The 56,690-nt window shown below is 58.9% G+C and carries 54 protein-coding genes and 2 pseudogenes (1 of these 56 running past the window's edge); 34 read left to right on the top strand and 22 right to left on the bottom strand.

Features of this window, described 5'->3' with window-relative positions:
* The 5 genes in view from OO25_RS07705 to OO25_RS07685 are tightly spaced (at most 16 nt apart) and all read right to left on the bottom strand, a layout consistent with a single transcriptional unit that may run on beyond the window.
* A protein-coding gene (locus OO25_RS07705) for a type IV secretion system protein B4 (protein ID WP_175304807.1) crosses the window boundary here: on the bottom strand, positions 1 to 1,948 show its 5' portion. The gene continues 446 nt to the left of window position 1, outside the view; 1,948 of the gene's 2,394 nt are visible here — the first part of the coding sequence; its start codon is at positions 1,946 to 1,948; the stop codon falls past the left edge of the window.
* Positions 1,923 to 2,201: a type IV secretion system protein VirB3 gene (locus OO25_RS07700; RefSeq protein WP_040179417.1), complete on the bottom strand. Its 279-nt coding sequence runs from the start codon at positions 2,199 to 2,201 to the stop codon at positions 1,923 to 1,925. Before OO25_RS07700 ends, OO25_RS07705 begins: the two co-directional genes overlap by 26 nt.
* 15 nt (positions 2,202 to 2,216) lie before the next feature.
* Positions 2,217 to 2,498 carry a TrbC/VirB2 family protein gene (locus tag OO25_RS07695; protein ID WP_040179414.1) on the bottom strand — a complete coding sequence of 94 codons (282 nt, stop codon included), beginning with the start codon at positions 2,496 to 2,498 and terminating at the stop codon, positions 2,217 to 2,219.
* 16 nt (positions 2,499 to 2,514) lie between these two features.
* A complete protein-coding gene (locus OO25_RS07690; protein ID WP_081288630.1) occupies positions 2,515 to 3,180 on the bottom strand; it encodes a lytic transglycosylase domain-containing protein in 666 nt (221 codons plus the stop codon).
* Positions 3,152 to 3,466 (bottom strand): hypothetical protein, encoded by a 315-nt coding sequence (locus tag OO25_RS07685; protein WP_040179412.1) that lies wholly within the window; start codon positions 3,464 to 3,466, stop codon positions 3,152 to 3,154. The genes OO25_RS07690 and OO25_RS07685 overlap by 29 nt, the downstream gene beginning before the upstream one ends.
* Before the next feature lie 132 nt (positions 3,467 to 3,598).
* Between OO25_RS07685 and OO25_RS07680 the strand changes: the two genes are divergently transcribed.
* A complete protein-coding gene (locus OO25_RS07680; RefSeq protein WP_040179409.1) occupies positions 3,599 to 4,177 on the top strand; it encodes a hypothetical protein in 579 nt (192 codons plus the stop codon).
* On the opposite strand, the gene OO25_RS07675 is transcribed toward OO25_RS07680, so the two are convergent.
* The 13 genes and pseudogenes from OO25_RS07675 to OO25_RS07620 form a co-directional block, all read right to left on the bottom strand.
* Positions 4,171 to 4,371, bottom strand: coding sequence for a hypothetical protein (locus tag OO25_RS07675; RefSeq protein WP_027238812.1), 201 nt, complete (start codon positions 4,369 to 4,371; stop codon positions 4,171 to 4,173). The two genes, OO25_RS07680 and OO25_RS07675, sit on opposite strands and share 7 nt — an antisense overlap.
* Before the next feature lie 78 nt (positions 4,372 to 4,449).
* Positions 4,450 to 4,659 (bottom strand): helix-turn-helix transcriptional regulator, encoded by a 210-nt coding sequence (locus OO25_RS07670; protein ID WP_040179450.1) that lies wholly within the window; start codon positions 4,657 to 4,659, stop codon positions 4,450 to 4,452.
* A gap of 109 nt (positions 4,660 to 4,768) precedes the next feature.
* Positions 4,769 to 4,960 (bottom strand): annotated as a pseudogene (locus OO25_RS22475) (transposase); the annotation flags it as partial.
* Between the two features lie 141 nt (positions 4,961 to 5,101).
* Positions 5,102 to 5,947 (bottom strand): alpha/beta fold hydrolase, encoded by an 846-nt coding sequence (locus tag OO25_RS07665; RefSeq protein ID WP_040179405.1) that lies wholly within the window; start codon positions 5,945 to 5,947, stop codon positions 5,102 to 5,104.
* Positions 5,948 to 5,967: 20 nt separating this feature from the next.
* Positions 5,968 to 6,609, bottom strand: a pseudogene (locus OO25_RS07660) (OmpW family protein).
* Positions 6,610 to 6,641: 32 nt separating this feature from the next.
* Complete coding sequence (locus OO25_RS07655) at positions 6,642 to 8,375, bottom strand: GMC family oxidoreductase N-terminal domain-containing protein (RefSeq protein ID WP_040179402.1); 1,734 nt, start codon at positions 8,373 to 8,375, stop codon at positions 6,642 to 6,644.
* An 86-nt stretch (positions 8,376 to 8,461) separates the two neighbouring features.
* Positions 8,462 to 9,958 (bottom strand): aldehyde dehydrogenase family protein, encoded by a 1,497-nt coding sequence (locus OO25_RS07650; RefSeq protein ID WP_040179400.1) that lies wholly within the window; start codon positions 9,956 to 9,958, stop codon positions 8,462 to 8,464.
* A 93-nt stretch (positions 9,959 to 10,051) separates the two neighbouring features.
* A complete protein-coding gene (locus OO25_RS07645; protein ID WP_040179399.1) occupies positions 10,052 to 10,984 on the bottom strand; it encodes a helix-turn-helix domain-containing protein in 933 nt (310 codons plus the stop codon).
* Between the two features lie 488 nt (positions 10,985 to 11,472).
* Complete coding sequence (locus OO25_RS07640) at positions 11,473 to 12,183, bottom strand: hypothetical protein (protein WP_040179398.1); 711 nt, start codon at positions 12,181 to 12,183, stop codon at positions 11,473 to 11,475.
* Positions 12,170 to 13,249: a PIN-like domain-containing protein gene (locus OO25_RS07635; protein ID WP_052465611.1), complete on the bottom strand. Its 1,080-nt coding sequence runs from the start codon at positions 13,247 to 13,249 to the stop codon at positions 12,170 to 12,172. Before OO25_RS07635 ends, OO25_RS07640 begins: the two co-directional genes overlap by 14 nt.
* Positions 13,250 to 13,253: 4 nt before the next feature.
* Entirely contained in the window at positions 13,254 to 13,781 is a 528-nt protein-coding gene (locus OO25_RS07630) for a hypothetical protein (protein WP_040179397.1), read from the bottom strand.
* The gene (locus tag OO25_RS07625) at positions 13,778 to 15,451 is read right to left on the bottom strand and encodes a DEAD/DEAH box helicase family protein (protein ID WP_040179395.1); all 1,674 of its coding nucleotides are present in this window, start codon (positions 15,449 to 15,451) and stop codon (positions 13,778 to 13,780) included. Before OO25_RS07625 ends, OO25_RS07630 begins: the two co-directional genes overlap by 4 nt.
* Positions 15,452 to 17,794: an ATP-binding protein gene (locus tag OO25_RS07620; protein ID WP_040179446.1), complete on the bottom strand. Its 2,343-nt coding sequence runs from the start codon at positions 17,792 to 17,794 to the stop codon at positions 15,452 to 15,454.
* A 334-nt stretch (positions 17,795 to 18,128) separates the two neighbouring features.
* Between OO25_RS07620 and OO25_RS22460 the strand changes: the two genes are divergently transcribed.
* The 4 genes from OO25_RS22460 (at position 18,129) to OO25_RS07600 (ending at position 23,105) form a co-directional block, all read left to right on the top strand.
* Positions 18,129 to 19,340 (top strand): DNA cytosine methyltransferase, encoded by a 1,212-nt coding sequence (locus tag OO25_RS22460; protein ID WP_082035294.1) that lies wholly within the window; start codon positions 18,129 to 18,131, stop codon positions 19,338 to 19,340.
* Entirely contained in the window at positions 19,340 to 20,191 is an 852-nt protein-coding gene (locus OO25_RS07610; protein ID WP_052465610.1) for an Eco29kI family restriction endonuclease, read from the top strand. Before OO25_RS22460 ends, OO25_RS07610 begins: the two co-directional genes overlap by 1 nt.
* Positions 20,192 to 20,748: 557 nt before the next feature.
* Complete coding sequence (locus tag OO25_RS07605) at positions 20,749 to 21,117, top strand: hypothetical protein (RefSeq protein ID WP_040179392.1); 369 nt, start codon at positions 20,749 to 20,751, stop codon at positions 21,115 to 21,117.
* Between the two features lie 122 nt (positions 21,118 to 21,239).
* Positions 21,240 to 23,105, top strand: coding sequence for a ParB/RepB/Spo0J family partition protein (locus OO25_RS07600; RefSeq protein WP_040179390.1), 1,866 nt, complete (start codon positions 21,240 to 21,242; stop codon positions 23,103 to 23,105).
* 244 nt (positions 23,106 to 23,349) lie between these two features.
* Here the strand turns inward: OO25_RS07600 and OO25_RS07595 are convergent, their stop codons facing one another.
* On the bottom strand, positions 23,350 to 24,771 hold the full coding sequence (locus tag OO25_RS07595; protein ID WP_040179389.1) for a hypothetical protein: 1,422 nt from the start codon (positions 24,769 to 24,771) through the stop codon (positions 23,350 to 23,352).
* 382 nt (positions 24,772 to 25,153) lie between these two features.
* On the opposite strand from OO25_RS07595, the gene OO25_RS07590 reads away from it, so the two are divergent.
* The 7 genes from OO25_RS07590 (at position 25,154) to OO25_RS07560 (ending at position 32,751) form a co-directional block, all read left to right on the top strand.
* Positions 25,154 to 25,492, top strand: a complete 339-nt coding sequence (locus OO25_RS07590; protein WP_040179388.1) for a DUF736 family protein — start codon at positions 25,154 to 25,156, stop codon at positions 25,490 to 25,492.
* Positions 25,493 to 25,719: 227 nt separating this feature from the next.
* Entirely contained in the window at positions 25,720 to 27,075 is a 1,356-nt protein-coding gene (locus OO25_RS07585) for a ParA family protein (protein WP_175304806.1), read from the top strand.
* Positions 27,072 to 28,115, top strand: coding sequence for a ParB N-terminal domain-containing protein (locus OO25_RS07580; RefSeq protein WP_040179384.1), 1,044 nt, complete (start codon positions 27,072 to 27,074; stop codon positions 28,113 to 28,115). The genes OO25_RS07585 and OO25_RS07580 overlap by 4 nt, the downstream gene beginning before the upstream one ends.
* 234 nt (positions 28,116 to 28,349) lie before the next feature.
* Positions 28,350 to 29,633, top strand: coding sequence for a plasmid replication protein RepC (repC, locus tag OO25_RS07575; protein ID WP_040179382.1), 1,284 nt, complete (start codon positions 28,350 to 28,352; stop codon positions 29,631 to 29,633).
* Positions 29,634 to 29,960: 327 nt separating this feature from the next.
* A complete protein-coding gene (locus OO25_RS07570) occupies positions 29,961 to 30,341 on the top strand; it encodes a helix-turn-helix domain-containing protein (protein WP_071233279.1) in 381 nt (126 codons plus the stop codon).
* The gene (locus tag OO25_RS07565) at positions 30,341 to 31,573 is read left to right on the top strand and encodes a type II toxin-antitoxin system HipA family toxin (protein ID WP_040179380.1); all 1,233 of its coding nucleotides are present in this window, start codon (positions 30,341 to 30,343) and stop codon (positions 31,571 to 31,573) included. The genes OO25_RS07570 and OO25_RS07565 overlap by 1 nt, the downstream gene beginning before the upstream one ends.
* A 281-nt stretch (positions 31,574 to 31,854) precedes the next feature.
* On the top strand, positions 31,855 to 32,751 hold the full coding sequence (locus tag OO25_RS07560; protein ID WP_040179439.1) for an ArdC family protein: 897 nt from the start codon (positions 31,855 to 31,857) through the stop codon (positions 32,749 to 32,751).
* A gap of 50 nt (positions 32,752 to 32,801) precedes the next feature.
* On the opposite strand, the gene OO25_RS07555 is transcribed toward OO25_RS07560, so the two are convergent.
* Positions 32,802 to 33,527 (bottom strand): hypothetical protein, encoded by a 726-nt coding sequence (locus OO25_RS07555; protein WP_040179378.1) that lies wholly within the window; start codon positions 33,525 to 33,527, stop codon positions 32,802 to 32,804.
* A gap of 332 nt (positions 33,528 to 33,859) precedes the next feature.
* On the opposite strand from OO25_RS07555, the gene OO25_RS07550 reads away from it, so the two are divergent.
* The 16 genes from OO25_RS07550 to OO25_RS07475 all read left to right on the top strand — a co-directional run bounded on the left by OO25_RS07550 (position 33,860) and on the right by OO25_RS07475 (position 49,492).
* Positions 33,860 to 34,060 carry a hypothetical protein gene (locus tag OO25_RS07550; RefSeq protein ID WP_040179376.1) on the top strand — a complete coding sequence of 67 codons (201 nt, stop codon included), beginning with the start codon at positions 33,860 to 33,862 and terminating at the stop codon, positions 34,058 to 34,060.
* Between the two features lie 69 nt (positions 34,061 to 34,129).
* On the top strand, positions 34,130 to 34,489 hold the full coding sequence (locus tag OO25_RS07545) for a DUF2958 domain-containing protein (protein ID WP_040179373.1): 360 nt from the start codon (positions 34,130 to 34,132) through the stop codon (positions 34,487 to 34,489).
* Positions 34,486 to 34,713: a hypothetical protein gene (locus tag OO25_RS07540; RefSeq protein ID WP_040179371.1), complete on the top strand. Its 228-nt coding sequence runs from the start codon at positions 34,486 to 34,488 to the stop codon at positions 34,711 to 34,713. Before OO25_RS07545 ends, OO25_RS07540 begins: the two co-directional genes overlap by 4 nt.
* 351 nt (positions 34,714 to 35,064) lie before the next feature.
* On the top strand, positions 35,065 to 35,685 hold the full coding sequence (locus OO25_RS07535; protein ID WP_040179369.1) for a helix-turn-helix domain-containing protein: 621 nt from the start codon (positions 35,065 to 35,067) through the stop codon (positions 35,683 to 35,685).
* Entirely contained in the window at positions 35,678 to 37,618 is a 1,941-nt protein-coding gene (locus OO25_RS07530) for a relaxase/mobilization nuclease domain-containing protein (RefSeq protein WP_040179368.1), read from the top strand. The genes OO25_RS07535 and OO25_RS07530 overlap by 8 nt, the downstream gene beginning before the upstream one ends.
* A gap of 16 nt (positions 37,619 to 37,634) precedes the next feature.
* A complete protein-coding gene (locus OO25_RS07525) occupies positions 37,635 to 39,548 on the top strand; it encodes a type IV secretory system conjugative DNA transfer family protein (RefSeq protein ID WP_040179438.1) in 1,914 nt (637 codons plus the stop codon).
* 348 nt (positions 39,549 to 39,896) lie between these two features.
* Positions 39,897 to 41,045, top strand: a complete 1,149-nt coding sequence (locus OO25_RS07520; RefSeq protein ID WP_040179366.1) for a muconate/chloromuconate family cycloisomerase — start codon at positions 39,897 to 39,899, stop codon at positions 41,043 to 41,045.
* Positions 41,046 to 41,111: 66 nt separating this feature from the next.
* Entirely contained in the window at positions 41,112 to 42,500 is a 1,389-nt protein-coding gene (benA, locus tag OO25_RS07515) for a benzoate 1,2-dioxygenase large subunit (protein WP_040179364.1), read from the top strand.
* A gap of 12 nt (positions 42,501 to 42,512) precedes the next feature.
* Complete coding sequence (gene benB, locus OO25_RS07510) at positions 42,513 to 43,037, top strand: benzoate 1,2-dioxygenase small subunit (RefSeq protein ID WP_040179363.1); 525 nt, start codon at positions 42,513 to 42,515, stop codon at positions 43,035 to 43,037.
* A gap of 73 nt (positions 43,038 to 43,110) precedes the next feature.
* Entirely contained in the window at positions 43,111 to 44,133 is a 1,023-nt protein-coding gene (benC, locus tag OO25_RS07505; RefSeq protein ID WP_040179361.1) for a benzoate 1,2-dioxygenase electron transfer component BenC, read from the top strand.
* On the top strand, positions 44,130 to 44,909 hold the full coding sequence (gene benD, locus OO25_RS07500) for a benzoate diol dehydrogenase BenD (RefSeq protein WP_040179360.1): 780 nt from the start codon (positions 44,130 to 44,132) through the stop codon (positions 44,907 to 44,909). Before benC ends, benD begins: the two co-directional genes overlap by 4 nt.
* A 41-nt stretch (positions 44,910 to 44,950) precedes the next feature.
* Positions 44,951 to 46,126 (top strand): ABC transporter substrate-binding protein, encoded by a 1,176-nt coding sequence (locus tag OO25_RS07495; protein WP_040179358.1) that lies wholly within the window; start codon positions 44,951 to 44,953, stop codon positions 46,124 to 46,126.
* A 60-nt stretch (positions 46,127 to 46,186) separates the two neighbouring features.
* Positions 46,187 to 47,056 (top strand): branched-chain amino acid ABC transporter permease, encoded by an 870-nt coding sequence (locus OO25_RS07490; RefSeq protein WP_040179356.1) that lies wholly within the window; start codon positions 46,187 to 46,189, stop codon positions 47,054 to 47,056.
* A 4-nt stretch (positions 47,057 to 47,060) separates the two neighbouring features.
* Complete coding sequence (locus tag OO25_RS07485) at positions 47,061 to 48,065, top strand: branched-chain amino acid ABC transporter permease (RefSeq protein ID WP_040179355.1); 1,005 nt, start codon at positions 47,061 to 47,063, stop codon at positions 48,063 to 48,065.
* Positions 48,058 to 48,801, top strand: a complete 744-nt coding sequence (locus OO25_RS07480) for an ABC transporter ATP-binding protein (protein WP_040179354.1) — start codon at positions 48,058 to 48,060, stop codon at positions 48,799 to 48,801. The genes OO25_RS07485 and OO25_RS07480 overlap by 8 nt, the downstream gene beginning before the upstream one ends.
* Complete coding sequence (locus OO25_RS07475) at positions 48,794 to 49,492, top strand: ABC transporter ATP-binding protein (RefSeq protein ID WP_040179352.1); 699 nt, start codon at positions 48,794 to 48,796, stop codon at positions 49,490 to 49,492. Before OO25_RS07480 ends, OO25_RS07475 begins: the two co-directional genes overlap by 8 nt.
* 33 nt (positions 49,493 to 49,525) lie before the next feature.
* Here the strand turns inward: OO25_RS07475 and OO25_RS07470 are convergent, their stop codons facing one another.
* Together OO25_RS07470 and OO25_RS07465 are read right to left on the bottom strand one after the other, a co-directional pair.
* Complete coding sequence (locus tag OO25_RS07470; RefSeq protein WP_040179349.1) at positions 49,526 to 50,428, bottom strand: LysR family transcriptional regulator; 903 nt, start codon at positions 50,426 to 50,428, stop codon at positions 49,526 to 49,528.
* 100 nt (positions 50,429 to 50,528) lie between these two features.
* Entirely contained in the window at positions 50,529 to 51,404 is an 876-nt protein-coding gene (locus OO25_RS07465; protein WP_040179347.1) for a dioxygenase, read from the bottom strand.
* Positions 51,405 to 51,669: 265 nt separating this feature from the next.
* Between OO25_RS07465 and OO25_RS07460 the strand changes: the two genes are divergently transcribed.
* The 6 genes from OO25_RS07460 to OO25_RS07430 all read left to right on the top strand — a co-directional run bounded on the left by OO25_RS07460 (position 51,670) and on the right by OO25_RS07430 (position 56,544).
* A complete protein-coding gene (locus OO25_RS07460; protein WP_040179435.1) occupies positions 51,670 to 52,050 on the top strand; it encodes a hypothetical protein in 381 nt (126 codons plus the stop codon).
* Positions 52,047 to 52,904 (top strand): alpha/beta fold hydrolase, encoded by an 858-nt coding sequence (locus tag OO25_RS07455; protein WP_040179345.1) that lies wholly within the window; start codon positions 52,047 to 52,049, stop codon positions 52,902 to 52,904. Before OO25_RS07460 ends, OO25_RS07455 begins: the two co-directional genes overlap by 4 nt.
* A 232-nt stretch (positions 52,905 to 53,136) precedes the next feature.
* Positions 53,137 to 53,997, top strand: coding sequence for a 3-keto-5-aminohexanoate cleavage protein (locus OO25_RS07445; protein ID WP_040179341.1), 861 nt, complete (start codon positions 53,137 to 53,139; stop codon positions 53,995 to 53,997).
* Positions 53,994 to 54,722, top strand: coding sequence for a CoA transferase subunit A (locus tag OO25_RS07440; protein ID WP_040179339.1), 729 nt, complete (start codon positions 53,994 to 53,996; stop codon positions 54,720 to 54,722). Before OO25_RS07445 ends, OO25_RS07440 begins: the two co-directional genes overlap by 4 nt.
* A complete protein-coding gene (locus OO25_RS07435; RefSeq protein ID WP_040179337.1) occupies positions 54,722 to 55,345 on the top strand; it encodes a 3-oxoacid CoA-transferase subunit B in 624 nt (207 codons plus the stop codon). The genes OO25_RS07440 and OO25_RS07435 overlap by 1 nt, the downstream gene beginning before the upstream one ends.
* 170 nt (positions 55,346 to 55,515) lie before the next feature.
* Positions 55,516 to 56,544, top strand: coding sequence for a benzoate/H(+) symporter BenE family transporter (locus tag OO25_RS07430; RefSeq protein WP_197540507.1), 1,029 nt, complete (start codon positions 55,516 to 55,518; stop codon positions 56,542 to 56,544).
* Positions 56,545 to 56,690: the final 146 nt, after the last annotated feature.

Here is a 56,690-nt window from a genome sequence, read left to right as displayed (position 1 = left end):
GGCGGCGATCCTCGACCACGCGTTCGATCTGACGGAAGATGTAGGAGAGCACCGCCATGCGCTCGGTGGTCATGTCGAGAATCTCGGTCATGTCAAAGCCGATGATGTCGGAGGCCAGTTCAAGCCCGGCACCGTATTCCGGCTCGTCGAAGACCCAGCCATAGCGCCCGCCGGGCGCCCATTCGGCGACGCGGCTCTGCAACTCGCCATCGTCATCGAGCGACTGAAACAGGGTCTCGAAACTCGCGAAGCGTCTGAGCGAGCCCTCTGCATGGGCATTTTGCGCGACCGCGCTCTGGATATGGCGGGACTGCTCGCCGGTCAGGGTTCCGCCCCGGGAAAGAAGGGTCGAAAGCCAGTCCGAGAGCCAGGCGCGGCCCCGTTCATCGATTTCGGTATCGAGAGGGTTCAAGCCGGACGGCACGCCTGCCCGGATTTCGTTGTAGCGGCCACCAAGGGCGCGAACGGCCATTTCGAGGCCGCGATCCTTGTCGAAAAAGAAGAGCCGCGCCCCGACCCGCTGCGCTTGGGCTGCGAGGAAGGCGGTGGTCAGCGTCTTGCCGGTGCCTGTGCGCCCCAGCACGAGCGTATGGCCGACGGTCGGTTCCTTGCCCGGGCTGCCCGCCTCATGGAAATTGAATCGATAGCCAGAGGTGCCGACCGTCGGCAGCACGGAGATCGTCTGGCCCCAGGGCGAGTGATCGGGGCCGCGCCCCTCGATACTGCCATGCAGGGCCGCGAAGTCGGCGAAATTGATCGAGGAGATCGGTGTCTTGCGCGCGCGGTAGCCGAAATTGCCGGGCGACTGCGCAAAATAGGTCGCCTTCAGCGCCATGGCCTCGCGCACGATCACCGACATGATTTCCTGGCCCACGCGCTTGATCTGGGCGGCGGCGCGCTCGAGCGTGTCGCGGTCCGGCGCATAGACGGCGATCGACAGGTGATGATCGCCAAAAGCGATGCGCCCTGCCTCCTGGTCGTCGGCGGCTTGGCCCAGCTGTTCCCGCAAGGAGACGGCCGCGTCGTCAGAAGCCTGCATCTGGCGGATGATCCGCTGGATGCGCTCGGCCATGATGTTGTTCGGGATTGGGCTGAAGGAGTTCGTCAGCACTATGTCGAGCGGCAGGTCGAGCGCGTCGAGCAGTGTTACATCTGTCAATGCCGGGTAGGTCTTCATCGAGAAGAGCGCGCCGTATTTGATCTGGCCGGTCACGGCGTCTGTCAGGGTCACGACGTCGCCCTCAAAAGTCGCGCGGCAATTGCTCAAGGTATGCGAGAGGGGCAGGGCGCTTTGGCCGAAGGCGATGGGGGAGTAGCTGCCGGCGTTCAGCGTGTTGAGATAGCCCAGCCATTCGCCGCCCGCCTTCGTGAGCCGCACAGGGTTGGCGGAAGCGAGCGCCACCTCGAAGAAGCCCATCACCTCGTTCAGCTCCTGCATGCGCGTCGCGCGGTCCTTGACCCAGGCCTTCCGGGCCAGTGCGCGCAAGAGCGGAATGCGCGCCGAGATATCGGGGCGCCGGATCACGCTGAGATAGAGCTGACGCTTGGCCGGGCGCAGGTTCTTCACATGGGACTGCCACCGCGCATCGATCGCGGCGGCAAAGCTGTCGCCCTCGATGGGGCGCATCCCAAGATCCTGCGGCACGGAGATGCGGTGGATGTAGAAGCCGAAAGCATTGCCTGTCTGGGCAACGATGGCGGCGACCGCGCGTTTGAGCGCGTCGAGCCGGGCGTCTTCGCTGGTCATCGGGTTCAGTCCATCGAGGCGCAAGGTGGCGAGAAGGTCGCCCTCGCGCAAGACCATCACATCGTCATCCGCGAGCGCGAAATACGGCAGGTGTTCGGCGAGATAACTCTCCCGCGCGAAGTCACCGCCACCAGCCTGAAGCAGAGCGGTTCCATGAGTGGAAAGTGTGCCTGCATCACGCGCCAAAGCTGTCGCCTCCATGCAGGGCCCGGTTCTTCGTCGGGCGCACCGCGCCGTAGGAGACGCGCAGGACCTCGAAGAAATGCGGCTCGCGGTCGGCGACGAACCAGAGGATCGGATAGGTGACGATGCCGATCAGGAAAAACACCATTGACTTCGTCCAGATGAACGGCAGAACGACCCCGGTCGCCAGAACCACGAGGTATCCTACGGGCAAGCCCAGATACTTGGGCGGTCGGGCGAGGCCCAGAAAGAGGGGGGATCGTTCTGCCACTGCTCTACTCGGCTCTCAGGAGAAGCCGTCGACGATGGTGCCGGCCGAGAAGATCAGCACGATCCCGATGATGACGGAGGCGAACCAGCCCCAGTTGAGCCGTCCCATCATGCACATGAAGCCGGTGCCGATGACCGCGAGCGTGGCAACCGCGATCCCGATGGGACCGGTCAGCGCGGCCTCGACGGTTTCCAGCATGGTCTGGATCGGCGACAAGTCTTGCGCGAGCGCGGGTGTTGCGAAAGCCGCCAGGGTTGTGGCGGCAGGCAAGAGGTGGCTGAGGCGATGTCGAAGCATGCGAATTTCCCTTGTTTTACTGAAGATCGATGAGGACCGGAGCGCGGGCAGGCAAGCGGGTCGCGATACGGATGTCCGGCGCGGAAACGGATGTGCCCGCCAGCCGGGACCGGATCCGGTGGATGCGAGCAATGTAGTCGCGGGTCTCGGTGAAAGGCGGAATGCCGGAATACTCGACCACGCGGTGCGGCCCTGCATTATAGGCCGCGAGCGCCAGATCGATGTCCTTGAACGTGGCGATCTGCGCGAGCAGATAGCGTGCGGCGCCGTCTAGGTTCTGGGACGGATCGCGCAGATCGACGCCGAGCGCGCGGGCCGTGTCCGGCATCAACTGCCCCAAACCGTAAGCGCCCTTCGGGCTGACGGCGGTCGGGTTGTAGCTGCTTTCAGCCTCGACCAAGGCGCGGAACAAGACCTGCCAGTCGTCGGCACTCAGACCAGCTATGCGCAGGGCACGGTTCCCCTGGTGGCGGACGGCAGTCGTCTGGATCAGAGAGAGGATGCCCTCACGACCGGTAGGCGGCGTGGCTTCCAAAGAGGCCAGAACGACTTCGGCCTCAGCGCTATCATCCAGACCGGCCCATGCAGGCCTCTCGCCATGGAAGGTCCAGCCCGAGGTGCGGGCCGTGCCGTCGCGGCCGAAGGCGATGACGTCAGCAGCGCTCCTCGAGGGTGAGCTCATAGTCAGGACCAAAGCGCAAATCGCGCCCGTCGCCGAACTCGAGATGATGTTTAAAGAGCCCCGGCCATATGTTGAAATACCGCGGCTCCGGACCGTGCGGGGTGATCCGGGTTGAGACCAGAATGGCTTCCGGTTCGCCCTCGCGCAGGTAGATGCACTGGTAGCGCGGCTTGCCATCGTCCGTGAACCCCACGAGTTCATACCGGCAGCGGAACGCGATGCCCTTCTCGGACAAGTCTTTGACACCATCGATGGTGATCAGGATCTGGTTGCGCGCTATCGGCATGTTCGGACTCTCCCCACGAGAGCCCTTCTACTTCACGACACTAAGGCCATAAAGTCATATGGAGTCAATACGACATATTGCAGAAAAATACATATTGTACGATAGTTGCCGCAACTTTTGCGGGAGAGCGATATGAAGCGACAGGCGATGGCAGCTGCAATGGGAGTGATGGCGGTGTTTGGAGCTCCGCAGAAGGCGCAGGCCTATGACATCGATTGCGCCATCATGCTCTGCATGGCGGGCGGTTTTCCTCCCAGTGCGGTTTGCGCACGGGCCTATCGCACGATGATTCGACGGATCACACCCTGGCCGAGCCTGCCGCCCTTCGGAGTCTGCACCTTTGCCCATGTGCCGGTCGAGCTGGGCGGTCCCGGCGGGGAGGGCGAACTCGACACCAACCTGCCGGAGTATGAATGGCTGAATCGCACCCATGTGATCTGGTTCGCCGGGCGATCCTACGAGCCTCGCGACGAACCCCGGCAATGGGATTGGTCGATCCGTTCCTGCGATCGTGAGAACCGGACCTGCCGCTACATCCAGCGGGTCTACGGATCCCACACGCCCTGGCCCTCGACATTCATCTCGGAAAGCGGTCAGGAGATCGCCTATCCGACCAGCGGTGGCCTTTGGCACTTCTATTCCCGCAGCATCATGGTCGAATACGGCGACTACGAGGGCAACATGGGCCACTCGGAGTGGTTCTCTTACTGATCCGAACGGTCCGATGTGTTCAGGGAAACCGGGCGAAGCTCGGCAAAGCTGACATCGAAGCGTTCTCGGTCGACATGCCAGCGGCGGCTCACCGAACCATCATTCCAACGGTAATCGGTGAACAGGTGGATCTCCTGCGTACCATCGTTCAGAAACCCGTCCTGAAAGGGCCAGCCTGTCTTTCTTTTCGCCATGTACCCGTGCCACTCGTACTGTTCTTGCCGTTCTTTCTTTCGTTGGGGAATGGCGGGATCAAAGCCGCAGGAAACGGACTAGCGTTTCGCGAAGAGTTCTTCGGGGTCGACATTGAGCGCCCGAGCGATGCGTTCGAGAAGGTCGAGGGAGGCCGCGAACTTGGCGTTCTCGACCTTGCCCATATGGCCGCGGCTCACGTCGGCCCGATGAGCAAGCTCCTCCTGGCTGAGGCCGCGGGCGCGTCTCAATTCCTGGATGTTCAGTGCTACACGGTCCCGCAAGTTCATGCCCGCGAAACGGACACGATGCGCGAAATATCGCCACGCGATATATGTTACATTCGGAGGTGCGGAGTAGAATTCTTGGAACGGCGCGTGATCGCCGGAATGGGGTGCCTGCCTTCTCATCCTCCAAAGCCTTCAGCTTGGCCGCATCAGACACTTCCATGCCGCCATACTTGGATTTGAATTTATAAAATGTGCCCTGGCTGAGACCGTGCTTGCGGCAGACCTCTTCCGTCGGCATCCCGGCTTCCTGTTCTTTGATCATCCCGATGATCTGCGCTTCTGTAAAACGGCTCTTTCGCATCTGTTTGCTCCTTCAAGAGGTTGAGCAAACTCTACATTAAAGTGCGGGAGGTTTCGGGGGGCAGGTCACTAAGGGCGCGATATCGGGGTGTTTTGTTAACGAATGCACGGATACCGGAACACACTTTTTGGCGTGCCACAGTCACGGGTTGTCGACATCCGCGACAAAAGCCGTCAGATCCGCGTTGAACCGATCCGCGTGTTCCAGATGCGGCAGGTGACCGCAGCCATCATAGAGACGTTTGCGAATGGCATTTGTTCCCTGCTCGAGGAATCGCAGGTGATGCATTGGCGTTAGCTTGTCCTGCTTGCCCCAGATCACCATAACCTGCTGGTCGATTTCGCCCAGCCAACCATGCAGGTCACGCACCAGTTCACGGCGGAATCCGAACAGGTTCGACAATCCACGCAGGGTCTTCAGAAAGGCGCGTTGCGCCCCTGGCATGCGGGCGAAGGCCAGTCTTGCGCGCACGAGTTCATCGGTCACCAGGCTCTTGTCATGAACGACCTCCCCCATCAGCATCCGCATCCCCAGCGGGTTCGGCCAGGTCAACATTTCTCCCAGCCCCGGCAGGGTCGAGAGCCGGAAGAGAATGTAGGTCTCATAGCCGATCACTGCAGGCGAGACGAGGGTCAGCGAACGGACCCGAGCCGGCTCTGCGCGCGTGAGCCCCAATGACAGCCGTCCGCCCATCGAGTGCCCCACGAGGTGGAAACTTTCGAGCCCGAGTTCCGTCACGAAGGCCCGCAGAAACGCGACCTGCGCATCGAGCGACAGGTCTAAATCGGCGGGCTTGTCGGTCCTGCCGCAGCCCGGCAGGTCCACCGCCCAGACCCGGTATCGCTCGGCGAGCGGGCCGATATTGCCCTGCCAGTCCTCGATGGACGAATAGATCCCGTGGACGAGGAGCACCACCGGACCGGACGTGCCGACTTGCCGGTAGCGCGTCCTCAGCCCCATGATATCGACGTAACGATCTTCGCTCATGCAATGCTCCTCGTTTGTCGTCAGAACCGATACGACACACCCAACGTGACCGTGACCGGATCGAGCGTCAGCTTTGAGCCCCCCACCACCGGTCCGGCCCCAGTGGGCGCTGTGAAATCTGTTTCGGTTTCCAGCCAGGATTTCTTGATCTCTGCAAAAGCGCCCCATCTGTCGTCGATGGCGTAGTCGACACCGGCGACCAGCACCGTGCCTCAGCCGTTATCGACCGACACGTCAGCAAGCGCCGCATCTTCTTCGTCGAGGATCAGCCCATAGACCGCACCTGCTCCGATATAGGGTGATACCCTGCCGTCGGTGTTGAAATGGTAGCGCAGGGTCAGGCTTGGGGCGCCATAGGTGACATCGCCCAGATGCCCGAACGCCTCAAGCGAACCGGCACCGTAAAGGCTGGTTGTCGCGGGAAGGCCGAGGCCCAACCAGACCGAAATGTCCGGGCGAAAGAAGTACCCAACCTCGAAAATGGCTGTGACATTGTCGTCGATCCGAGCATCACCGCCTGGCACTTCTACGCCGCCTATGCTGACGGTCGCGGCCTCGTCAAAGAACACACCCGTCAGCCCGGCCTTCAACTCGATCTTGCGATCCGAAAAGTCCTGCGCCTGAGCGCTCTGGAGCGCCGCCACCAACGCAATCGCGGCCATAGCGGGTCGGGTCAATATCGCTTGCAAAGTCATCAGATCGCTCCCACCAGAATGTCGGCCATCCGTTCGCCGATGATCACGGTTGGGGCCATCGTGTTGCCGGTCGAGACCTGCGGCATGACTGAGGCGTCGGCAATCGACAGTTTTTCGATGCCATAAACTGACAGCGACCCATCCACGACCGACATCTCGTCCGTACCCATCTTGCAGGTGCAGCTTTCGTGGAAATAGGTCCCGGCAGCGCTGCGGGCGAAGTCCTTGAGGTCTTCGCCCGACAACGCGCCGGGCATCACCTCGCGTTTCACGAACTCGGCCATCGGGGAGGAGTTGCCGATTTCGCGGCACAGTTCAATGCAGCGGGTGAGCGCGGTCAGGTCGGCCTCTTCCTTAAGGAAGCCGCCGTCAATCGAGAGGGGATCGCTGGGGTTCGGCCCCGTGAGCCGCACCTCGCCGCGCGATTTCGGTTTCACGATGCCGGGCGCGATAGTCCACGACCCCGCCGGAACCTCGAAGGCCGGGCCATGGACTTCCGATGCGTAGGGCACCTCAATCTGGAAAGGTTGTAGGTCGGGTGTGTCGAGGTTGGAATTCGACTTCCAGAAGAATGTCGCCTCGGCCGCCGAGTTATGCGGCGGCAGCGGGGTGTCATACTCCCATACGCAGCCCGCGGCGAGGATGTGATCCTGGAAATTTTGGCCGACCCCGGGCAGATCATGCGCTACCTCCACGCCAACCTCGCGGAGGTGAGCCGCCGGACCAATACCTGACTGCATCAGGATTTTCGGCGTGTTGATCGCACCTGCCGAGAGCACGACGCGTTCATTCGCGCCCACGGTCATCACTTCGCCGTCCTTCTCGAAAGTGACGCCCGTCACGGTGGTTCCATCAAGCTCGACGCGGTGGACGGTTGCGCCGGTCACCAGTGTGATGTTCGGGCGCTTCAGCGTTTCCCAAAGGTAGTCGGCGGGCAGGTTGCGGCGCATCCCGTCCTTGATCCGCACATTGGCGAGTGCCGCACCGCCCTCGCCTTCCATCATTTCGCCGTTCATATCGGAATAGGATGGAATCCCGACGCTTTCACAGGCTTGCAGAAAGGCCGGCGCGATCGGGTTAGGGTCTTCGACCTCAGTGACGAAAAGTCGCCCTCCCGTGCCGCGGCGGCTGTCATCTGCTGGGCCGTGCCAATCTTCGATCCGCTTGTAAATCTTCAGCACATTCTCGTAGTTCCAGGCCTCATCGCCGGTTTCGGCGGCCCAGTGGTCGAAATCGTTCTTGTGGCCACGCGCCCAAATCATCACGTTGATCGACGATCCGCCGCCAACAACCTTGCCCATCGGTAGGATCAGAGAACGCCCGTTCACCTTGTCGGAAGCCTCTGCGGTATAACCCCAGTCACGTTCGGAACGGATATTGGTGGGCCACATCAGCGGGTTCAGTACTTCGTCAATCTGATCGGTATCGCCGGCTTCCAGCACCAGTACGTTGGCATCGGTTTCGGCTGCCAGTCGTCCAGCGACCACAGCGCCGCCTGACCCGGAGCCGACGACGATATAGTCATAGGATCTAGCCAGGTTCTGCGCATTATAGCGCTGCGTGATCGCCGCATCGCCCAGTTCCTGTGCCCAGACTTTGGCTGTCGCCAGCGATGCGCCGGCCGCCACGGCCATCTGTATAAAGGCCCGCCGCCCGATGCGGCCATGCACCAGCCCGGCCTGAAGCGTCATCAGCCTATCGCCCTTTTCGAGTGCTTTCGAAAAAATTTTCATGATTGTCCTCCCAAAGACATAGTCGCCCGCTCCAAACGGCTCCTCACCGCATGAGGAGCGGGCCAATTCTTACTTTCGGCTAGCGTCTAGAACGGCAGTGGGTGCGGCTGACGCTGGGTCGAGATCCAGCGCTGCGTTGTAAAGGCCTCGATGGCGCCTTTCGGTCCCCATTTGCCGCCGCCACCCGAAGCCCCGATTCCCGAGAATGGGCAATGCGGTTCGTCGTGGACCGTCGAGTCGTTGATGTGGACCATGCCCGCATGGATGCGCTCGGCCAGAAGTTCACCGTGCAACACATCGCCGGTAACGACAGAGGCAGACAGACCATAAGGCGTGTCATTGGCCATCGCGATGGCTTCATCTTCACTGTCAAACGGCGTCACGGTGGTCACGGGGCCAAAGACTTCATCTGTCCAGACATCCATCTCCGGCGTCACGCGGGTCAGCACCGTAGCGGTGTAGAACGGTCCTTGGGCCTTGCCGCCGCATTCAGCTTTGGCACCAGCCTTGACGGCTGAATCCACCATGGCCTCGATCCGGCGCAGCTGACGGGTGTTGATGATCGGGCCGACCACGCAGGTCTGTTCGTCGGGGTTGGTGGGGACGAAATTGACTGTCTTAGCCACAAGCTTTTCGACAAACGCATCATAAATCGAACGGTCCACCAGAACTTTGTCGCAGGACATGCAAATCTGGCCCTGATGCAGGAACGAACCAAAGAATGCCAGATCGACTGCACGGTCGAGATCGGCATCCTTGCGCACGATCATCGAGTTCTTGCCGCCGAGTTCGAGCACGATCGGTTTGAATGCCTTGGCGCAAGCGGTCGCGAGAAGCTGACCGACGCGTGTTGAGCCTGTAAAACTCATCACCGCGATCCGTTTGTCATCTACAAAAGCATTTCCCACCATGGCCGCACCGTCGCGGGAGGTCGTAACAACGTTGAAAACACCCGCTGGGAAACCCGCGTCGTTGAAGAGTTCCGCCAACATCAGGCCACCGGACAGGGGACTGTCTTCTGAGGGTTTCAGAACGGCGGTGTTGCCGAGCGCCAGCGCATAAATGAAGCCTCGCAGCGACAGGTAAAGGGGGAAATTCCACGGGCTGATTGCGCCCACGACGCCTGCGGGCGAGCGCAACGTGCGATTTATCTTCCCCGGTACCTGGCTCGGATAGATCTCGCCGATCTCGCGGGTGGTCAGCCCGGCGGCTTCGGCGAGCGCCAGCGGTACTAGCGAGCATTCAAACATCGCCTTGCCAAAGCCCGAGCCGGTCTCAGCGACGAGCATGTCCACGAAATCCTGCTGACGCTCCACAAACAGTGCCGCAGCGCGGTGAAAAAGCCCTGCGCGCGCAGCAGGAGGCAACGCCGCCCAGTCTGGCTGCGCCTTTGTCGCTGCGTCAATGGCCGCCGTCACATCGTCCGCAGTTGCGTCCGCGACTTGCGCAATGGTGTCTCCGGTGGTGGAATTGTCCGTCGCGAATGTCTTTTCGTTGCTGGCCGCGCTCCACGCGCCGCCAATAAACATCTCGCGGGCCGGCACTTTTGTGTCCCCGCTGCCTCGCTTAAGCCAATCGAGCATTTTCTTTCCTCCCAAGATGAATTTTGGATATATGAAAATGCGATCAGAATTATTGCGCCATGAACAAAACACGCAACACTTGGAACAAAACAATCAAGACAACATACTTGGCGGTCTCTGACGGCGCTTACGATAACCCGCAGGCGTTTCGCCTGTGGTCTTGCGGAAAGTTCGACCGAAATGGCTCGCATCAGAAAAGCCAAGCTCAAAGGCAAGAGCCTCTATCGGCGTCAGAGACTTGCGCAATTGACGTTTTGCCTCGGCGATGCGGACCTTGTTGGCAAAGCGCGCCGGCGTGGTGCCGAAGTACTTCTTGAACTGGCGGTTCACGGACGATTCCGACGTCGCGGCAGCACGTGCCAGTTCCGCGATCGGCACATGGCGGTGCAGGTTGTCCCGGATGAGGCTGGCTACCGCCGCAATACCGGAATCGTGCGATCCGTATTTGCTGACAAGCAGGGAACGCCCGCGAAGCTGGAGTAGCCGTAGAAGAAGATCGTCAATCTTGGAGTCAATGCGCAAATCGGAAAACACATCTCTTTCGGTCCGAAACAGGCGCATCAGGTTCGGCAGATCAAGCTCATCCGCCTCGCCGCCCCGCAACACCGAGAACGCTGTCCAGTCGAGCGACATCGCGATCGGGTGCCCGCCACGCGTCATGGTCTCGTTCAGTCGTCCAAGCACTGACTCGACGCGCTCGTTTTCGATCTCGATGCAATCGCATTCAATCGGAGCGTCCGTGCGCGCCATGCTCAAGTCGATGTCGATTTCCAGCCCCGGCGGGACGAACATGACATCGCCGGGCATGAAGTCGAATGCGTCGCTGTCCGACACGCTCATGATTTTGTGACCGCGTCCCAGGCGGCAGATGATCGGGTTGGCAAAGCAAAACTGGACCCGTGCAGGGGTGTTTGTGAAGTAACTCGCTGCCTCCGAATGCGAAGCATAATGCGCGGACCGGTATTCGACCAGTTTCCTCACCCGGCGCTCCGCCTGACTGTTTCTGGCTAAATCTAGCTGGGTCATTTCATTTCTCCCTTCACGACCGACTGACGCGGCGCCCCTTTCCCGGTCACTCTATGAGGTGCGCACCGAGGAAATTTCTATTAAACTAATTTTCTGCCAATCGGGGTGTGCAACAAAGGTAACAATTGATACCTTGTGTTTACCGCGAAGCTCACATGTAGGATTGGGTCGAAATGGTATCACTCGAAACCGCTAGCGGCAAAGTCCGCGACGGTTATCTGTGAGCGATATCTGAACTGCGACTCATGTTGGGATTGTCCGTCGTCAGAGTTTCCCGGATCACTTCGGCCGTTTTCCATCCGAGGCATTTTCTGGGTGTTGCGTTGAGGCGGTCACAGATCATTTTCAATTCATGATCTGTGACCGCCGTGATGTTGCGCTTCCAGCAAGATAGGGCATTTATCGCAAGCCAGTTTAGAATGTGCCCGGCTACAAGAAATTAAACGCATAAGGTTTATTATGTTAATTAAATCGTGCCTTTGCGTTCGTTAGGACCATCGTACTTCAGTTAACAGATACTCCCGAATGATGCTTCTGACGATCACACCGTCATCCTCAAAAACGGTATAAACATAAACACCTGGTTGGACGATTATCCACCCATCTGCCATGTCCTCACCGCTGTACAACCGCTGGAGCAACCGGCTGCCAACTTCCGGCCAAGCGCTACCATGATCAACCAGAAGAAACTCGGCCAGAAGTTCCTCCTCAGTGTTGATTAGAGGACGAATGAAAACGTTCGATGGATCGCCATGGCAAGGCTGTCCCAATTCGTGAAACACGTGCCCCCTGGCATTCTTCACGACAACAGACCTGACGCGCGCGAGATCCGGATACCAAGTCAGCCTTGAAATGCCGTCTTCGTCGGTGAAGCGTTCCACGCGTTCCGCTATCTCCCTCGCCAGTTTGAGATTGCCGCGCAACGCGCGACGGGCGCCCTCAAACATGTTGGGCACCGGATCGACACCGCCAAACATCGCGGTTCCCAAGAATGCCGCGAAGTATTCCTCGTCAGCGGAAAACCCGTTGTTGCATTTCTCACAGATGTCGACGACGTGAACATTGTCAGGCAAAGGACGATCCAGCAGGACTTTCGACGGGACATGATCGCGGGTTTGACGCATTTTACCCAACCGGGCGGCGCAGTGCAGGCAGTACCCCTTGTACCTTTCGTCCGTGAAGTCGTTATACCTCTTCATCCATCTGCTCTATCAGCTCGTCGATCTCGTTCAGCCGCCGCCTTATCGTCGATCGGTCTATTGAAGTGCTTTTTTGCCGTCTCTGATCGGGGTTTCCAGAAAGTTGCGCAATCAGATCATCGCGCTCGTCCTCCAGGGCGACAAGCTGATCCAAGCGCTCGCGGTCGGCGTCGCTTCTGGCCTTTCGTTCCTTGGCCTCGCTGTCCTGTCGCAGGCTCCTTTCGACCGCGTCCAAATCCTTCTTGATCTCGGGGTGGTAATCTGCGGCGACACGAATGAAGTTGCCAAACTCGTAGATGTGAAACTCTTGCTCGGCCTCCCGCCTGAATTCCTCGACGAGTTCGGGGCGAGGACCAAGCTTTCGGCCGTTTTGCAGCCACCACCAATCCTCCTTGACATCATCGGATATGAAAATGACCGGTCGTTTCTCCGATTTCGCCTTTGCGATCATGTCCTTCCAAATGATCAGATCACCGAACTTTCTGTACTCGTCGCCGTCCTTCTTGGCGTCCAGATATCCAGGCGGCACACGTCGCGCGTACCTGGTCTCCCCCTCTTTTTTTAGCTTGGCGAGCGTGTCTTCCGTCCATTGCGAGCCAACGCGGCCCTCAAACAGCTTGGTGACCTGATCGACAACGGTCGCGATTTCCTTGGTCGGGTGCGTTTCCCTCGCGGTGGTCAGTCGGGCTTCAAAATCGCTCTGGTACTTTTCCAACGCGGCCAACTCGCGCTCAATCTCTATCGTTGGGTGCGCGCGCAGCTGGCGAAGACGCTCCCTGGCTTGCGCGATCGCCTTCCCGCAATCGCGTTGTATTTGATCGTAAGCGTCAAGGCCCGCGCGCTCCACGTCCAAGCGGTTCCTGTGAAATTCAAGACCCACCTGGTAAGGAATCCAAAGGGATTCACCCATGGCCTCAAACAACCTTAGCAACTCGTCCCTGACTTGGGCGGGGTGCCGTATGCAGTGCAGGAGAATATTCGCGTCAGGCACGAATATGGCGGTTTCCCAAATCGCAGCGACCTCATCCGCCGTTTTCGGATACCATCCGGCCAGCTCTTTTTTCATCGCCCTACTCCCACCAAACAACCGAGCCAACGCCCAAGCGTGCTGCCGCCTCCCGAACGAGGTCACGGGCGCCCGTGTCCAAGGTCTTACCGGTCTCGATGATCACGACAGAGGAACTCGCGGACGACTTTGTCGCCCATTGCCGTTCAAAGGCAGCCATCAATAGGTGTTTCCAGTCCCTGCTCTTGCCCCAACACACAACCCGACCGTCCGAAAGTCGCATGCCATGAGGTTTGATGAACTTCCTTTCGACGGCAATGTCAGGGTCAATGTTCAAAACCCGCAGTACCTGGTCGCCGCTTTCAAGCAAACGCTCGCGGGCGTAGTCCTTCACCAAGGTGTCCTTGATGTAGACACGCACCGCCCGCGGGTCCATGAAATGGCCGAGCTTTCCGCCGATGTCAGGTGATTTGGCCCACTGTTCGTAGTACGTCGAATGATCGGCGTCTGACATCGTGAGCCAGCTTAATTGGTCAAGCTTCTCCCAAAGAGCCTCTTTGATGCCGCGCCGGATGTCCTCAGGCATACTCATTGCACAGTTCCTCCGCCGTGGGGCTCGGGGAAATCAAACCTGGGAAGCTCCAACCGCGCGTCACCCTCTCGCGAGAAAAGATCCGCTTGATCTTTCATCCATTCTAGAATGAAACCACCGGCGCTCTCATCCCGGAACTCGACTACCCCTGGCAACCGAAGGCGCTCAAGATCGCCCTTGGCACCCATCTCCAGATTGATCACTTCTGAAATCCGACGCAGGTCGCTGACAAAGTCTAGGACAACGACTTTGTCCTTGCGTGGGCTGGTCCGCAAACCCCGACCGAGCTGCTGGACGAATATGCGCCGACTATGGGTAACCCGCATGAACGCGATCAGGTCCACATCCGGAACATCGACGCCTTCGTTGAAGAGATCGCGCGTCGTGACCAGATCGAGCGCGCCCGCTCGAAACCTGCTCATGACCTCATCGCGTTCGCGGGCGGACATCTCCCCTGTGATCGCCTCACAGCGAAGCCCAAATAGACCGAGCATGGACGCGAAACTGTGCGCGTGCAAAACGGTGGAGCAAAAGACGATGCCGGATCGGCGTTTCTCGAGGTCGAAGATCTCTTTTATCTTCCTAGCCGCCTCCTCGTCACGCGTAGGAAGCAGAAGGCGTTGGTTGAGCTGGTTTATCGAATAATCATTGTGCGACCTGTCGCGGACAAACTCCCAATCAATATTGTCGGCGAAGAGCCGATAATCGGCCTCGCAGAGAAATCCGCGCTTGAGGCCCTCGGCTATACCAACTCTGATCACCGGCGGTCCCAACAACGTGTCGATGTCGTAGCCGTCCCCTCGCCAGGGAGTGGCGGTCACGCCACCGATCATGGCGTCCGCCATTCGGTCGGTCACAGCGCGGAAAGTGTCTGAGCCCACGTGGTGAGCCTCGTCGATCAGCACAATGTCAAACTCGGGCAATTCTTCCAGACGGGCGACCGCGCTCTGAACCGTCGCGAAAGTTATGCCGTCCCAATAGGAGGGATACTCCCCTCCGACCAATCGGTGCGTCGGAATAGTCTTTGGTATCTGGTCCCAGAAAGCACGCTGAAGTTGGTCTACCAACTCACGGGTGCTGGCGAGGACCAATGTTTTTCTGCCGGGTACCAATCCATCCGTATATAAGCGCGCTACAGCCTCCGAGAGAACGACGGTCTTTCCAAGCCCTGTCGCCAACACAACCTGCCCCCTGCCCGTCTCCCGAAGTGAGGCGATGAAGAGCTCAACTGCTTCCTCCTGATAATCCCGAGGCTCCCGGCGCGAGGCGGGCAATTCTGGGCTTTTGCGTGCCATTTGAAGCAATTGGGCGGGCTCGAGGATGCCTATTTCAAGTCCCAACGCGCTCCAGCGCTCGATCGCGGCCCTCATGGCGGGCCCGGCTGGCCTCGACGTTGCAACGAATATTCTTGAGGCGTGATAAAACCGTGAGGCCTCGGCAACCTCGTCAACTGCCGAGGCAGCGGCGTAGCCGTTGGTTGTGAATTTGCACTGTATGACCCAAAGCTCGCCCTTCTTCCGACCCAGCACATCCGCGCCCCGGTCGCCGGAACCGCCCACGACACGAACATCCTCGAAACCGTTGCAGACTAGCAATCTGGCCACATCCCGCTCAAAGGCTTGCCAGGGGCCGCTCAACAGCCGGCGGGTATCCAGAAACGCGTCTCCCATTCAGCTCGTCACATCAGGTCGCAGAAGACGCAGCGAACAGGTCGCTCGGATGATCGCGTCCCGGTTCGCGCTTTCAAGATCCCTGGAGGATTGGTTGGACAACCAGATCGCGTCTCCAAGGTAGGCGTCATATCGCGCGACAAGTCTTTTTCGAGCCTCGTCATCAACCAGCAGGTCGCCAAGGTTCAGCGTTTCGAATGGGTCAGCCCAGTATCTACCATCGAAGAATAACTCGGGATGCCTGACAAAAGCGTCGCGCACCGAATGAAAGTCCATAAACTCCCAGAAACGCCCCTCCGAAATCACGCTACCCAGTTCGGATATGCCACGTGCCGCCATCTTCTTGGCGATATGCTCACGATCCGAGGAAGCCAGCTCATCATAAAACTCTTTGCCCTTTCCAGCCGGCAGCAGATCGGGAATGGCCTTGGTGAACTCCTCAAATGTCGTGTTCGCCACCGCGATGATCTCGGCGGGGTCCAACCGGGTCGCCGTGGCAAAACTGGATCGATAGTCGGCCAGGATATTGGCCAAAGTCACATCGTGAACCTGCCCTTTGAGGAAATCGAGCGTAAGCACCGAGAGCTCGGTGAGAAGCGCGTCCATGGGTGTCATGGTTGTTGATCTGAACACGTCATGTGTTGGATCCACAACGAACGCGTATGTTCTGGTTGCCACATCGTCCAGACGCAGCGTCCAGGGTAGGCCACCGGAAAGTTCAGGGTCCGTCGGCTCGGTTGTGAAAGCCTCCACCGTGAACTCAACCCGATACGTTGGATGAACGTATTTTCGGCTTAGCTCATGCACCAGGACACGCTCCGGAGCGGGCTCCTCCGGTTCGATTGGCTCGTCCTCGGTTGGTGGCGGGGTTTCCTGGTCCTCGGGTGGGTCCGTTGGATCGTCATCGTCTAGAAAGCCATCCGGCAGATCAGGCTCTCCGCCTCCTCCGCCCCCATCGCCCAGGATGGCCTTATCCTGCTCCTCAACGAGCTCCCACCAGCGTTCATCGTCAAGATAATCGGTCTCATTCGAATGGAAGGAATCCGCCATCTGCTCGGATCGGTCGTTGTCTTTGACCACAAGGACACGGGACCAAAGGCCGTTTTTACCTTGGGGGCTGGAACGCCGGAAGGCTTGGAAGAGCTTGTATAGCGGGCTTGCGTTGCCATCGAAGCCGCTTTGCTTTGCGGCCATGGGCCGCAATGGCCCATCTCCCCGCACAATTCGAGACATTTCCGTCCAGGCGGGATCGTCCCGCTCGAACCGGTCCTTGGTGTAGCTCACCCGGCAGTGGTCTATGTGCACCTCGCCCACGAAACGCCCGCGGTTTCTGGGGTCGTCGATCGGGTATTCGACCTCTGATGTATCGCCATTGTTCCAAACAAAAAGATCCTTCGAACCGATCTCGATCTTTCGGCCATTTCGGATGAAGTCGATGCCAAAGTCTGACTTGTGCAAATATCGCTGAAGTCCAACCCAACCCCTGACGCGACGTTCGGTTTCGACAACCTCGCATTGATCGCTACCAGTGGGGCACTGCTCGTCCTGTGCGCCCAACGTGCGCATGCAATACCGGCAGTATCTGCGTGGCGCGAGCGCCACATCAAACTCCTCGACGGCATGGACGGACGTCCCGTCTCCGAGCTCAACGGAGCGAGACGGATCCCAGTGACAATGCCGCCTTGGTTCCAGCTTCTTGCCATTGACCTTAAGGCGGACGCGACCGGCCTCGGAGTTTTGCAGAAGGGACGAATAGGTGCGGGCGAGGTTCTTCCTGATCGTACCAAGGTTGGCGGAGCGAGCGAGATAGGCGCGCTGATCGGGCTTAAGCTTTGTGATCACAATTTCGGTACCGTGTAGACTGTGATCGGATTTTGCTCTTGTTTGCCGCGGGACCTTAAAGCTCTGGCTCGCTCTCAAAGAGTCAAGATCGATGCGAACACCAACGTATTCGGGATCACCGGCCCGTGTGGTCCAGACCTCCGTCACCAACCCCAATCGGGCCGTGGCGATATTGAAGCCCATGCCGAATAGGCCGAGATTGGTCAGGGGGTTGTTTCCGGTCCATCCGGCCCTTACCGCGTTTTCCAAAACGTCAATTGACATGCCCGGGCCGTTATCCCTGACAACAACACGCGCGTCGGGCTTGTTCGATGTTGGGATCGTAACGGATATCTCGGGATGCTCGATTGAGCTCCCTGACCGCGCGGCCTCGATCAAACCATCAATACCATTATCAATCAATTCGGCGATGCATCGCCACTGGTGCAGGTTGATCTCGCCCAGCATTTGAAGAACGCGCGGGTCGGGGGTGAGATCAAGTTCCTGAGTCAACGAATCCATCAATACAATGTCCTTTTCCACTCTTTCTAGTTGAAACGAGCAAACGAAAAAAGCCTTGTTCCCCATCGAGATGTCCAGTTTCGTAAAGGATGGGGCTAGTGACTGACGATCATTTGTATAGAGGGCTCTCCGAAGTCATCGTGGGTCTGTGTTTGGGTCCCTTTCAACCGCATGCTGCAGTTGCTTCCGAGCAATCTCTCATGATGTACTGGGTGCTGCGTCCAACTTCTTGTTGTGCTCGTTGATTTGATAGATGTGTGGTGCAGTTCGCCAAATTTTCTTGAGAAATGCGCAGCGTTCTGCTCTAAGAAAGAAAAAGAGCGGTTGAGAACATATGGCGAACACATGCACAGCGAAACTATCTAAACGCAAGTCGGTTGAGTTGTTCGCCGGAGCTGGTGGATTGGGTATCGGCTTGGCCAATGCGGGTTTTGAGCCGCAGCTTGTGGTTGAGCACAACAAATGGTGTTGTGACACGCTTCGAGAGAACCATGAAGTATTAGCGGAAGATTCATCGGAAAAAGGACCGTGGGAGGTCGTTGAAGGCGATATTCGGCATGTCGACTTTACCCCTTTTGATGGCTCGCTCGATTTGATTTCTGGTGGTCCTCCCTGCCAGCCGTTTAGTCTTGGAGGACGTCATCGTGCCTATGACGATGCGCGGGACATGTTCCCACAAGCCGTCCGCGCATTGCGAGAGGCCCGTCCAAAGGCGTTTGTTTTTGAGAATGTCAAAGGCTTGATGCGCGCATCGTTTCAGAACTATTTCGAGTATGTCCAACTGCAGATGGAACACCCCGAAATGATCTCGAAGCCCGATGAGCATTGGGAAGATCATCTGGCGCGTTTGGAGCGCCATCATACACGCTCAAATCGTCCAGGACTGCACTATCGTGTTGTCACCCGCCTCCTAAATTCGGCGAACTACGGCGTGCCTCAGAAGCGCGAACGTGTACTTTTCGTCGGATTTAGAGATGATGTCGATGCTCGCTGGTCGTTCGATGCAGGTGATCACAGCATGGAAGCTCTGGTTTGGGACCAAACGTTCGGTGACTATTGGGAACGTCATAAGATTGCTAAGAAAGATCGCAGGCTTGAAGGCAGATCACTCCAACTATCGCGAAAACTCTCCGCTGAGCATCGACCGCTGTCGAAGCCATGGCAGACTACGCGAGATGCGATTGCGGATTTGCCAGACCCCCGACGTTCAAAGCAGTCCGCGTCCATCTTCAACCACAATTTCCAAGATGGGGCTCGCACCTATCCTGGTCACACGGGTTCTTATCTCGAGGAACCGGCAAAGACCCTGAAGGCGGGTGTCCATGGTGTGCCGGGAGGTGAAAACATGCTCCGACGTGCGGATGGTACTGTCCGGTATTTTTCGACGCGAGAAGCAGCGCGCCTACAAACTTTTCCAGATAGCTATAAGTTCCACGGGGCGTGGAGCGAATGCATGCGCCAGCTTGGAAATGCAGTCCCAGTCAAACTCGCACAAGTTGTCGGTGACAGCGTCGCTAAGCAACTTGCGGCGTCTGAGAGCAATTGATGGCGCGCCGTCCAGAACTCATCAAAGTAGAAGAAACGCGCACCGCACTGGAAGAGCTACGGGAGCTTTCCACGACCGCTACGTTGACCGGTCCTTCTCGCAAAGCGCTCCTCGGGTCGATTTCTGATATGCAGGAGTTACTCGATCGTTTGGCGCGAGAGCTTGATCCTGTAGCGTTACCAGATTCGTTCTTTGATCCGACCGAACCGCGGCTCATTGGCCATTTTGTTGCGCTTGCCTTGATTGCTCAGGATCGTCGGCCGCTGGCAGATGTGTCCAAGGCATATGGTTCCGGCGTCTACGCAATCTACTATACTGGAGATGCTGAAATCTATGCACCAATCTCCGGTACAGAGACGCCTATTTATGTGGGCAAGGCCGATCCACCGGCCAATGCAAAGACAGTCATTGAGCAACTCACTAAGTTGACCGACAGGTTAGGCGAACACCGCCGCAATATAGATAAGGTTTCTGGGATTGAACTGGCCGATTTTGAGTGTCGATCGCTAGCGGTTCAGAGCGGTTATCAAGCCTCTGCAGAAATTCACCTTATCCGTTTGTTTGAACCAATTTGGAACAACGAGACTCGCATTCTTTATGGACTGGGAAAACATGGAGATGCATCGACGACGCGGGCCAACAACAAAAGCCCTTGGGATACGATCCACCCAGGTCGTTCATGGGCAGCAGGCAATCCAGAGGCCAAGTCCCCCGCAGAAATTTCTACTGAGGTCGCCACACATTTTGCCAGGTCAAAGATATTCAGGACGACTGACGATGTATTTGAAGCATTCGCTCAAGGGATAAAACAGCAAGATGGCCTGGATCCGGATGATTTTTCCAGATCATAAGCAAATGAAAAGTAACCACTTTTAAGTACCTGTTGTGTCCATCTGGCACGTCAGCGCCCTGGCGCTGATCAGGCTCTTGGCTGCGCCCGGAGCCGCGTAGCCCGCGTCTCCGCCCATGCGGGTAGCGATCCTTCGTGCATATCTCAGATGAGATCACGGGCGAGACCGCGATCGCTCGAACCAGCGGTCAGCCGGGTCTCCGCTTTGCTCTAACCCGGCTGGCAGGTTTCCAAGTCTGAATTCCGCCTGCCATCCGGCCGGCGCCCCGAACAGGGGCTCTGGTGTCGCGTTCCGCGCCAGCCTCCGCGGAGAAATCCGGTTCCTCCCACGCGGGTGCGCGGGTCCCTCCCGATTTCGCCGCTCCGGCCCCCTGTGTCGGGCCGCCGTCCGGCCGCAGGTCGTGCTTCGCCCTCCCCTGCTCTGCCCAGCCGAAAAGCACGGGGGCTTTTCGGACTGACAGATCAGTCGAGGCCTCCGCCACTGGCGGTAAGCGGGCCATGGCCAAGAGGTCACAAGAAGAAGATTCCGCGCCGCTCTAACCACGAAAGGAGCAGGCCATGGGCCTTGATCAATACGCATTTGTCAAAACACCCGAAAGCGGAGACGAGGGCGAAAGCCCGAAATTCGTCTGGCGCAAACATTCCAAGCTGCAAACCTTCATGGAGGCGCTCTACATCGAGCGGACCGGGCTTTCGGCGTCCGATCTGAATTGCGGTGAGTTGAAACTGGAAACCGCCGACATTGACACGCTGGAGCAAGCCGTGAAGGGAAGCGCCCTGCCCCATTGCGAGGGCGGGTTCTTCTATGGCCATCAGTTTCAGGACGAGGTGGCGGCTGAGTCCCGCGATTACGATCTTGAGTTCTGCGCTTGGGCGCGGGCCGAAATAGAACAGGGATCGACCGTGATCTATTCTTGCTGGTGGTGACGCCGCTGGGCCGGAGTCACACCGGTTCCGGTTCCCTTCCCCTACCCCATCAACAAAATCAGCCGCCGAGCGCCTGTGCCGCGTTCCGAGCGGGCCTGACATCTATCCGAAAGGACAACCCAATGACCAAGCAACAACCCATCCAAGCAGACACGACCAGCGCCGTGATCCTGCAAATCCCCTTGCAGATGCTCTACATCTCAGATCTGAACCCGCGCAAAGCGGTCTCTGTGGCCCATATCGAAAGCCTTGCGGACAGTATTGAGCGCTTCGGCCTCATCCACAATCTTGCAGGCCTCATGGACGAGGACGGCAAGGTTGGTATTGTCGCAGGCGGGTGCCGTCTGCGCGCTATCCAGATGATTGCGGAGCGGTCCAAGACCCATCCCTTCACCACGGTCCCGGTCAAGCTGGCCGCTGACGCTGCTGAGGCCGAGGATTGGGCCAGCGCCGAGAACGCTGCCCGCGAGGACATGACCCCCGCAGATGAAATCCGCGCCTTCGGTCGCATGAAACAGCGCGGGGCGACCGTGCCGGAAATCGCCCTCGCTTTCGCCGTGACCGAGGCCCGCGTCTACCAGCGGTTGGCGCTGGCGGGCTTGCCCGCGCCGGTGCTCGACGCGCTGGCGGCGGGTGAGATCAGCCTCGGCACCGCCAAGGCCTTCACGCTTTCTGACGACGAGGCACTCACTCTGAGCGTTCTTGGTCAGGTCAAAGGACAACCCGTCTCCGAGAGCGCGATCAAGAATGCGCTTCATCCCGATGCCATCAAGGCTACGGACCGTCGCGCCAAGTTTGTTGGCGTCGAGGCCTATGAGGCCGAAGGCGGCACGGTCACGCGCGATCTCTTTTCCGACGAGGTCTTCCTCGCCTCCCCTGCCCTTCTGGATCACCTGTTCACCGAGAAGCTGGACGCGACCCGTGCCGATCTGATCGAGGCTCAAGGCTGGGCATGGGCCGAGGCCCGACCCGAGGCCTGGCTCAACTACTACGAGTTGGATCAGATGAAGTTGGCACGGCTCTATCCCGTCGAAGGTGATCTGACCGAAGCAGAAGCCGAGGAATACGATGAATTGGCCGACCTCGCCAATGGCGGGGTTCTAGACGAGGTTGGCGAAGCGCGGCTTGTCGAGTTGCAGGTCCTTCTCGACGGCGACTATTCCGAGGCTCAGAAAGCCCATGCGGGCTGCATCATCCTTGTGAATGGGTCTGGCAAGGTTGAAATCACCGCCGGTCTGGTCCGTCCCAAAGACAGGAAAGCCGCCATCAAGGCCGGTGTCCTGCAAGCGCCGCAGACCACCAAATCTGAGACTTCGAAGTCCCCATATTCGCAAAAGCTGGTGGCGGATATTCAGGCGATCCGGCTGGCCTCGGTACAGGCGGCACTGCTGGCCAAACCTGAACTTGTTCTGGACCTTCTGGGTTTTGGCCTGTCGGAGGCATCAGGGAGTTTCGAAAGCGTGTTCGGCATTCGGCTGGACCGCCCGACCAATGCACCAAGCGTTGAAGACGGGTTTACTCACGAGCCGCGTCTCGATCATGGGATCGATGCCAGCGAATACTGGCAGAAGGGCACCCGTGTTGAAGACCTTTCAGAAGCTTTTGCCGCTTTCCGCGAGGACGGAAAGAAGGCCCGCAATGTCCAGATCACCGAAGCGATTGCGCGCGCCCTGCCCTATCGGGCTGGCGGCGCAGAGTTCTTCGGCTTGATCGCTGACGAGGCCGGGGCCGATATCCGGAAACACTGGACGCCCACGGCTGAGGATTTCTTCTCGCGAGTGTCAGCTGGCCACCTTGTCGATCTGCTTTGCGAGTTCCTCGACTGTGATGCCCGCGACGAGCGTGTCGCCACTTTCGCCAAGCTCAAGAAAGCAGAAAAGGCCGAGAAGATGGAAAAGCTCGTGAGCGATCCGACCACCCAGAAGCTGATGGGCCTGACGCCCGATCAAAAAGCCAAACTCGACAAATGGGTGCCCGACTGCACCTGACAGCTCCTTCGTGGGAAGGACCAACTGGCCCCGCTTCGGCGGGGCTTCTTTTTTGTTCAGCGTTTTCCATGGGGGAGGCCGGAAAATTGTCCGGCGGCGGGGCAGAAGGACAAGCCCCCTGCCCCGCCGCCGGACCGGCGCTGTCCGCGCAGGAGCACCGCCTGGGCGGTGCGGCGGTCTCATTTCACTAAAGGTTGTGCGGACCAAGCGATTGAAATCATGGTGAAAACCACTTCGTTGTTTCCTATGTTGCCCTAGGTTTCTTCCAAAACCGGATCGCAGGTCCGTCAAATCCTTCTAGCGCTTCAGCGACTTTCACGCCGCCGAGGATTTGGGTTTGGGATGCCAGCGGGTGGAACTGCGGGGCCGATGTGGTCCAGTTGCCGTCTGCGTCGCAATGGTGATGTGCCGCACCGGGTATCAAATGCTCTGCGAGGGGTATGACGGCGCGTGGATTATGATAGACGTTCAACCCCTCCACCCAGCTTTCGCGGTATCCTTCCGCGTTCACTAGCGCCTTGAAAACCAGCGGATGAGTTGCCTCCGGATCGGGGTCCACGACTGTGCCGGTACGTATCATCATGACATCGCCTGCATCGAAGCCCGCCAAAACCCCCATGCGATTGAACTTTGAAATCGTGCCAGCTGTTGTGGAGATCACAGCGCTCACATGTTCTGCGCCCGGAATGTCAAAGAAGCCTGAGGGCACCACTTTGTCTCCCCAACGATGTTCGGCGATCTTTGTTCGCTTCCCGATGGGTTTTCCTTGCGCATCATGTGTTGCCTCATAGGAATAGCCATAGAGGTATCGCTCCAACGCGGACCGGGTATAGATCATGGAGCCAGGGGAAGAGAAATCCGCAACTGCAAACACCAACGGCATCCCCGCGATCTGCTCTTTCTCCCAATACTTTTTCCTCAGTTTGCTGAACAAAGGGCTGCCGAATTTGATCGGCATATAGTGCTCGAGGAATGCTTCCCTGTCTTCTTTGGTCTCAAGAGGCGGTGGCGGAATGATCTGGGCACCCTGTCTGGTTGGGCCAACCGTTACGGCCTCAACGGCGATTTGCCCAAACAGGCTTCGGCCAATGAAATCAGGCACGGCATTTGCCGTGTCGAAAGCGAAACCAAGTTCGACAAGCGTCGCAAAAAGGTAGAGCTCCCATATCCTCTGGTCGAAAGCTGTGGACTGAAACTGCTCCACGAAGTTTCCATCCAAATCTTCGTGCCACCGCATCATGGGTTCGATTATACTCCGAGCAGGAAAGAAACCAGCCTCCGACGCAACCTTCTGGAAGTCCGAATGCATCGTTTCTGGTGCGTGTACAGGAGCGAAGAAATCCACCGGATCACCTTCCTCATCGCCTTGGTGGTGAAACTCCGCCGGTTTGTCGAGCAACTCAGTGATCAGCCGTTCCAAGGCACCGTGCGCCTGATCTGGGGTCTCGAAAAACTCCGTCATCGACGTCCAACGAAAACGCAACTTTGCGTCACGGCCAAAGGCCATGCCCGCAAAGTCGCCATCTTCCAGATCCCGTATGATCAGGCCAAGAATGCTGCCATCCTCGGCTTCGAAGTAAGCGAGCTCTTCGCCGGTCAGCGCGGCTTGAGGCTGCCTCGCATAGCCGGCCAGTGCGTTGAAACGCAGTTCTGTAATCTCTTCCATAAATGCTCCTCTCAACCGCCGGGCTATCGCCGAATCGCGCATGACAGATGGTTTGGGGGTTTTTGATGTGACATCTCAAAGCCGGTCATGAAAGGTCAACTTGCAAGAGTTCAATAGCTTTTTCGGATCGACATTGGGCGCAATCGAAGTGCCTGTTGGTGTGACCGCCTTCGTTTCCTGGGTGTTGCATATCATGCTGGTCGCAGGGTCCGCCCTAAACACAAAGGGCCGTTGCCGGAATTTTCCCCTGCCCTTCGTGCATTCCTCGCGCGGCAAAATTCAGGCACCCTGCCCTTCTTCGCTTCGCTGCGCCTTCGGTGTTTTTAAGGTCGGTGCCCCTGCCCTCTGACCATCATTGCAACACCAGAAAAGGAAAGCAGCAATGACCATCAACAGCATCAAATTCGCAAGCGCCGACATCGAAACCGCCATGGGCGTTGGTTCGATCTCGACCCTGACCTTCGACATTGACATAACCGTCGAGCCGGTCACAAGCGACAACCCCATGGCCCCCACCCACCGCGTCCTTGGCCGTTCGCCTCGTGGCCGCCTGGTCGAGTGTGGCGGCATCTGGAAGAAACAGAACCGCGACACTGGCGCCGATTACTTCACGCTGACGATCCGCGACTTCGGCTTCAACGCGAACCTCGGCAAGGCCGCAAACCAGGAGGATGACACGCTTCAGGCAGTGATCCCCTGGGGACCGAAGGAAGCGGCTTGACCCTTTGCGCTGGCCGGCATTCCGGCCAGCGCAAAAGGCTTGAAGAGCGATTTTGCACGCGTGCAAAATTCGCAGTATGCGCCGGTTGCCGTGCGATACGCATCTCGGTATAGCCCATATTGTGCGCCGAAATTTACGTAGGCGTACAATATATGTACATTTGGCTGAAAACCGTGCTATTAAGCTCGGGAAGCGATTCTGGGAGAGAATCGAAAGAGAGCGGTGTCATGAGCGGCAGTATAGAACAGTTTCTTCAAGAGCTCGAACGAGGCCTCGGCCGAACCATGGTCTCGGTCAACAAAGAGTTGACGATGCGCGAGCGGATCAAGCGCTCTTGGTCGATGCGCCAAAGCGCGCGGTTTTTGAATATCAGCCACCAGCATCTGACAAAGTTCGCCAAGGACAACGAGGATTTTCCAGCCGGCAAACATGTCGGGCGAGAGCGTGTGTTCACACTTGCCGAGCTGATGCACATCCGGGCCTTGATGGCTGCAACGGCAAAACGGCCAGAACATTTTCTTGCGTGGCGAAAGCCAGATGATCCGCTGCCTGTCATCTCCTTTGCAAGCCAGAAAGGTGGCACCGCAAAGTCACTCAGTGCCGCGCATTTCGCGCAGTATCTGAGCCTGCACTACGGGATGCGCGTGGGCGTCATGGATGCCGACCCGCAAAGCACGATCACGCTCTATTTCGTGGGCGGTGAGGAAATGCCTACGTTGCCGGACGATGAAACTCCGACAATGGTGGATTTTGCTGGGCTTTTTCAAACAGACGAAAACGTCCCCTATACCGATTACGATGCGGAAACACTCGACAGCTTCTTTAAGCGTACTTCCTGGCCGGGCGTGAGGTTGGTCCCAGCCCATGGCGAAACCTCTGAAGGCGAAATTCAGATCGCCAGGCTGCTACGCGCGGGGACTCCGGAGAAGCGCTTTTACAGGTTCCTCAGAGACTCCATCGATCGCTGGAAGGAAGGGCACCCTCCCGTCACCCGCCCGAATGAATTAGTGACTGATGGGCGGGTTGACCCGAAAAAACTTGATCGCGCTCTGAACGAAACGCTGGATTGCATCATTATCGACTATCAGCCGGCGCTGACACTCTTTCAGCTAAACAATGTCATGGCGTCCACGTCGCTCATTATTCCGCAGACGATGAAGGGTTTCGACATCGCGACCCTCTCAACTTTCGTGACGGGTCTGCTCACCATGCTGCGTCATATCTTTGCGACTGATCGCATCGATATGGGAGGTGCTGCGCATATGCTGTTGCCCACCATTGTGCAGCGGACAAATGAACAAGACCTCACGCAAGTCGGTAATCTTCTGGAGAATTGCCCTGACGAAGTATTACCAGTGTTTTATCTCCGCTCTGATGCGATTTCGAATGCCTCTGATGTCTATCAGTCAGTATACGAGTACGATCCGGATACACCTGGCAAGCGCAAGGGCATCAATCGCTTCATTGAAAACGCTGACGCTGTGAACGATGCGATCGTTTCGCGTCTTTGGCCTGGGCTCGAGCGCGGATACGCGGACGAATGGATGCAGAAATTTTATGACTTTGAGGAGGAAGCCGAATGAAGAGAACGTTGAGCAGTTCGGTCCTCAAGAAAAAAGCTGTGCGCCAAGATGAAGAGGTGCCTGCAGTTTCTGATATGGAAGCCACGGATCCACATTCTGTTGGCGAAGCGAAGCTGGTCGGAGGTGTCAAGCCGCGTTTGGGCGGCTCTGGCAGCGCTTGGAAAGCTGGTGCACTGTCAGATGCCAGCCAAATCCTCCAAGTCGAACGCGCCCAGATTGTGGAGCAGATCCTTTCCGGTCGTCATGAATTGCAGATCGATGCGTCGCAGATTGTTGATGTGATCGGTTCGGATCGGCGTGAAGATTGGCGCGATCAGGAGGCATACGAGAAGCTCAAGGAGAGTATTGAGAAAAACGGCCAAGATACACCTATCCATGTCTGGCCAGCGGACCCGAATTGGCGGCCGGACGAGCGCGAGCCCGAAAATGTGGAAGGGGTCGTGTTCCATCTAATCGTTGGGCGCCGACGCCATGCGATACTTGAAGCATTGGGCCGTCCAGTGCGGGCCATACTCGTCCCACAGTCGCACCGGGGTTCCCGAGAAGAGCAGTTCGAGATGCTGTTCATGCGGTTTCGAGAAAACGAGGAACGAGAGAACCTGAGCGCGTTTGAGCGTTTGGTGTCGATCGGAGAGATGTTTGAGCGGCTTCAAGATGCTACCCAGCACGAGAAGCTCACAGCGACTGAGTTCGCAAAACGCGTAGGTGTGCACAACAGTGCCGTATCTCGCGGCCGCGCGGTTTACGCAGCGAGGGATGAGATTTTGCACGCGTGCAAAGATGTCTACGAGCTTAGTCATCGTGATCTCGAACGGGTTCTAAACGACCTGTCCGGTAAGCCGCTAAAACCTGCTCAGAAAAAGCCAACAAAGCCCAGGAAGCTCACCATTCAGCGAAAGATTGGGTCGCGAAAACTCAGCGTGACGGGGCAGGGAGGCAAGCTCTCTGTCGCCGCTTCGGGGCTTACATTGGATGAGGATATTCTCAACGGATTGAGTGACGTCATTGCAGAATATCTGGTTAAACACGGATCGAAGTAAGAGGCAGGAACCGCGAAGACGGCCATCTTCGGTCAAAAACGAGGTAAGAAACAGGAGCGTATATGCTTTGAGATAACGGCAAAAGAAAAGCCCCCAAGCTGAGGGCCTGAGAGCTAATCAAGATTGTTTGGTCGCTATCAAGATAGTTCTCCGGCGAATCACTGTCAATGACGAACGCTCCTGAGCGAACGGGTTTCTTTTGCCTGCTATCGAGCAGAGGAGGCAAAACATCTCATGAAACATTCTGGTTGGCGCAAGCCGACACCGGGCCTTGGCATTGCAGAGCAATTTGCCCAAGCCGGTGAACGGGTAGCTATTCCCAAGACCCAAGCCTTCGTCGCTGTGAAGCGCGTTGGCGCTCATATCGGCCTCAAGGCCGGCGATATGCTGCTTCTCGACACGCTCGGGGCCTTCACTCAGGCCCAGGACTGGGAAGAGGGGCAGCGTCCGATCGTCTGGTCATCCAATGCCTACCTGATGGAGCAGACAGGCTTCTCGCTGTCAGCGCTTAAGCGCCATGCACGGCGCCTGGCCGAGGTCGGTGTGATTTCCTTCAAGGACAGCCCCAATGGCAAGCGGTGGGGCCACAGGGACGCTGACGGGCGCATCATCGAGGCCTACGGCTTTGATTTGTCGCCGCTCTCGGCCCGTGTCGAGGAATTCGAGCAGCTTCAGGCCGAACTGCAGGCCGAACGCGAGCTCTGCCAGCGCCTGAAGCGCCAGATCACGGTTGCACGCCGGATGATCCGCGCCCGGATCGAAGCGGCGTCTCACGCGGCGCTGAGAGGGCCATGGCAGCACCTTTCAGGGATGTTCGAGGACCTCCTGGAACGTCTCCCGCGCCGGAATACCGCCTCTGAGACGCTTGAACGCCTCCTGACGTGGTTCAGGGAGCTTCAGGAGCGGGTTGAGGCCGCCTATCTCAAGGCTGTTCGGGCGGATGAGGTTGTGGAAAACACGACTGAAACCACCGAACAAGTTAGTGAAAAGACTCAAGAAATGGACCCCAGGGAGGTCAAGCCTGAACCTCATATACTAATTACAACTCAACTTAATCCTGTAACCTGTAATCGCTCAGAAACTGAGCAAGCGGCGGGCATGGTGCCCAATGCGCCACCGGAAGAGTGGGTGGATAGGGAGTTGGAGGATTGGGTTGCCGAAACGCGCAAGAAACGCGGTGCTGCGCTTGATTTGCCGACGGTGATGCAAGCTTGTCCTGAATTCGCGTCCTGGGCGCGCAATATGGGCGGGTATCTGAAGGGTTGGGGCGATTTGCACCGGGTTGCTGGGCAATTGAGACCGATGATCGGCATCTCGGAGCACGCTTGGAACCTCGCTCAGGACCGCCTTGGGCCTCAAATCGCCACGGCGGCGCTGGTTTTGACCTTCGACAAGCATTGCGCCGGTGAGGTGGCGTCTCCAGGCGGATATCTGCGCGGCATCGTCCAAAAAGCCGGGGCAGGGGAGTTGCATCTCGAGCGCAGCTTCTATGGCCGATTGAGCGGGCAGGCGGCGTGAAGAAGGGGGTCCACCGGTCGATGCCCGCAGGTTTACTGCACAGTGAATCTGCAAGATTTCGCAAGTATGGGTCCGAATCTTTCGCGAGTCAGTCTGAATGTTCTGCAGTGGATCATAGGGCAGGGGAGGGGATGCGCCAGAAGTGTTTCCTGAGCTGTTTTTTGAATAAACCGGAGAAAAGTTCGATTTAATTGGTTTAGATCGGAGTTTCAGTCGGATTATGACGCGAAACCTTGATTTATGTGGTGTGAGGCTTTATACCGGAGAAAATTCCGGACTAAGCCTTTCAAGCCGGAAAAATGTACGATGTAACCCTTGGAGAGTGTTGTGGGCTCATTGCAAGTTAAATCCGCTTTGTCGCAGCTTGGTCGCGATATTCAGACGGCGCGCAAAAGGCGCCGCATGTCGGTTGCGGATTTCTGTAGCCGGATTGGTGTTAGCGACAAGACTCTTGCAAAGCTGGAGCGGGGCGATGGTGGTGTTCGGCTTGAGACCTTTGCCATGGCGCTTCTGGCTCTGGGCATGCTGGACCGGTTGGCTGAAATCGCCGACCCATCTTCGGATGCCACTGGCATCGGGCTGGATAGAGACAAACTCCCAGAGCGCATCCGGCAGCGCGGCAGGCACATTAGAACCATCCCGACTAAATCGAAAGATGCGCCAAAAGGGACGGTTGCTGTTGATGATGATGAAGGGACAGCATTTTAATGCCTGAGGCTTTTGTTGTTCTTGGGGACGCCTGTATTCCCGTTGGTCGTTTGATTTTTGAAACCGATGGACGCCGGTCTCATTCCACGTTCATCTATGATGAAAGATGGCTTGAAAATCCGATAGGATTTGACCTCGCTCCGGACATGCCGCGCAGTCTTGCGCCTTTCCATTCTTCGTCTGAGGGGCGCGACAGCCGTCGTCGAGATGTTCTGGCAGGGCCCTTCACGGATACATCGCCTGATAGTTGGGGGCGTAAGCTCATTCGCCGGGTGCACGGTGAGGGCGCGACGGAGTTTGACTATCTGGTTGCTGCAGATGACAGGGCCCGCCAGGGGGCGTTACGGTTTTTGAATGAAAAGGGTGAGGTATTCCATCCGGATCAGCCCCCCGTGCCGCGCCTGGCGAATATTGAAGAACTGCGCGCGATCGCGGCACGGTATGAGCGAGATCCGGATGGAGCTGAAGCCGAAGCGCGTGATCTTGTCGGCGCGGCTGGTTCACTTGGCGGTGCGCGCCCCAAAGCCAATGTCGAGGATGGCGATGACCTCTGGATCGCAAAGTTTACCTCGATTGATGATACATGGCCCGTTGAGCGGTTGGAAATCGCCACGCTAAATATGGCGCGCGCGGTCGGTATTCGAACACCGGAGGCACGACTTGAACTGGCGGCCAGCAGGCATCCTGTTGGGCTCATCAAACGCTTTGATCGCCGCAAAGGTGGTCGTCTGCCATATATGTCGGCCCGTACGGCTCTTGGGAAAAAAGGATCTGCTCACGGTTATTACACCGACATTGCAGATGCTCTTCGTCAAATGTCTGTTCTTCCTGACAGGGACATTCTGGAGCTTTGGCGGCGCCTATTGTTCACCGTGTTGATCACAAACACTGATGATCACCTGAAAAATCATGGGTTTCTCTATGTGCGCGACAATCGATGGCGCCTGTCACCGATGTTTGACGTAAACCCGCAGCCACGCAGACAACCGACTTTAGAAACCGGGATCAGTGATATTCACGGCTTTGAACCCTCAGTAGAAGCAGTTGTCGAAGCCGCGCCCTTCTTTGATATCGAGCAAGCTGATGCCAAGGTTATGGCCAGGGAAATGGCAAAAACGGTGAGCGAGATCTGGGGTGATACACTCCGCCAGCATGGTATTACCGGGGCCGCGCACAGAAGATGCGCGCCAGCCTTTGAGCATGAGAGGATGGAGACGGCTCTCGGTTTGTAAGCGGACCATCTCAACATGGATGCCAGACGTTGCCACAGTGGACGTGATAAAGCGTGCAACATGTTTGTGCGAATGATGGGTGCCGAATTCTAGCCCCTTGAACCTCCTCATTTTCATCCCCGTGCGAGCAAGGGGATCGCGGGTATGGCAGACGCCGCCGCCCGCGCAATGGTCTGCCCGCTCCATTCGCTGACGCTCCCGTGTTGACCATGCCCGGGTGGCTTATTGCGTCCGCCATTTCCTCCCGCGTCCCGCACGGGGACGAGAAAATGGAGGATCACATGGCAAAGCCCGATATCTACACCCGCATCACCGAGAAGATCATTGCCGATCTCGAGGCTGGCACTCGACCCTGGCACAAACCCTGGAATGCCGAACACCTCGCCGGTCGCATTTCCCGGCCCCTGCGCCACAACGGCGTCGCCTACCGGGGCCTCAACATCATCCTGCTCTGGGCCGCATCTGTCGCCCATGGCTATGCCGCACCCACCTGGATGACTTATCGTCAGGCACTCGAACTCGGCGGGCAAGTCCGCAAAGGGTCCAAGGGTCAGCTTGTCATCTATGCTGACAAGATGCGCAAAACCGAGACTGATGATGCGGGCCAGGATCGTGAGGTCGAGATTCCCTTCATGAAGGGCTATACGGTTTTCAACGTCGATCAGATCGAGGGACTGCCTGAGACCTACTACGAGGTGGCTGAGCCGATGCCCGAGACCGCCGAGCGCAATGCCATCGCGGAAGCGTTCTTCGCAGCGACCGAGGCCGATATTCGCTATGGTGGCAGCCAGGCCTTCTATGCGGTCGATCCCGACTACGTGCAGATGCCGCCCTTCGAGACGTTTGAATCCCCGGAGGCGTATTACTCAACCCTCGGCCACGAGGTTTGCCATTGGACTCGCCACCCCAAGCGCCTAGATCGCAGCTTCGGCCGCAAACGCTGGGGCGACGAAGGTTATGCCCAGGAGGAGCTCGTCGCTGAGCTTGGTGCCGCTTTTCTGGCCGCTGACCTCGGGTTGTCACCGGAACCGCGCGATGAACACGCCGCCTATATTGCGCATTGGCTGACCGGTCTTCGCAACGACAAGCGGTTCATCTTCCAGGCGGCTGCTCACGCTCAGAAAGCCGTCGACTACCTGCATGGGTTGCAGCCAAACACGGACGAGGTCGCCGCATAGGCGGCCTCTCACTCTAGCGCCGAAGTGGTGGAAATCCTCAAGGCGCGCCTTCAGTGCCGCGACGGCGCCTCCACCATGTCATCGGTGCTGAGTTGGAGACAGGCGCGCCAAAGCGGCGTCTTCCAATAGGTCTTGTCGGAGCGCCTGTCGCTGCCGGGGGCCTCCGCCAGAAACCCGATCCAGCTCAAGGGCCGCAAGACGTGGGTGAATAGAAACCTCGCGTGGTCGTAGTATTCCCGGTCATAGACCCCTTGCCGTTCCAATCCGTAGAGCGTCTTCACCAGATGCGGCTCGGATAGGCCCTGTTCCGCCTCGACGTTGATGATGTTGAGGAAGATGTCCCAGTTGCCCGGCGCTGTAAATTCGGAACGCGCGGTGCGGGCGTGATTGTAGCGGAAGATGTAGGTCTCGGCGAGGTCTGCGAAGAAGGATCCACGATTTGAGGCCAGCGCTCTGGCTTTCTTTGAGCCTTGGAACTTGCCCTTCACGTGCCGACCCAGCTTCATGACGATCATGAGATCATGCACGACCATGGCCGGCGCGACATCCCACTCATTGAGGACCTTGTTCAATCGCAGCAACTCCTCTGCCTTGTAGTCCGGCCAGGGCGAGTTCTCCGCCATCCAATGCGCGAACTTCCGGTTGAACGCCTTGGTCTGTGTCAGTCCGATCCCGCCGTGTGTGTCGGCATAGGCGAAGGCGAGTTCCAAGGCCCGCAGCAGCCGGGACTGGTCCAGGACGGGATCGTCATCGGCAATGGGTCGAAGCTTGATCATGCCTCGCCATATCAGGTTGTGCGGCGAGATGTCATTCCGATGGTGGCAGGTTCATCTAAGTTCAGACGTCATCCATCGTGGACGTAGCCAGTCCTCCTGCGGTCTGGCGTGATCGGCACGCAGCCCGGCCATCTCAGTTCCCCTGTCGTTTTCTTCCTGATGCAATTTCCGCGACCTGTCCCATCTGCCGGGCGCGGCCTTCAGCCACCCCCTTCAAGCAGAACTTTCCCCTGTGCGCTTCGCGCCCATTCCTCGCGCAGCAAAGTTCAGCCTGACAGCCGGTCCGGGCGGTCACGGTCTCTCGTTTGCATCGAAAACGAAGGAGAACCGATATGACCAAGTACTACACCGTCACCACCCCCGACACCGGCAAGGATGGCAAGAGCCGCTTCCACAAGGTGGGTGTCGCCTTCCCGCAGAACGAAGGCGCAAAGTCCTTCATGACCATCCAGCTCTTCGCAACCCCGGTGAATGGCGAACTCGTCCTCTTCGAGCCCAAGGCCGACAGCGACGACGGCCAGGTCACCGAGTGACCCGGCCAGGGAGGGGCCTCGCGCCCCTCCCGCCAAATCTCACCGACATCTCATACGAAGGACAGACAAATGGAACTTCTGCCTCAATCCATCCTCGATCAGCTGGCCGCCAATGGCCGCGCCAATCAAGAGCGCATCGAAGCCGGTGAAGACACTATCGACCATCATCCGGTGGTCAAGCTCTTCACGCCCGACGGCGGCGCCACCTGGCTCCTGAGTGAAACCGACCCCGAAGACGCGGATATCTCTTTCGGGCTTTGCGACCTCGGCCTTGGTTATCCCGAACTGGGTTCCGTTCGGCTCAGCGTTCTCAAGGCGCATCGTGGCCGTCTCGGGCTGCCCATCGAGCGCGACCTCCACTTCGAAGCTGACGCGCCACTCAGCACCTATGCCGAGCGCGCTCGTGAAGCTGGAGGGATCATCGCATGAGCACCAATATTCGTCCCGAACACATCAGCGCCTTTGAGGCGCTGACCTCGGGAGAACACGACAATTTCGCACTGTTTTCCTGTTTCCTCGACGGAGCACCTGCGGTTGCGATCGTTGCCGTGACGCCGCCAGAAATCGCGGACGGCGAGTACCAGATCACACCGCTCTTTGTGGGTATCACGGAGAACATGGTTCTGACGGATCATGAAGGTACTGCCGCCTGACGGTCGCGCGTCGCGTAGCATCCAGAAGACGAGGTCGCCCATTTCAGGGCGGCCATTTTTTGGTTTCGATCATGATCCCACGCGAACAAAACTGAACGAAATTTTGGCGGCGTCCTGGCGAAACAGAAGGGCTCACTGTTCCCCGGCTGGTGTTGGTTTGAAGCGTGTTGAGTGGTCCGACGTCGTATCACTCCGTTGATCGAGATGTGCCAGCACCGGCCAGCAAAAAGTCACAACATGCAAAATGCAATATTGCGCAATGTGATGTATTGAAGTATGAACAAAGGAGAGAAGGAAGACGTTGGCAGGATATGGCCAATGTTTGCACATTTTGTCCGAGGGGTCTGACCCGTGCCGAGGCCAGCGAAAAACCTGAAGCTTGAAGAGCGCATCGAAGTGGCGCGGCGCTTTGCGACGGGCGAGAGCGCGAAGGAGCTGGCGGCGGCGTTCGGCATCTCTGCGCGCCACGTGAACCGGCTCGCGAAAGAGGAGGCGGGCGAGGGGATCACGGTGCGCGATCCGAGCGAGACAGTGGCATTCCGGGCCAGCCGATCCGAGCTGGACGCCTTCGATGCGGAGTGGCGCGCGCGGGGTTTTTCCAACCGGTCGCAGGCTCTCAATGCAGTGCTGCGCGGACGGTGCGGTTTCCTCGATGTACCCCGTGATCTGGTCGCGGAATTCTGCGCGGCATGGCGTCAGGCGAAGGATGTGAGCGACGCGGGATTGGCGCTCGCCAAGGCGGTCCATCGCGGTCGGCTCGAGGTCTCGGAGGCGGATCGCGCGGTGCTGATCGAATTGTTCGATCTGGCGCAGTCCATGAGCCGTGAGATGGGCCGGATGAAGGATGCGGCGCAGGCGCTGCGTCATCAGGAGTGGCCGCAAAAGGAAGAAGGGCAGGAGGCGGAGAGCGCGGTTCTGGAGGACAGCTCCCATGCGATCGGAAGTCGTTTGAAGTTGGTTCGTAATGGCTGATCCCCTCGCCCTCTACACCTCGGTCATGGGCCGGCTCTGGGAGGATGAGCGCATCCGGGGTCAGGCCGCGGCACGGATCGACGCGCGGCTGGCAGGGCGTCGGCAGGGGCGGAGTTTCGCGCGTGTCGGATCCCTGTCGGCGCGCAATGCGCTGAAGGTGGCGTCGGGTCAGAGCCGGGCGGCGGTGTTCAAACGGATCCGGGCCGGGGGGTGCAAGACGCGTGCTTCGCTTGGGGCGCAGATCTCCTATATCAACGACAAGGCGGTCTACACCTATTCGACGATGACCAATGCGCTGACCGACGCGGCGGTGCTTTCTGAGGCGCAGAAAGAAGACATCGTTGAGGACTGGGCCGGGACCTGGCGCGGCTCGACCAAGCTCGGGTTCACCTCGCACATGCTGCTGTCCTTCCCGACCGACGTGACGGTTGATCAGGTCCGTGACATCGCCATGGACTGGACGGATCATTTTTTCGAGAGCGGCGAATACGGCGATCAGTGGGACTATGTCCTCGCGGTCCATGACGACCGAGCGCACAAGCACGCCCACATCATCCTGAACAACCGCGGCGTCGAAAACGGCACCTGGTTTTCCTGCTGGGCCGAGGGCGTGATGTCGCCGCAGCTGATGCGCGAGAAGCAGGCCGAAATCGCAGAACGCTATAGCGTGATGCTTGACGCCACCACCCGGCTCGAGCGGGGCATCTTCGAGAAGCCTGCGGGTATCGAGGAGATCTACCGCGCCAAGGAAGAGGCTCGCCTGCCGCGCGAGATCGCCCTGACGGCCCAGGAAACCGCCATGGCGCAGGCGCAGGTGGTGGGCTTCGCCAAGGATTACAAGAACCTCGCTGACCTGCTGGACCGGATGGACCAGCGCCACATGGCCCGCGCCCTGCGCGGCATGGCGGAGGGGCTCGGTTCCGGCACGCCGTGGAACTTCACCGAAGGAGAGATAGACATGAAGGACATCAAGACCGTCGGTGATGCGATCGACTATTCCGAGCGCACGATCGAGGCGCTCAGGCTCAAGGCCGAGGAACTGGACCCGGCCGAGTGCGCCGCATTCGAGGCCAAGGCCGCGCCGATCATCGCGGATCTCTCGCAGATGGTGCCCGACCCGGAGCTACGGGCGCGCTTCGGCAAGCAGCTTGAAGAACCCTATCCCCCGGGGGCGGGCAGCGTGGTGCTGATCGGCGCGCTGCAGTCCGGCAATGACGAGGGGTTGCGCGATGTGCTCGAGAGTGCCGAAGAGGCAGGCATGGACAGCGAGGAGCTGGTGGCCCGGATCATGGCCGGCGGCACGCGGAACTACGGTATGGCGCAGGACTGGGTTGAGCGCGACATGAATGCGGTGCTGGCCAAGGACGGTCTCAGCGTCGAGACGGCCAATGATGACCAACTGGATGCCGCGCTCGAGAAGGTCGACGGCGTGATGGACGCGTTGATGGAACGCGCAAAGGAGATGGGCGTCGAGATCGGTCGCACCCTTGCCGATGAGGAGGAGACGACGTTGCCCCTCATCGACGAGGATGACCGGACGCCCAATCCCTACCTGCAGGACCTCGCCGACATGCTGCGCGACGGCAAGCTCACCGAGGAACAGGAAGAGACGGTCGAGCGGACCCTGCAATCCGAGCTCTTCAAGGAACTGGGCGAAGAAGGCTTGGCCGAACTTCGCCGCGGCAACTACGAGGTGCTGGATGCGGCCCTGCCGAGCAAGCTCGACCAGATCACCGTCACGCAGGAATTCCTCGAGATGACGTTTGAGGAAACGGGCGACCAGGTCTTAACCGATCGCGCCGCCGGGTTGCAGCAGGACAAGGCGAACGAAGTGGCGCGGCTGCGCGGCCAGCAGGAGGCGCAGGAAATGGGGCGCGACCTTGGCCGTGCCAGAGAACTGGATCGTGGTCTCGATGACGAGATGGAATTCTAAGGGGGAGATGACCACCATGACCAAGACACTTCCCCTCTGGGCCGCGCTCCTCTTCGGTGTGATCTGCGGCGCCGTCATCGGCACCATCGTCGCCGCCTTCTACCTGACCTTGGCCCTGAAAACCGGGTTTCAGAGTTTCGACATGTTGGCGCTCTGGAAGGCGAGCGCGGGCACACGCGCGGCACATCCCGAAGCTTTCAAGGTGGGGTTTGGCGCCGTCGGCTTCGGAGCCATCGGCCTCGGCGCACTCGCGCTGGCTTGGACCTGGAAGAAGGAGCGCGACGATTACGGTTCCGCCCATTGGCAGACTAAAGCCGAACTGAAGAAGAACGACATGCTGCAGGCGCCGGGCAAGGGCTTCGTCTGCGGCAAGCTTGGGCTCCCGACCTCCAAGGCCGAGTTCATCTCCTCGACCACCATCCCTCATGTGATGATGGTGGCCCCGACCCGTGCCGGTAAGGGGGTGGGTTTCGTGATCCCGAACCTTTTGAGCTTTGCGGGCTCGGTGGTGGTGCTCGACGTGAAGGGCGAGAACTTCGAAAAGACCGCGCGGCTCCGGGCGCTGAAGGGCGATGAGGTCTATCGCTTCAGCCCCTTTGACTGGGCCAATGCCACGCATCGCTACAACCCGCTCGCCCGGATCGCCAAGGCCCCGACATTCGCGCAGCGCTATACCGAGGTCTCGATCCTCGCCGACCTCTTCCTCGACAAGGACAACAAGACGCTCGACACCTTCTCCGAGGCCGGCAAGTCTATCTTTGTCGCGGCCTGTTTGCTGGCGATCCAACGCGGCACGCCGAACCTTGGCGAGGTCAACAAGATCGTCGCAGGAGGGGAATACAAGAACGCCCAGTACAAGACCTATGCCGACGAGGCCGAGGAAGACATCTTGCGCGAGCTCTGGACCAACGCCGCCTCGGCCTCGACGCGGCTGTTGACCTCGAACATCCAGGCGCTGATGACCGCCGGTCTCAAGCAATGGGACAACCCGGCGGTCCGCTCGGCCACCGAGGCGAGTGATTTTGATTTCTCGACTTTCCGCAAGACCCCGCAGTCGCTCTACATCGCGGTGTCCGAGGATCACATCGCGACGCTGGCCCCGCTCCTGCGCCTGATGTTCGCCGATCTCATTGCCTCGATCCGCCTGAATGAACCGGGTCCGGATGAGCCGTGGCCCGTCATGATGATGATCGACGAATTCCAGCAGATGGGCGCGATGCCCTATCTCGAGCGCGCGATCCATTCGCTTGCGAGCTACGGCGGCCGGGTTGCGATGATTGCGCAGTCGTTGGCGTCGCTCGACCGGATTTACGGACCCGAAGGCCGCGAAAGCCTCGAGAACGGGGCAGGGCTTAAGCTCTACATCACGCCGCGGGATCAACGCACGGTGAAGGAAGTCTCGGCCGCCGTCGGAAGCACGACCCGCGAGGCGGTGACCCGGATGTATGGTCGCAACAAGGGTTTCCTCGGCGCGACCTCGACCTCAGCGCGGCTGGAAGAGCGGCCGCTGCTTTCCGAGACCGAAGCGCGCCTTATGGATCCCGACGAGGTCATCATCCTTGCCTCGCCCCAGCATCCGATCAAGGCGAGCCGGATCAAGTATTACGACGATCCGTTCTTCAAGGGCATGCTGGCCCGCCAGGAGGGCAAGCCGTTCCCCTATCCCCCAAGCGTGCAGGGTGTGGGGCCTTGGGGTGCGGACGGTGGTGACGAGGTCGGCGAAGAGGACTCGGTGAAGCCAGCCGAACGCGCGCCTTTCCGGGATCGTTCGCAACGCCGGGAAGCACGCGCGATGAGCGTGAGGACGATGGAGGTCGGGCGTGGTAGCCCCGAGCTAGAGACGCTGGAGCGGGACGCGGCGGTGCCGAAGGAATGGGAGGCGGCGCTCGATCGGCAGGAGGATTTCATCGAGGAGTTGTTGGGAGGGTGAGTGATGACTGCTGCTCGCTGCGTAACTCTTGCATTCGTTCAACTTTTTCAGCCAGCATTGCAGTTGTTGTGGAGCTACTTACCTTGTGCCACCTGCGTTCTAGCAAAAATGCCAACTAGAATTTCACGTGCTGCGGAAGGTTTCTCGGTGAGACCTGTTTCCAGAAAATCTAAATAGCTGTTTTTCAATTGACGGCGAAGAGCGGCCTGAAACCGGGTCTGACCTTCGCTCGGTTTTTACTGTCCCATCTCGCCAGGGTATTATCCAAGACCCTCCCAATCATCGACAGAATCCGGCTCGGGCGGGCAATCTGCATCCATTAGAAACCTGCAGATGTGGTGAGCCCCAGTGACCAAGATTGACCAGATCGAGACCCTGATCCTCGACATTCCCACCATTCGCGGTCACGTGCTTTCGATGGCCACGATGCGTACGCAAACTGCGGTGCTGGTCAGGGTCAAGTTCTCGGACGGCTCCGAAGGCATCGGCGAAGGCACGACGATTGGCGGGCTGAGCTACGGACCGGAAAGCCCTGAAGGCATCCAGTCGGCGATCGAGACTTATATCGCGCCCGGCCTGCTTGGTCGCAACAGCGACGATGTGAATGGTGCAATACAGCTCATCGACAAGTTGGTGAAAGGTAACCGGATCGCCAAGACAGCTGTCGAGATAGCTCTGTGGGACGGGCTGGGCAAGCGCTTGGGCGTGCCGGTGTCGCAACTTTTTGGTGGGGCCGTTCACGAACGTCTACCGGTCGCCTGGACGCTGGCCTCCGGCAATTCCGAGACCGACATCGCCGAAGCCCAGCAGATGATCGAAACCCGCCGCCACAACGTCTTCAAACTGAAGATCGGCAAGCGAGCGGTCCGTGATGACGTGGCCCATGTCGCCCGCATCAAAGAGGCGGTTGGTGATGCAGCCAGCGTGCGCGTTGACATCAACACGGCTTGGTCGTTGCAGGATGCACGTTGGGGTCTGAGGGGGCTGCAAGAGGCGGGCTGCGAACTTGTCGAGCAACCTGTCCCCGCGCGTTATCGCCGGGCAATGGCAGAACTGACGCGTAGCTACGAAATCGCCGTGATGGCTGATGAGGCGCTTAACGGGCCTGAGGATGCTCTCGAAGTGGTAACGGCACAAGCTGCGGACGTCTTCGCCGTAAAGATCGGGCAATCCGGCGGGCTCAAGCGCGCCTCAGAAGTCATAGCCATTGGGCAGGCTGCGGGCCTTGGCCTTTACGGTGGCACCATGCTCGAAACCGGCCTGAGCACCGTTGCGGCATTGCAGTTGTTCTCTACCGTTGATGACTTGGCGTGGGGCACCGAGCTGTTCGGCCCGCTGCTGCTGACCGAGGACATTCTCGCAAATCCGATCGTCTACAGAGATTTCTGCGTCGAAATTCCACACGGCCCGGGCATTGGCGCGACGCTCGACCCCGACAAGATCGATTTCTTCCGCCGAGATGGTCGGCGGAGCATGAAAGCCGTCGCGGGTGAATAGTCCCGCGACACGAACAACAAACCAGCCGATGCATCCATGCTGAGGCAGTCTGGAGGAGGATCACAGATGTTCACCCAATCCAATCTCGACGCATTCGAAGCACGGCTCGACGGCGCCATTCAGGACGACCCGGAAAATGGCGTGTTCCGCTGCCGCCGAGATATTTTCACCGACGAAGAGCTGTTCGAGCTTGAGATCAAGCACATCTTCGAAGGCAACTGGATTTACATGGCGCATGAAAGCCAGATCCCGAACCCGGGCGACTACTTTACTCTGACCATGGGCCGCACGCCTGTCGTCATCACCCGCGATAAAGACGGCGAGCTGCACGCGCTGGTCAACGCCTGTTCGCACCGTGGTGCGCAGCTCTGCCGCTTCAAGCGCCGCAACCAGAAAACCTTCACCTGTCCGTTCCACGGCTGGACATTCTCCAACACTGGCAAGCTCCTGAAGGTCAAGGATCCCAAGGGTGCAGGTTATCCTGAGCAGTTCAACAAGGACGGCTCCCATGACCTGACCAAAGTTGCCCGCTTCGAAAACTACCGTGGCTTCCTGTTCGGCTCCCTCAATGCCGATGTGAAGCCGCTGGAGGAGTACCTCGGCGAAGCACGCAAGATGGTCGACATGATCGTCGATCAGGCTGACGAAGGTCTCGAGGTGCTGCGCGGTTCGTCCACCTACACCTATGACGGCAACTGGAAGCTGCAGGCCGAAAACGGCGCTGACGGTTACCACGTCTCGGCCGTGCACTGGAACTACGTGGCCACGACGGCGCACCGTACCGATGACGGCAAAGAAGACAACATCAAGGCAACCGACGCGTCCAAATGGGCGAAGCAGCGCGGTGGCTTCCACGCCTACGAGAATGGTCACATCCTGCTCTGGACGGAATGGGCCGACCCGACCAACCGCCCCGGCTATCCGCGTCTGGAGGAATGGACGGAGAAGTACGGCAAGACCAAGGCCGAATGGATGGTGGGAGTGCTGCGCAACCTCTGCCTCTATCCAAACGTCTTCCTGATGGACCAGTTCTCCAGCCAGATCCGCGTCTTCCGGCCCGTCTCGGTCGACAAGACCGAGGTCACGATCTACTGCATCGCGCCGAAGGGCGAGAGCCAGGAAGCACGCACCCGACGCATCCGCCAGTACGAGGACTTCTTCAATGCCTCTGGCATGGCGACGCCGGATGATACCGAAGAATTCCGGGCCACACAGCGCGGCTATGCCGGTGCGGCACACGCCAAGTGGAACGACCTGACCCGCGGAGCAACCCAATGGATCGAAGGTCCCGATGAAGACGCCAAGGCCCTTGGCATCAACCCGGTTATGTCCGGTGCGCGCACTGAGGACGAAGGGCTCTTCGTCATCCAGCACAGCAACTGGTCCGAGCGGATGGGAGACGCCATCGCCAAGGAACGCGAAACCGCGCCTCAGGCGTCGGTCGCAGCCGAGTGAGGAGGAAAGAACATGACAACTGCGACTCTTGAACGCCCTGCAACCGATGTGATGAGCTTCGAAGACATCCAGGCCTTTCTCTTCGCGGAGGCCCGCGCTCTGGACGATCGCGACTGGGACACCTGGCTGACATTCTACCACAAGGACTGTCCGTTCTGGATGCCCGCATGGGATGACTTCGACACGCTGACGGAGGATCCGCAGAACGAGATGTCCTTGATGTACTACCCCAACAAGCAGGGCATCGAGGACCGCGTATTCCGGATCAAGACCGACCGGTCGTCGGCGACCTCGCTGCCGGAGCCGCGCACGAACCACTATCTGTCGGGTATCGAAGTGCTGAGCCGCGAAGGTAGCGAAATCAAGCTGCGCTTCAACTGGCAAACGCTGAGCTACCGCTACGCCGAGACCGATACCCACTGGGGCACGTCGTTCTACTCGATCGACACCAGCGGGCCGAAGCCGCTGATCACCGATAAGAAGGTCGTCCTGAAGAACGATCACATCCACCACGTGATCGACGTCTATCACACCTGATCCCCGTTACTCCGGGAGCCTGAAGACCTCCGCGCATCTACGTCTGGGTGCGCGGATAAGGGAGGAGCATGCCATGACGACCTACAACGTTGCCCTGAATTTCGAAGATGGCGTCACACGCGTCATCCAGTGCGATGACGACGAGAAGGTAACCGATGCGGCCTTCCGTCAGAAGATCAACTTGCCGATGGACTGCCGCGATGGCGTCTGCGGCACCTGCAAGTGCTTTGTCGAGAAGGGCGAGTACGAGCTGGAATTCTACATGGACGAGTCGATGAGCGACGAGGAGGCCGAAGAAGGCTACGCGCTCACCTGCCAGATGACCCCAGAAAGCGACTGCGTTGTGCGGGTTCCGGCCTCATCCGCCATCTGCAAGACCGCGCCCGAGGCAGTGGAAGCCGAAGTGCAGGGCGTTGACAAACTTTCCGAGACATCCTTCGGTCTGCGGGTGAATCTGGCCAAGCCAATCAACTTCCTGCCGGGCCAGTATGTGAACCTGACAGTCCCCGGTACGGACAAACACCGGTCCTATTCCTTTTCGTCCGCACCGGGTGCGCAGGAAGCAACATTCCTGATCCGCAACCTGCCCGGCGGTGTCATGAGCACCTATCTTGGCGAGCAGGCGAAGCCCGGCGACGCTCTGACTGCAACCGGTCCGATGGGTGCCTTTTACCTGCGGCCAATCGAGCGCACGCAGGTTTGGCTCGCCGGTGGCACCGGTCTGGCGCCGTTCCTCTCCATGCTGGAACAAGTGGCTGAGCAGGGAGCAGAGCACCCGATCACGCTCTACTATGCCGTGACGCGCGCCGCTGACCTCGTGGAACTGGATCGCGTTAGCGCGCTTGCTGAAAAGATCGGCAACGTCACCGTGATCACCATTCTGGCCGCCGAAGAAGACGCGCATGAGCGCAAGGGGTTCGTGACCGATCACCTCAGCGGCGATGACCTGTCGGGCGGCGATTGCGACGTCTACCTGTGCGGCCCGCCGCCTATGGTCGATGCCGTGCGCGCGCATTTCGGGAAACTGGGCGTCGAGCCCACGAATTTCTACTACGAGAAATTCAACCCCACCGAAGAGAAGGCCGAAGCGGCATGACAGGCCGTTTCGACAACAAGGTGATGGTCGTCACCGGCGCGGCACAAGGTATCGGCCGCCGCGTCGCCGAACGAGCGGCAAGCGAAGGCGCACGGGTTCTGATCGTGGACCGCTCGCCCGCACGCAAAGACGTCGTCGCGGCGATCCGCGAAGCGGGGGGCGAGGTCGAGGCGATCTCGGTTAACCTCGAGACGTGGAGTGGCTGCGACAAGGCCATCGGCAAGGCCGTGGATCTCTGGGGCCGCATCGACATCCTGATCAACAACGTCGGTGGCACGATCTGGGCCAAACCGTTTGAGCATTACGAGCCCAAGCAGATCGACGCAGAAGTGCGCCGTTCGCTGTTCCCGACACTCTACTGCTGCCGCGCCGCCATTGAACGGATGCTACCGCAAGGTAAGGGCACCATCGTCAATGTGTCTTCCATTGCGACCCGCGGACTGAACCGCGTGCCCTACGCAGCAGCGAAGGGCGGCGTGAACGCGCTCACGGCTAGCCTGTCTTGGGAAGTTGCCGAACGCGGGATCCGCGTCGTTGCAACCGCACCGGGCGGAACCGAAGCCCCGCCGCGGGTCGTACCGCGCAACCCCAATGCCGAAGAAGAACAACGCGAAGACTGGTACCAGACCATCGTCGACCAGACGATCCAGTCCTCGTTCATGAAAAGATATGGAACGCTCGACGAGCAGGCAGGTCCCATCCTGTTTCTGGCGTCGGACGAAGCCTCATACATCACCGGTGTCACAGTCCCGGTGGGTGGGGGCGACTTAGGCTAGGCCCTGAGGAGGGGTCGTTAACCAACTGGAGGAGATACAAAATGAAACGCGCAATCCTGGCGGCCCTTGGGTTCGCCACCAGCTTCGCTGTGCCTGCTGTGGCAGAAGAAGAGATCAAGGTGGGCCTTCTGCTCCCGTTCTCGGGTGTATATGCGTCGCTCGGAAATGAAATTGAGACCGGGTTCAACCTCGGTCTGCAACAGTTCGGTTCCGAGACTGGTGCAACCTTTGAGATCGCCCGTGAAGACACCGAGGTGAAGCCGCCTGTCGCACTTGGCAAAGCCAAGAAACTGATCCTACAGGACCAGGTCGATGTCATGGTCGGGATCGTCAGTTCCGGTGTTCTGGGTGCGGTGCGTGACATGGTGCATGGCGCAGGTGTGCCACTGATCGTTGCTAATGCCGGCAATGATGCAGCGACTGGCGGGTCTTGTTCACCCTACATCACGCGGATGTCGTTTTCCAACGGCCAGATCAACCGTCCGATGGGCACCTGGATGGCCGAGCAGGGTGTGAAGAAGGTGTTCACGCTTGCGCCTGACTATGCTGCCGGTCGCCAGATGATCGACGCCTTCACCGAGACCTTCACCGCCGCAGGCGGCGAGATCGTCGGGCAGGAATTCACGCCGTTCCAAAAGACGCAGGACTTCGGTCCCTATCTCGCCCAGGCCAAGGCCAGCGGTGCGGATGCGGTCTACGTTTTCTATGCAGGCGGCGAGGCGATTTCCTTCGTCAAGCAATATGACAGCTTTGGCCTGAAAGCTGACCTTCCCCTTTATGGCTCGGGCTTCCTGACCTCGCCGCTTTATGTGAACGCACAGGGCGAGGCTGCCGAAGGCGTCATCACAGCGCTTCACTACGCGCCGACCATCAACAGCGAGGCGAACGCCGCTTTCGTGGCCGCGTTCACCGAGGAAACCGGCCGCGCGCCGTCGGAATTCGCCGTCCAAGGTTACGATGCGGCTCGCGCGCTGATTGAGGCAACAAAAACCGGCGCAAATGACCGTGCATCTTTGGCGACTGCCCTGCGCCAGGTCAGCTTTGAGGGGCCGCGCGGTCAGCTCTCCATCGACCCCGCAACCAACAACATCATCCAGCCCGTCTATGTCTACGAAACCGTCGCTGGTGAAGGTGGGCTGACGCAGAAGGTCCTAGCTCAGCTTCCCGCGGAAGCCGACGCGACCAATGGCTGCGAGATGGCACCCGACTCCAACTGACCAATCTGTCCCGGCCGCTCGCCTGCGGCCGGGACATAACGTCCGAGGAGGACTTAGCTCATGGCACATGATCTTGGATTCTGGACCCTTCAGGCGCTCAACGCCCTGCAATTGTCCATGCTTCTGTTTCTTCTTTCCATCGGCCTGACGGTCATCTTCGGGCTGATGCACTTCGTGAACCTCGCGCATGGCTCGCTTTATGCTCTTGGCGCGTATTTCGCTGCCTCGCTGGCTGCCGTGGGCGGCTACTGGATGGGGTTCTTTCTGGCGCCCGTGGCGGTCGCCGGGGTGGGGATCCTCCTCTATTCCGGCCTCATAAAGCGCATGCGGAAATCGGGGCCCATGGCACAGGTTCTCGTCACCTTCGGGCTGATCTTTGTCCTGCTCGATCTGACTCGCATCTTCTGGGGAGATCTGGCTCTCGCCATCGACGTACCCACGCTGCTTGGCGGTCGTCTGACCTTCCTTGGTGTCGAGTATCCGACCTACCGGTTGTTCATCATCGTTCTGGGTCTCGCCATCTTCGGCGCACTGGCCTTCGTGCTCAGCCACACCCAGATCGGCGCAATGATCCGTGCCGGTGTCGATAACGATGCCATGGCGGCCTGTCTGGGCATCAATGTGGAACGGCTGTTCTTCATCGTCTTCTGTCTGGGCTGTGCCCTTGCGGGCCTGGCCGGGGCCGTCGCGGCACCGCTTCTCAGTGTGACGCCCGACATGGGTCTGCAGATCCTGATCCCGACTCTGATCGTGATCGTGATCGGTGGTCTCGGCTCCCTCAAGGGCGCCATCGCCGGATCACTGATCTATGGCTTTGTGCAGACTTTCGGTGCGGTTCTGGCCCCGCAACTGGCCTCTGTTCTCATCTACGCGCTTTTGGCTGCGGTCCTTGTGATCAAGCCAGAGGGCCTCTTTCCAGCGAAAGGATAAGACGATGTTTCGCCACAACACTCTTCGTTACACCGCTCTGGTCCTGCTCGCAGCCGGTGCCCTCTTTCAGGCTTTCACGGCTGAATATTTCGGTCTGGAGATCCTGACAGAGATCCTGATCCTTGCCATGCTGGTTCTGGCGCTCGACATCGTTGCGGGCTTCGGTGGCATGGTCTCGCTCTGCCATGGCGCTCTGATGGGGGTCGGGGCCTATGCCTACGCAGTCCTGTCGACCAAGGCGGGGATCGCACTGCCCGTTGCCATGGCGGGCAGTATCGCGCTGACCGGCGCGGCTGCCTGGGTCATCGGCGCCATCGGGTCGCGCAGCCATGGTATCTATTTCATCATGGCGACACTCGCTTTCGGGCAATTGGCCTATTCCTACGTATTCGAGGCGCCGCTCTTTGGCGGCGACGATGGGTTGGGCGGCATATCCCGGCTGGACTTGAGCTTGATTGGCGTCGATCTGAACAACAGTCGCAGCTTTGCTCTCTTCTGTCTGGCCACTCTCGGGGCGGTCTACGGTGCTTCTGTACTGATCCTCCGATCCGGTCTTGGCCGCTCGCTCACCGGTGTCATGCACAATGAGCAGCGGATGCGCGCGCTTGGCCTGACGGTCTGGCGTGTAAAGGCCGATGTGTTCGGACTGTCCGGCATGATCGCAGGCCTCGCCGGTGCGCTAGCCGCACAACACATCATGTACATCTCCCCGGGTCTGCTCAGCTGGACGGTCTCGGGCGAAGCACTGGTTGTGGTGATCCTTGGTGGTCTTGGAACGCTTGTCGGACCGGTGATCGGAGCAGCCGCCTTTGTTGTCCTGAAACATGAACTGAGCTCGGTCACGACCTATTGGCACCTCGTTGTCGGTGTCATCCTGATCGCCGTCGTGATGAGCCGCGCCAATGGCATCTTCGGCTGGATCGAGGCCCGCTGGGGCGGCGTATTCGACCGCCGTCTCGCCGATGCGACCCGCAAACAGGAGCCTGAGGAGGTGTTGACCGATGCTTGAGACACGTAATCTGGACAAAAGTTTTGGCGCCGTTCACGTCACGCGCGATGTGTCGCTAAAGCTGGAACGTGGCGAGCGCCGGGTGATCTTGGGGCCGAACGGGGCGGGCAAGACGACGCTCTTCAACCAGCTTGTCGGCGAGCTGACCCCAGACAGCGGATCGGTGCATCTCGCCGGTGAAGATGTCACAGCACTTCCCGTTGCCAAACGCGCCCGTCGTGGGCTTTCGCGGAGCTACCAGAAGAACACGTTGTTCGATGGTCTGACGGTCGAGGAAAACCTTGGGCTTGCGGCGGCAGTCCACACCGGCAATGCGACGCAGCTTTGGTCGGACAGCCTGGCAAAACCCGAAGTCCGTGAGATCGTGGAGGAGGTGGCAAGCCAGGTGAACCTGATGCCTTTCATCCACGCGAAAGTGTCCGAGATCAGCTATGGCGTGCGTCGCCAGCTTGAAGTCGGTGTGGCGCTGGCCACGCGGCCGCTGGTTCTGCTGATGGACGAACCGACCAGCGGCGTCGGGCCGGAAATGTCGAAAGGCTTTCACGACCTGCTGGCGGGCCTGCCCCGCGACCTGACCATGCTGATCATCGAGCATGACATGGACCTTGCGTTTGACGTGGCCAACACGATCACGGTGCTGAACTACGGCGAAGTGGTCTTTGATGGTCTGCCCGAAGAGGCACGCGGGTCGAGCCTGCTCAAGGAAATCTATCTGGGGAGCTGGGAAGATGCTTGAACTGAACGCAATCGAATCCGGGTACGGCGAAACGCAGGTCCTTTACGGCCTGTCGCTTCAAGCGCAGACGGGCCGGGTTTTGGCCATCCTCGGGCGAAACGGCGCCGGCAAGTCCACGACACTGAAAACGATCATGGGCCTTTTGCCGCTGAAGTCCGGCGAAATCCTGTGGGGTGGTAAGCCGATCGCGGGGCAACCATTTGACATCGCCAAGAGCGGGATCGCCTATGTGCCAGAGACGCGCGATATCTTTCCGTCGCTCAGTGTGCGTGAGAACCTCGAAATCGCGGCCAAGCGGTTTGGCGGGTCGAACCCTGAATGGACGATGGAGCGGGTGTTGGACCTGTTTCCGCGACTAGGAGAGCGCATGGACAACGGCGGCACGCAGCTTTCGGGCGGCGAGCAGCAGATGCTGGCCATCGCGCGGGGACTGCTGATGAACCCAAAGCTGCTGATCCTTGATGAACCGACCGAGGGCCTGGCCCCGATCATCGTCAAACTGATCCACGACAAGCTGCAAGAGCTGAAAGCGGCGGGCCTGTCGATGATCATCGTTGAGCAGAACTTCGGTTTTGCCACGTCGCTTGCCGACGATGTGGTCGTCGTCAGCAAAGGGCAGATCGTCTGGACGGGAGATGCCGAGGCGATCAAGGCCGATGAAGACGCACAGCACACTTGGCTGGGCGTGTGAAATCTGCGTGCAGGGCCAACGCGCTTTGCACCTTCACCCCTTTTTGACAGGGCTCTTTCGCGCGACTTTCTGCGCGATGTTAACGAAATTCTTGACGTGAACGCCCTGTTCATCGAGGCGGTAATTGACCGAGAGTTCAGTTCGCGCGATCTCGGGTTCGATATTGAGAAACTTCATACCCTTGCGCGGCGCATTGGCGACGGATTCTGGGACAATGCACACGCCTTCACCGACCGCAACAAGACTGAGGGCGGTTTGCAGATCCATACACCAGATGCGCAGGGGCGCCTCGAATCCCGCATCCTCAACCGCCTTGAGAACCATGTCGGCATAGCTGGGCCTGGGGCGTTCGGGATAGAGGATCAAATGGTGGGTCATCAGCCGTTCGAGCTTGGCCACTGTCCGAGTTCCCGTATCGACGATGTCAGGTAAGGCGAGGATCAGCTTTTCTTCAACCAAATGCTTTGACAGGAACTCGGGATCCTTCAGGGTTGGGCGCGCAAATACAACGTCCAGTTCCCGTGACACCAGGGACCGGTGCAGTTCGGCGTTGTTCATCGGGATCAGACTTAGGTTCACGTCCGGGTAATTCGCCCGATACGATCTGATGATGTTTGGCAGAATTCCGTATGTGGCAGAGCCGACGAACCCAATCCTGAGTCGTCCTTCCGCCCCTTGTCCCAGCCGACGCACTTCCAGTTGCGTGTCTTCAAGCTCTGCGAGGATTGTCTTGCCGCGCTTCAGCAACCGCTCACCTGCTTGTGTCAGGGTGATCGTGCTCCGGCCCCTGTTGAACAGGATTGCGCCGAGGTCTTCCTCGAGCTGCTTGATCTGACGGCTGAGCGGGGGTTGCGCCATATCGAGGCGTTCTGCGGCGCGCCCGAAATGCAGCTCCTCTGCCACTGCAATGAAATAGGTCAGCTGTTTGAAATTCATTTTCGCCGTCCTCCCAAGAACTTACGATATTCTATACCTCTAAACGAAAAAAAAAAGGCCCCCGTCTTGCGGGGGCCAGTCTTCAGGGAGGTATCGGGGATTACTCGGCGGCGGTCGCCTTTCCGTTGGCGGCCGTCTTGAGGACGAAATCGAACTCGAAGTGCAGGTCGGTGCCCAGGTCGGCGGCAGCCGGTTTGAACTTGCCGATCAGGCTTTCCTTGACCGCAAAGACGCTGTCCTCTTCGAGCCATGCGCTGTCGGCGTCGTAGATTTGGCTGATCAGCGGACGGTAGCCATCCTTCGAGATGATGAAGTGCATGTGGCCCGGGCGGTTCGGGTGGTGGCCCATGAAGCGCAGCAGCTCACCGGCGGTTTCATCGTCCGGGATCGGGTAGGGGACGGGGCGCACGGCGACAAAAGCGTAATGGCCGTTTTCATCGGTCTCGAACCGTCCGCGCAGGTTGTATTCGGGCTGGTCGGGGTCGAGATTTTCGTAGACGCCGTTCGGCGCGTCTTCCCAGACGTCGAGCGTCACACCGGCGATGCCGTTGCCGTTTTCATCCTTGATGTAGCCCTCGAAGTACGCGGTTTCTTCGTTGTCAAAGTGCTTCTGGATTGTCGAACCGCCCTTGGGCAGAACCGGCGGGTTCTCGCGGTAGAACGGGCCCAGAACGGTGGATTCGCTTTCGTTGCCTTCGACGGGATTGGTCATCATGTCGACCAGAACCTCGACGCCAAGGATGTCGCCCAGAAGGATGAACTCCTGCCGGTTGTCATTGCAGAGCTTACCAGCGCGGGCGAGGTAGTCGCAGACGAACAGGAATTCGTTATGCTGCAGTTTCACGTCCTTGATGAATGCGTGCAGGTGTTTGACCAGGCCAGTCGCGAGTTCGCGCTGGCGGTCGGTGATGTCTCCATGCTTACCGAGGCTCGCGATCACGACGTCGGTGATGTTGTGTTGGTTGACGATGCCCATGGGTAGTTCCTCCTCCTGGCAATCTGTAGATCCGGTTACGAGTTGCTTGACTGCCTCTCGTCGCAATACAGACTTTGCCGAGTCCGCAGATTTCCCCAATGCCCACAACGGTATTGCTTGATACCGACGGTAACCCGAGTCCTGTGAACCGGTGTTTTTCCAAAGACCTCAAGGTAGAGTATTGACCCATACCCTTGCCGGTATGGCCGACGGGTTCGCGATCGTGGCAGCTTTTGCTCAACTTATTAACGCATGGGAGGCCAAGGTGATCGACACCTTCACGCACATACAAACACGCCTTGAGGTAACGCCGCATTTGCTGCGCCTCGGCCGGCTGTTTTCCGAAACCGTGCTCATCGAGGTGGGCGGTGACGAATTTTACCTGACTTTCGACAAGGGGCACATCGTATCGGTCGTAGAGGGCCCAAGCCGCAAGACGCCTTGGCGCTTTGCATTGCGGACCGACTCCGAGGCTCTTACCAAATTCTGGCAAGCGCGCCCCGAACCCGGCTTCCATGACATCTTTGGACTGGTGAAGATCGGTCGCGGTCGGGTCGATGGCGACATTCTGAACCTCGTCAAAAACCTGCGCTTCTTCAAGGAAGTGCTGACTCTCGCCCGTGCAAAAGAGGAGTTGGTAGCATGAGCATCGAACCGATCACCGGTCGCTATGTAACTGCCACCATGAGCGGTGCCCCGCGCCGTATCTATTTCGAAGAGGCGGGGCAAGGGCGTCCGGTCATCTGCCTGCACACCGCAGGCGCCGATACCCGCCAGTGGCGTCACCTGATGAATGACGCCGAGATCACCGCATCGTACCGCCTGATCGCCTTCGACATGCCGTGGCACGGCAAATCGCTGCCGCCAGAAGGCTTCGAGACACAGGAATACCTCCTGACGACAGAAGCCTACATCGAAACCGTTCTGGCCGTCGTCGACTGTCTGGGCCTTGATCGCCCAGTCCTTGCTGGCTGCTCGATGGGCGGGCGCATTGCCCTCCAAATCGCGGCGCTTCACCCGGAAAAATTTAGCGGCTTCATTGCGATCGAAGCGTCGGATTTTCAGCCTGCCTGGTACGACATCGACTGGTTCCACAGACCCGATGCCCATGGCGGCGAGATGGGTGCTGCTCTCGTATCCGCCAACATCTCACCCTTTGCGCCCAACTCCGAACGCTGGAACACGCTTTGGATGTTCATGCAAAGCGGTCCGGGCGTTTTCCGCGGCGATCTGAGCTTTTACACCAAGGATGACAGCCTGATCCCGCGCTTGCCAACGATCGATACTGCAAAGACGCCGGTGCACATCATCGTAGGCGCCTATGATTTGACCTGCACGCCCGAGGATGCCGAGCGAACCGCCAACGCCATTCCTGGCGCCACTTTGGCCGTCATGGATGAACTGGGCCACTTTCCGATGAGCGAACACCCTGAGGGCTTCCGCCCGTTCTTCGTGGACGCACTGGAAAAGATGCCAAGCCCGGCGGCGAAAACTACCTGACCGATAACCCCTGCGCAGGAGGAGGAGTCATGTGCACGAACGCGAAAACCCCGTGTCCCGGATGCAAGAAACATGAAAAAGCCGACGCAGACTGGATGTTCTTCACCGATGACGAGCGAAAGGCCACCGAGGCATTGCGCAAGCGTCCGGCACTTTTCGACCGTTCCTTTCTGAAACCTGAACCCGCACATGCTGGCACCCGTCCGGTCGCATCCAACGGAGAAGTACACCCATGACCAATCCCTGCATTATCTGTGTGGCGATCACGGGCAGCCTGCCCACAAAAGCCAACAATCCGGCTGTCCCGATCAGTGTGTCGGAACAAGTAGATTCCACACACGAGGCTTTTGAGGCCGGGGCCACCATCGTGCACGCCCATGTGCGCAACGATGATGAATCTCCGTCTTCAGACCCTGAGAAGTTCGCCGCGCTGAAAGAAGGGATCGAGAAACACTGCCCCGGCATGATCATCCAGTTCTCGACCGGAGGGCGATCAGGCGCGGGTCAGACGCGTGGCGGGATGTTGCCGCTTTCGCCCGACATGGCCTCGCTGTCCGTCGGATCGAACAATTTCCCGACACGTGTTTACGAAAACCCGCCTGATCTGGTGGACTGGCTGGCCAGCGAAATGCTGACCTACAGCGTCAAACCGGAGATCGAAGCCTTCGACCTGAGCCATATCCTGAAAGCCAAGGACATGGCTGACAAAGGTCAGCTTGTGGGCACGCCTTACATCCAGTTCGTGATGGGCGTGAAAAACGCGATGCCGGTCGATCGTGATGTGTTCGACTACTACATCCACACCGTGCGCCGCCTCTTCGGTGAAGACGCTCCATGGTGCGCCGCGGGCATTGGTGCCAACCAGCTCAAACTGAACGAATGGGCTATCGCTGCGGGGGGTCATGCCCGCACCGGTCTGGAAGACAACGTTCGACTTGATCGCGACACGCTCGCTCCCAGCAACGCAGCCTTGGTGCGCCGGGCTGTTGAGATTTGTGAAAGAAACGATCGCTCGGTGGCAACGTGGCAAGAGGCGCGCCGCATTCTTGGACTGCGCTTGTCTGCGAATGCCTCAAAAGGACGCGCATCATGAACAAGGTATACAAAACAGCCGCCGAGGCTCTGGATGGCCTCCTGCATGACGGGATGTTGGTCGCGGCCGGAGGCTTTGGCCTCTGTGGCATTCCGGAACTTTTGATCGACGCCATTATGGCAAGCGGCGTGAAGGACCTGACCGTCGCTTCGAACAATGCGGGCGTCGATGACTTCGGCCTCGGCAAGCTCTTGGCCACCCGCCAGATCAAGAAGATGATGTCGTCCTACGTCGGCGAGAATGCCGAGTTCATGCGCCAGTATCTGAGCGGAGAACTGGAGCTGGAATTTAACCCGCAAGGCACGTTGGCCGAGCGCATGCGCGCTGGCGGGGCAGGCATCCCCGGATTCTACACCCAGACAGGTGTTGGCACCCAGATCGCCGAAGGCAAGGAAGTCAAAGAGTTCAACGGCAAAGAGTACATCCTCGAAGAGGGCATTTTTGCCGACCTGTCGATCGTCAAGGCGTGGAAAGCCGATGACACAGGCAACCTGATTTTCCGGAAGACCGCGCGCAACTTCAATCCGCCCGCCGCCATGTGCGGCAAGGTCTGCGTAGCCGAGGTCGAGGAAATCGTGCCGCGCGGTTCGATCAACCCCGACCATATCCATCTGCCGGGGATCTACGTGCACCGCCTGATACAGGGCGAACACGAAAAGCGGATTGAACAGCGCACAACGCGAGCGCGGTCCGAAGGGGCAACACGCAAGCGGGAGGAAGCATAATGCCCTGGGATCGCAACCGGATGGCGGCACGTGCCGCACAGGAACTCGAAGACGGCATGTATGTGAACCTCGGGATCGGCATCCCGACGCTTGTCGCCAACTACGTCGGCGACAAGGATATCACGCTGCAGTCGGAAAACGGCATGCTCGGCATGGGTCCGTTCCCGTTCGAGGGCGAAGAGGACCCGGACCTGATCAATGCCGGCAAGCAGACGATCACCGAGCTGAACCGAACCTCGTACTTCGACAGCGCCATGTCCTTCGGAATGATCCGCGGCGGCAAGATCGCCGCGGCAGTCTTGGGTGCAATGGAAGTTTCCGAGAAGGGTGACCTCGCAAACTGGATGATCCCGAGAAAGCTCGTGAAGGGTATGGGCGGTGCGATGGACCTCGTTGCCGGTGTTGGCCGTGTTGTGGTGGTGATGGATCACACCAACAAGCATGGTGACAGCAAGCTCTTGAAGGAGTGTACGTTGCCGTTGACTGGCAAAGGCGTGGTCGACAGGATCATCACCAACCTCGGTGTTCTGGACGTGACCCACAAGGGCCTGCACATCGTCGAATGCGCCGATGCTGTCTCCCGCGACGATATCATCAAGGCGACCGAGGCAACGATTGTCTGAAGCATCTAGATATCACGGGCTACGCCTGAATGACATTCCGGCTCCGCAATCGGGGCCGGTTTTCTTGCAGTCCTTGTGTCCTACGCCGGTCCGCTTCTGATCTATCTGAGCGCTGCGGAATCGGTGGGCACCTCGAAGGAGGGTTTTCGTCCTGGGTCTTCGCAATTTCCGTGGCAGCTGGGCTGTCGAGCATCGGGCTCAGCCTGTGGTTCCGTGTTCCGGTCGCGATGGCATGGTCGGCCCCTGGCACGGTCCTTCTGATTTCTCTCGGGACATCCTTGTCACCCGCCGAGATGGTCGGTGCCTATGTCGCTGTGGCAGCGATTCTGGTGCTCATCGGCTTTTCCGGCGTCTTCGAACGGCTTGTACAACTCCTCCCGCCTTCGGTGACCAATGGAATGATGGCTGGCATACTCTTCGGATTCGGCCTAAAGGCCGCCGGAGGATTGGCAACTGATCCTGCCGCAATTGCGCTGCTGATCGTCGTCTTCGCCGTCTGCGCGATGCTCTTTCCCCGTTATTCCATGCTTGTCCTGCTGGCCTCGGCACTGTTGATCAGCGCCGTCTTCTACGATGCATCGGTTGGAACCGTGGGCGTGGTTTTCGCGTCCCTCGAAGTCAGCGGACCGGTCTTTTCAATGGGGGCCATGCTGAGCCTGGCATTGCCTTTGCTCATCACAACACTGAGCGGACAATACCTTCCGGGGATGGCGATCCTAAGGGCCAATGGCTTCCGGATTTCGGCAAATCCGATCCTCATTGTTGGCGGCCTTGTCTCTGTCTTGGCCGCGCTCTTGGGCGGAATAACAACCGCTCTGGCCTCGATCACCGCAGCCTTCTGTGCGGGATCGGATAGCCATGAAGACCCCGACCGCCGTTATGTCGCCGGCATCGCCTGTGGCGTTTTCTTCTGCCTTGGCGGCGTTTTCGCCGGGACCATCGTTGAAGTACTGGTGCTTTTGCCGACGGCGCTTATTGCCCTGCTGGCTGGTCTCGCGCTCTTACAACCTATCCTGAAATTCACCGGTGCGATGCTTGCGTCTGAAGATGCTCAGGCGGGGCTGCTGACGTTCCTGTTCACGGCATCTGGTGTGACCCTGTTCGGAATCGGTTCGGCCTTCTGGGGGGTGGTTATTGGGATCGCCGTCCACTTTCTAGGCAGGTCCGCCGAGTTGTTTTCGGGCAAAACACACACCTGAGAATTTGTGTCAAACGTATAGCCTAAGTGTAAGGTCGCAAGCCTTCTTGCTGTAGGTTACAGGCTTAAGCTTACTCGCTGCGCCAAATGTGTGCAAAGTACGGCTTCAATGATGTAAGTCACCACCCCGGCAAATAGAACTCCGTA

Source organism: Phaeobacter sp. S60, from assembly GCF_000826845.1.
In the GTDB taxonomy this organism is placed as follows: domain Bacteria; phylum Pseudomonadota; class Alphaproteobacteria; order Rhodobacterales; family Rhodobacteraceae; genus Phaeobacter; species Phaeobacter piscinae.
The sequence above is the reverse complement of the archived record's forward strand: the minus strand, read 5'-3'. Positions and strand labels throughout refer to the sequence as shown.

Excerpts from the sequence above, each read along its gene's own strand:
- OO25_RS07600 (WP_040179390.1), top strand. The coding sequence starts at position 21,240 with ATGACCAAGCAACAACCCATCCAAGCAGACACGACCAGCGCCGTGATC.
- OO25_RS07675 (WP_027238812.1), bottom strand. The coding sequence starts at position 4,371 with ATGGCGAAAAGAAAGACAGGCTGGCCCTTTCAGGACGGGTTTCTGAAC.
- OO25_RS07560 (WP_040179439.1), top strand. The coding sequence starts at position 31,855 with ATGGCAAAGCCCGATATCTACACCCGCATCACCGAGAAGATCATTGCC.
- OO25_RS07610 (WP_052465610.1), top strand. The coding sequence starts at position 19,340 with ATGGCGCGCCGTCCAGAACTCATCAAAGTAGAAGAAACGCGCACCGCA.
- OO25_RS07435 (WP_040179337.1), top strand. The coding sequence starts at position 54,722 with ATGCCCTGGGATCGCAACCGGATGGCGGCACGTGCCGCACAGGAACTC.
- OO25_RS07590 (WP_040179388.1), top strand. The coding sequence starts at position 25,154 with ATGACCATCAACAGCATCAAATTCGCAAGCGCCGACATCGAAACCGCC.
- OO25_RS07640 (WP_040179398.1), bottom strand. The coding sequence starts at position 12,183 with ATGAAGAGGTATAACGACTTCACGGACGAAAGGTACAAGGGGTACTGC.
- OO25_RS07620 (WP_040179446.1), bottom strand. The coding sequence starts at position 17,794 with ATGGATTCGTTGACTCAGGAACTTGATCTCACCCCCGACCCGCGCGTT.
- OO25_RS07680 (WP_040179409.1), top strand. The coding sequence starts at position 3,599 with ATGAAGCGACAGGCGATGGCAGCTGCAATGGGAGTGATGGCGGTGTTT.
- OO25_RS07565 (WP_040179380.1), top strand. The coding sequence starts at position 30,341 with ATGCCTGAGGCTTTTGTTGTTCTTGGGGACGCCTGTATTCCCGTTGGT.
- benD (WP_040179360.1), top strand. The coding sequence starts at position 44,130 with ATGACAGGCCGTTTCGACAACAAGGTGATGGTCGTCACCGGCGCGGCA.
- OO25_RS07490 (WP_040179356.1), top strand. The coding sequence starts at position 46,187 with ATGGCACATGATCTTGGATTCTGGACCCTTCAGGCGCTCAACGCCCTG.
- OO25_RS07485 (WP_040179355.1), top strand. The coding sequence starts at position 47,061 with ATGTTTCGCCACAACACTCTTCGTTACACCGCTCTGGTCCTGCTCGCA.
- benC (WP_040179361.1), top strand. The coding sequence starts at position 43,111 with ATGACGACCTACAACGTTGCCCTGAATTTCGAAGATGGCGTCACACGC.
- OO25_RS07645 (WP_040179399.1), bottom strand. The coding sequence starts at position 10,984 with ATGACCCAGCTAGATTTAGCCAGAAACAGTCAGGCGGAGCGCCGGGTG.
- OO25_RS07475 (WP_040179352.1), top strand. The coding sequence starts at position 48,794 with ATGCTTGAACTGAACGCAATCGAATCCGGGTACGGCGAAACGCAGGTC.
- OO25_RS07555 (WP_040179378.1), bottom strand. The coding sequence starts at position 33,527 with ATGATCAAGCTTCGACCCATTGCCGATGACGATCCCGTCCTGGACCAG.
- benA (WP_040179364.1), top strand. The coding sequence starts at position 41,112 with ATGTTCACCCAATCCAATCTCGACGCATTCGAAGCACGGCTCGACGGC.
- OO25_RS07480 (WP_040179354.1), top strand. The coding sequence starts at position 48,058 with ATGCTTGAGACACGTAATCTGGACAAAAGTTTTGGCGCCGTTCACGTC.
- OO25_RS07670 (WP_040179450.1), bottom strand. The coding sequence starts at position 4,659 with ATGAACTTGCGGGACCGTGTAGCACTGAACATCCAGGAATTGAGACGC.
- OO25_RS07695 (WP_040179414.1), bottom strand. The coding sequence starts at position 2,498 with ATGCTTCGACATCGCCTCAGCCACCTCTTGCCTGCCGCCACAACCCTG.
- OO25_RS07655 (WP_040179402.1), bottom strand. The coding sequence starts at position 8,375 with ATGAAAATTTTTTCGAAAGCACTCGAAAAGGGCGATAGGCTGATGACG.
- OO25_RS07630 (WP_040179397.1), bottom strand. The coding sequence starts at position 13,781 with ATGAGTATGCCTGAGGACATCCGGCGCGGCATCAAAGAGGCTCTTTGG.
- OO25_RS07580 (WP_040179384.1), top strand. The coding sequence starts at position 27,072 with ATGAAGAGAACGTTGAGCAGTTCGGTCCTCAAGAAAAAAGCTGTGCGC.
- OO25_RS07495 (WP_040179358.1), top strand. The coding sequence starts at position 44,951 with ATGAAACGCGCAATCCTGGCGGCCCTTGGGTTCGCCACCAGCTTCGCT.
- OO25_RS07625 (WP_040179395.1), bottom strand. The coding sequence starts at position 15,451 with ATGGGAGACGCGTTTCTGGATACCCGCCGGCTGTTGAGCGGCCCCTGG.
- OO25_RS07440 (WP_040179339.1), top strand. The coding sequence starts at position 53,994 with ATGAACAAGGTATACAAAACAGCCGCCGAGGCTCTGGATGGCCTCCTG.
- OO25_RS07665 (WP_040179405.1), bottom strand. The coding sequence starts at position 5,947 with ATGAGCGAAGATCGTTACGTCGATATCATGGGGCTGAGGACGCGCTAC.
- OO25_RS07530 (WP_040179368.1), top strand. The coding sequence starts at position 35,678 with ATGGCTGATCCCCTCGCCCTCTACACCTCGGTCATGGGCCGGCTCTGG.
- OO25_RS07685 (WP_040179412.1), bottom strand. The coding sequence starts at position 3,466 with ATGCCGATAGCGCGCAACCAGATCCTGATCACCATCGATGGTGTCAAA.
- OO25_RS07465 (WP_040179347.1), bottom strand. The coding sequence starts at position 51,404 with ATGGGCATCGTCAACCAACACAACATCACCGACGTCGTGATCGCGAGC.
- repC (WP_040179382.1), top strand. The coding sequence starts at position 28,350 with ATGAAACATTCTGGTTGGCGCAAGCCGACACCGGGCCTTGGCATTGCA.
- OO25_RS07595 (WP_040179389.1), bottom strand. The coding sequence starts at position 24,771 with ATGGAAGAGATTACAGAACTGCGTTTCAACGCACTGGCCGGCTATGCG.
- benB (WP_040179363.1), top strand. The coding sequence starts at position 42,513 with ATGACAACTGCGACTCTTGAACGCCCTGCAACCGATGTGATGAGCTTC.
- OO25_RS07545 (WP_040179373.1), top strand. The coding sequence starts at position 34,130 with ATGGAACTTCTGCCTCAATCCATCCTCGATCAGCTGGCCGCCAATGGC.
- OO25_RS07585 (WP_175304806.1), top strand. The coding sequence starts at position 25,720 with ATGAGCGGCAGTATAGAACAGTTTCTTCAAGAGCTCGAACGAGGCCTC.
- OO25_RS07470 (WP_040179349.1), bottom strand. The coding sequence starts at position 50,428 with ATGAATTTCAAACAGCTGACCTATTTCATTGCAGTGGCAGAGGAGCTG.
- OO25_RS07605 (WP_040179392.1), top strand. The coding sequence starts at position 20,749 with ATGGGCCTTGATCAATACGCATTTGTCAAAACACCCGAAAGCGGAGAC.
- OO25_RS22460 (WP_082035294.1), top strand. The coding sequence starts at position 18,129 with ATGGCGAACACATGCACAGCGAAACTATCTAAACGCAAGTCGGTTGAG.
- OO25_RS07550 (WP_040179376.1), top strand. The coding sequence starts at position 33,860 with ATGACCAAGTACTACACCGTCACCACCCCCGACACCGGCAAGGATGGC.
- OO25_RS07635 (WP_052465611.1), bottom strand. The coding sequence starts at position 13,249 with ATGAAAAAAGAGCTGGCCGGATGGTATCCGAAAACGGCGGATGAGGTC.
- OO25_RS07445 (WP_040179341.1), top strand. The coding sequence starts at position 53,137 with ATGACCAATCCCTGCATTATCTGTGTGGCGATCACGGGCAGCCTGCCC.
- OO25_RS07540 (WP_040179371.1), top strand. The coding sequence starts at position 34,486 with ATGAGCACCAATATTCGTCCCGAACACATCAGCGCCTTTGAGGCGCTG.
- OO25_RS07455 (WP_040179345.1), top strand. The coding sequence starts at position 52,047 with ATGAGCATCGAACCGATCACCGGTCGCTATGTAACTGCCACCATGAGC.
- OO25_RS07650 (WP_040179400.1), bottom strand. The coding sequence starts at position 9,958 with ATGCTCGATTGGCTTAAGCGAGGCAGCGGGGACACAAAAGTGCCGGCC.
- OO25_RS07525 (WP_040179438.1), top strand. The coding sequence starts at position 37,635 with ATGACCAAGACACTTCCCCTCTGGGCCGCGCTCCTCTTCGGTGTGATC.
- OO25_RS07690 (WP_081288630.1), bottom strand. The coding sequence starts at position 3,180 with ATGAGCTCACCCTCGAGGAGCGCTGCTGACGTCATCGCCTTCGGCCGC.